Source organism: Streptomyces sp. NPDC051183, from assembly GCF_040682455.1.
Classification (GTDB): Bacteria; Actinomycetota; Actinomycetes; order Streptomycetales; family Streptomycetaceae; genus Streptomyces.
Genome location: NZ_JBFBBA010000019.1, coordinates 1 through 56,319, shown reverse-complemented (window position 1 = coordinate 56,319; position 56,319 = coordinate 1). Strand labels below are relative to the sequence as shown.

The following is a 56,319-nucleotide window of genomic DNA, read 5'->3' as shown; positions in this document are numbered from 1 at the left end:
GCGTACGCCTCCGGGCCCGGCCTCGGCAACGAGATCTTCCGCGGGATCGCCTCGCTCGGCAGCGCCAACGCCATCAACCAGGTCCTGGCGGGCACGCTCGGCATCGTCGTCCTCGCCCTGCTCTTCGACGCCGCGTACGTCCTGCTCGGCCGTCTCACCATCCCGAGGGGGATCCGTGCCTGAGCCCGCCGACACCGGCAGTCCGGGGAGCGCCTCCGGCGCGACCATCCAGCTGGAGAACCTCACCAAGCGCTACCCGGGCAACCCCAACCCCTCCGTCGACGACGTCTCGATGGAGATCAAGGCGGGCGAGACGGTCGTCTTCGTCGGCCCCTCCGGATGCGGGAAGTCCACCACCCTGAAGATGATCAACCGGCTGATCGAGCCCACCTCCGGCCGGATCCGCATCGGCGACGAGGACGTCACCGACATGGACCCTGTCAAGCTGCGCCGCAAGATCGGGTACGCGATCCAGTCCTCCGGGCTCTTCCCGCACATGACGGTCGCCGAGAACATCGCCCTCGTCCCGAAGATGACCGGCTGGTCGAAGTCGCGGGTGAAGGACCGGGTGGAGGAGATGCTCGACCTGGTCGGACTGGACCCGCGCGAGTTCCACGGCCGCTACCCGCGCCAGCTCTCCGGCGGCCAGCAGCAGCGTGTGGGCGTGGCCCGGGCGCTGGCCGCCGACCCGCCCGTCCTGCTGATGGACGAGCCGTTCGGCGCCGTGGACCCGATCACCCGGGACCACCTCCAGGACGAGCTGATCCGGCTCCAGCACGAGCTGCACAAGACGATCGTCTTCGTCACCCACGACTTCGACGAGGCCATCAAGCTCGGCGACCGCATCGCGGTGCTGCGCGAGCGCTCGCACATCGCGCAGTTCGACACCCCCGAGGCGATCCTCACCAACCCCACCGACGACTTCGTCTCCGGCTTCGTCGGCGCCGGCGCGGCCCTCAAGCGGCTCAACCTCACCCGCGTACGGGACGTGGAGATCGCCGAGTTCCCGACCGTGTCGGTGGACGACCCGCTCCAGCAGATCTTCAACACCCTGCGCGACGGCGCCACCAACGAGCTGCTGATGCTGGACCGGCGGGGCCGCCCGTACAAGTGGCTGCGCCGCGGCGACCTGATGCGCGCCAAGGGCTCGCTCGCCCGCGCCGGACAGCTCGTACACGACACGGTGACCCGGGACGCGACCCTGCACGACGCCCTGGAGGCCGTCCTCACCGACAGCGGCGGCCGGGTCGCCGTCACCGGCCGGCGCGGCGAGTACATCGGCGTCGTGGACATGGAGACCCTCATGAACTCGGTGCACGAGATGCTGGAGGCGGACCGGCTGACGGCCGCCGAGCACCAGCACGACCTGGAGGAACTGCGCCACCACCGCACCGAACAGGAGCTGGAGGGCGGTGCGGGAACCCCGTGAGCACCGACAGGCCCGCCACCCCCGGGCGCCCGCCCGGCGAGCACGAGGTCAAGGGCCGCGCCTTCCGGGACCTCGCCTTCCGCGACGACGAACTGGTCGAGGCCGGGGAGGCACCGGCCCCTCCCCCGCCGCCGCGCCGGATCACCTGGCGCAAGCTGGCCGTACTGCCCTGCGTACTGGCGCTGGTGCTGCTGGCCACGTACCTCTGGATCGAGAACACCACCCTCGACACGATCGCCGAGAACTCCCTCGCCGACGGCAACGTGCAGCTGCGGCTGTGGCAGCACGTCCGGCTCACCGCCATCTCCACCTTCTGGGTGCTGGTCATCGCGATCCCGCTGGGCATCGCCCTCACCCGCGGGGCGCTGCGCAGGGCCGCCCCGCTGGTCACGGCGGTCGCCAACATCGGCCAGGCCACGCCCGCCATCGGGCTGCTGGCCCTGCTCGTCATCTGGCTCGGCATCGGCCCCTCGACCGCGATCATCGGCATGGTCGCGTACGCCGTGCTGCCCGTGCTGTCCAACACGGTCGCGGGGCTGCGGGCCATCGACCCCCAGCTGGTGGAGGCGGCGCGCGGGATCGGCATGTCGTCCCCGGGGACGCTGCTCAAGGTGGAACTGCCGCTGGCCGTCCCGCTGATCCTGGCGGGCGTACGGACGGCCCTGGTGCTCAACGTCGGCACCGCGGCCCTGGCCACCTTCGGCGGCGGCGGGGGCCTGGGCGACCTGATCACCTCCGGGATCCAGACGCAGCGGATGCCGGTGCTGGTGCTGGGCTCGGTGCTGACGGTGGCGCTCGCCCTGTTCGTGGACTGGCTGGCCTCACTGGCCGAGACGGTCCTGACCCCGCGCGGGCTGGAGGCGTAGATGCGCACCCTCCCGCTGCGGGCGGCCCTGGGGGGCGCGGTGGCACTGCTGACGCTCGCGGGCTGCGGGCTCAAGAGCGGGTCCCCGCTGGTGGACGACGTCGCGCCGGGCTCCGTCGGCCAGGGGCGGCCGCTCAAGGGCGCATCCCTCACGGTCACCTCGAAGAACTTCAGCGAGAACATCGTGCTGGGCCAGATGATCGGCCTGATCTTCAAGGCCGCCGGCGCGGAGGTCCTCGACCGCACCAACCTGCCCGGCTCGATCAGTGCGCGCGAGGCGATCGTCCAGGGCGACGCGGACGCCATGTACGAGTACACCGGAACGGCCTGGATCACCTACCAGGGCAACGCGGAGCCGGTCGACGACCCGGTGGCGCAGTGGAAGGCGGTGCGCGAGGGGGACGTGCGGAACGGGGTCGCCTGGCTGCCGCAGTCCGCGCTCAACAACACCTACACCCTCGCCATCAGCAAGAAGAACAACGCGAAGTACGGCCTGAAGACCATGTCGGACGTGGCGAAGCTGGCGCGGGAGGACCCGGGGGCGGTGACGGTCTGCGTGGAGAACGAGTTCGCCTCGCGCGAGGACGGGCTGCCGGGCATGGAGAAGGCGTACGGGATGAAGATCCCGCCGGGCAACGTCAGGAAGATGGACGCCGGGATCATCTACACGCAGGTGTCCAAGTCCGATTCCTGCCTGCTGGGCGAGGCCTTCACCACCGACGGCCGGATCAAGGCCATGGATCTGGACACGCTCACCGACGACCTGCACTTCTTCCCCAACTACAACGCGGCGCCCGAGATCAACGCGAAGACGCTGGCGAAGTACCCGGTGATCGCCGAGCTGTTGGCCCCGCTGACCGAGCGGCTCACGACCGAGGTGGCGCAGCAGCTCAACGCGGAGGTGGACGTGGAGGGGCACGATCCGCACGAGGTGGCGAAGGAGTGGCTGGTCGAGGAGGGCCTCATCAAGGCGGGCTGACAGACCCCGGCCAGAGTTCCAAAGAAGACGTTGCAAAGAAACCCTTGCAGAGAAGTCTTTGCAACTCTACTGTTGAGGCATGCCCGAGAAGAACGCCGAAAACCCGAGCCCCGAGGTCCGGACGCTGGACGCGCGCTCCCTGCGCGGCCTCGCCCACCCCCTGCGCATCCGGCTCCTCGCCGCCCTGCGCCGCGACGGCCCGGCCACCGCCTCGCAGCTCGGGGAGCGGTTCGGCGAGTCCAGCGGGTCCACCAGCTACCACCTGCGCCAGCTCGCCGCCCACGGGTTCGTCGAGGACGCGCCCGAGCACGGCAAGGGCCGCGAGCGGTGGTGGAAGGCCATCCACGACGGCACGCGGTTCGACGAGTCGCTGATGTACGACGAGAACCCCGAGACGCGCGGGGCCGCCGACGTCCTCCTCCAGGAGATCGCGACGATCCACGCACAGGAGACGAACGCCTGGCTCGGCGACGCCGTCAACTGGCCCAAGGAGTGGCGGCGTTCCACCGACATGAGCGACTACACGCTGCGCCTGTCGGCCGAGCAGAGCTTTGAACTGATCCACAGGATGCACGAGTTGATCAACAGCTACCGCGACCTGCCGCCCGCCGAGGGTGCGGAGACGGTACGCGTCCACACGCACGCCTTCCCCCGCCGCAACGGCGAATAGCCCTCACCCTTTCCCAGAAGGAGTCCTGCCGTGCACGCCTTCACCCACATCCGCATACACGCCGCCCGCACCGCGGAACTCGCCGCCGAGGCCGCCGAGTGGCACCTCGCGCACAAGAGCGCCCCCACCGCCCCCACCGCCCCCGCCCTGCGCGACCGGCTCGGCGAAGTCCTGGTCGCCGCCGGGATCCGCCTGATGCAGCCGGCCCACGTCCACGCCCGGATCCACCAGCGCACGACATGAGCAGGCGCCCCTTCACCGCGGTCCTGGCCGCCAACACCATCTCCACAGCCGGTAGTTCGCTCACCCTCATCGGCGTTCCGTGGTTCGTGCTCCAGACCACGGGCAGCGCCGGACGGGCCGGGATCGTCGCCTTCTGCGCCACCCTGCCCGTCATCGTGGCCGCGCTCGTCGGCGGGCCGGTCATCGACCGGATCGGCCGCCGCCGGGTCTCGGCGGCCTCCGACCTGATCTGCGGCCTGGCGGTCGCCGTGATCCCCCTGCTGCACTACGCGGGCCTGCTGGAGTTCTGGATGCTGTGCGCCCTGATGGCCGCCGGCGGCCTCGTGCACACCCCCGGCCTGACCGCCCGCTACGTCCTGCTGCCCGACCTCGCCGAGCACGCCGGCACCACCGTCGCCCGCGCCGCCAGCCTGTACGACTCCGTCTCGCGCGGGGCCCGCATGCTCGGGGCCGCGCTGGCCGGCGTACTGATCGCGGCGTTCGGTTCCGAGGTGGTGCTGCTGCTCGACGCGGCCACCTTCGGCGTCTCGGCCCTGCTGGTCGCCGCATTCCTGCGCGGGGTGCCCGCCGCCGAGCCCCAACGGGCCGCGGAGAAAGCGTCGTTCGCGGGCTACCGGGCGGAACTGGCTGAGGGCTGGGCCTTCCTGACCCGTCAGCGCCTGCTCCTGGGCATCACCCTGATGGTGATGGTGACCAACGGCCTGGACCAGGGCTGGTCCTCGGTGCTGCTGCCCGTCCACGGCCGGGAGGCCCTCGGGGGTCCGGCGGCCCTCGGGCTGATGATCTCGCTGTTCGGCGGCTTCGCCCTGCTGGGGGCCCTGCTCTACGGAGCGTGGGGCGAGCGGTTCCCCCGTAGGACGGTCTTCGCGGCGGCCTTCCTGGTGTGCGGGGCCCCGCGGTTCGCCGTGGCCGCCTTCACCGACACCCCGCTGCCGCTGGCCGTCACCATGGCGCTATCCGGGCTCGGCGCGGGCGTGCTCAACCCGATCCTGACCACCGTGATCTACGAGCGGGTGCCGGACTCCCTGCGCAGCCGCGTCTCCGGCGTGAGCACCGCGGGCTGCGAGCTGACCATGCCGCTGGGCGGGCTCGCGGCGGGCCTGCTGGTCGACGGGTACGGGGCCGGGCCGGCGCTGCTGCTCTTCGGCGGCGCGTACCTGCTGGCCACGCTCACACCGCTGGGGTTCCCGGCCTGGCGCTCGATGGAGGCCCCGCCCGGGCCGCCGGCGGGCGCCGTGCCCGTCAGCAGGACGGAGCCGGCTCGCCCTTCTGCAGCGCCCGAAGAGCGTTCACCGCACCCGACAGCGTCGTGACGGGGATCAGCCGCAGGCCCTCGGGGAGTTCGGACTGCGCGTCCGAACACTCCGCCTCCGGTACGAGGAACACGCTCGCCCCGTCGCGCTGCGCGGCCTGAGTCTTCAGGGCCACGCCGCCGACCGCGCCGACCTTGCCGTCCGCGGTGATGGTGCCCGTACCGGCGATGCTGCGGCCGCCGGTGAGGTCGCCGCCGCTGCCGTTGCCGTCGAGCTTGTCGACGATGCCGAGGGAGAAGAGGAGCCCGGCACTGGGGCCTCCGACGTCGGCGAGGTTGAGCTCGACCTTGACGTCCTTCGGGTCCTTGTGGAGGTATCCGAGCGCGGCCGCGGCGGCCGTCGACTGGGACTTGGTCATCTCCTCCAGGTTGTGCTTCTCGATCTCCTCGTCGCTTCCGCCCGAGGGGTACACGGCCTCCCGGGGCATGACGGCCCGGGTCGTGTCGAACCACTTGCCGACGAGTTCGCCCAGGCGGACCGAGGTGGAGGGGCCCGTGGCCTGGATCGTGGTCATCCGGAGCTGGCCGGTGGTCGGCCGGGTGGGCGCGCCGCTGACGACGATGACCTCCTTGCCGTCACGGGAACCCAGTACGTCGGCCGTGAGGCCCGGCTGGGCGATCACGAAGGGCAGCGGCGCGAACGCGGCGGCGGCGAACAGCCCGGCCACGGGAACGGCGCAGACGGCCAGGGCGGCGGGACGCGGCAGACGTGTGAGGCGAGTGAGCACCCGGCCAATCTATCGGGCCGCCTCGCTGCCGCGTCGGCACCCACGGCCCGAACTCGGCCGCGCATGCCGTCCCTGGCGCCGCATGCCGACCCTGGCGCCGCATGCCGACCCTGGCCCCGCATGCCGACCCTGGCCCCGCATGCCGACCCTGGCCCCGCGCGCCGATCCAGGCCCCGCGCGCCGAACTCAGCCGCGCAGGGCCGCGTAGGGCCGAAGATCAGCCCCGCCGGCGTTTGAGGCGCGGGGGCCCGGGGGCGGAGCCCCCGCAGCGGCGCCGCGCCCGGCAGCGCACCCGCACCGCGGGAACCCCACCGCCGCGTGGCTAGCGAAGGGCGTCGGCGACCTCGCGCGCCGCGTCCACGACCCTCGGGCCCACCCGCTCCGGCACGGCATCGGCCAGCATGACGACGCCGACGCTGCCCTCCAGCCCGGTGATCCCCACGAGCGGCGCGGCAGCGCCACTGGCGCCCGCCTCCAGCTCCCCGTGGGTGAGCGTGTACCCGGGCTCGATCAGCGCGCCCGAACGCGCGGCCAGGATGGCGCGGCCGGCCGCCCCGCGGTCCAGCGGGTGGCGGAAGCCGGCCCGGTAGGCGACGTGGTAATCCGTCCAGGTCGGCTCCACGACCGCCACGGCCAGCGCCTCGGTGCCGTCCACGAGGGTCAGGTGCGCGGTGGCGCCTATGTCCTCGGCCAGAGACCGCAGCGCCGGCAGTGCCGCCTCGCGGACCAGTGGGTGCACCTGGCGGCCCAGGCGCAGCACGCCGAGGCCGACGCGGGCCCGGCCGCCGAGGTCACGGCGGACCAGGGCGTGCTGTTCGAGGGTGGCCAACAGGCGGTAGACCACGGTGCGGTTCACACCGAGGCGGTTGGAGAGCTCGGTGACGGTCAGACCGTGGTCGGTGTCGGCGAGCAGTTTGAGGACCCTGAGTCCTCTGTCGAGAGTCTGGGAGGTTTCCGCGGTCACGACGCCTCTCCCTCTTTCGGTGGGCGGCGGTGACTCTCTGGGTGGAACGCCGCCGGTCCCTCGGCGACGCACGGAGAGGCCGCCGGTAGCGGCCATGGCACCGGCTGCGCTCCCGCGGCGGCGCTGCCACGGTGCGTTCGATGCGGGGACAGTAGCGAGCGGGTTCGCTCAGCGGAAGAGCTCGTCCAGAATCCGGGCGCCTGCTGCCGGTTTATGCGGGTTCGGCGCTCCCCGTGGTGTCAATTCGTGACCTCTCCGGTCCCAACGGCATCACAACGCTGCCTTAGTCTGATCACGTTCAAAAATGAACCACTGGGGGGTGGCCCACGCGCGCGAACCGCGCACGGGCCGCATGGACGAAAGAAGCACATGAAGCTCAAGCGCATGGCCGTCGTGGCCGCCGCAGCCGTAGTCGGCCCTACGGTCCTGATGGCCACGCCCGCGATGGCCGACGAGGCGAAGAACACGGCGGTCACCACGCCGGACGCGGAGCCGAAGGGCGACGCCGCGCCCGAGGCGGACCCGTACAGCGGACCGAAGCTGTCGCTCGGTGGCCTGCCGAAGGACGGGTTCACGGCCGGGGGCGATTGGACCGAGCTCAGCCTGCGCGTGGACAACACTGGCAAGGCGCAGGTGCCGGGCTACTTCCTCGGGCTCGACTTCTCCGGCACCGAGCGCCCGATCAAGGGCACCCACATCGAGGTCGAGCAGCGCGTTGCGGGCGTGTGGAAGCCCGCGATTCGGGAGGCCGGCCCCGGCCCGATGGGCGCGACCTTCAGCCTGGCCGACGTCTCCGTCCAGCAGGACAAGGCCGTCGACATCCAGGTGCGGGTGCGGGTGGCCGCGGACGCGGCCGCCGCCCCGTTCCGTATCCGGTTCACCGGCACCAACCACACCTCCGTCGACTCCCTCACCGCGTCCTACGAATCGAGGATCACGCGGGCCGGCGAGGGCGAGCAGACCGCCACGGGGCCGAAGCTCAGCCTCGACGGGCTGCCTCACCAGGGCTTCCGGGCCGGTGATGACGTCTGGCGCAACCTCACGGTGAAGGTGGACAACTCCGGGCGCGCCGGAACCGGCGAATACCGCGTCGGCGTCGACCTGGTCACGGAGGGCGCGGAGCGCCTCCGGGCCGACCAGGTCAAGGTGGAGTTCCTCGCCACCACCGTCGACGGCCGGTCCTACTGGCACCCCGTGGAGGTCACCGAGGAGAATGGCAAGCTCCGGATCCTCGACTACGGCAGCGAGTACGCCGCAGGCGAGAAGCGGGACCTGGTCTTCCACGTCCTGTTCGCGGGGGACACCCCCGGCACCCCCATCAGCCTGAGCCTCGTGGGCGCAGGCAACCCGCACCACGGCGGTGCCGTCTCCGACACGGCGACCTACTACTCGCAGGTCATCGGCTCGGACGAGGCCGCCCAGGTCGAGGGTCCCCGGATGGCCTTCGAGGGAATCCCGGCGTCGGGCTTCCAGGCCGGGGCGGACTGGCAGAACCTCACGCTGCACCTCGACAACGCCGGTCGCGGTGACGTCGAGAACTTCCTGCTGTCCACCCACATGGGCCGCGGCATGGGCGAGGGCCCCTGGGTCACCACCTCGCAGGTCCAGCTCCAGGCCCGTGGCGCCTACGGCTGGTACGACATCGAGCTCGGCGGCTCCGAGGAGGTCATGGGCGGTGACATCGGCAGGGTCTCCCTCAAGTCCGGCGCCAAGGCCTCGGTCGAGCTGCGCATCCGCTTCACCGGCGACACCGCTCCCGGCGCGTTCCACCTGTCGTTCGACGGGTACGTGCTGAAGGAAGCCACGAACGAGTTCGTCTCGTCTCGTACGGACACCGCCACGACCACCATCGTCGCGGCGAGCACGGGTAACGGCGGCCAGACCGGCGGCAACACCGGCGGCGGCACGGGCACGGGCGGCCAGACCGGCGGCAACACCGGCGGCAGCACGGGCACGGGCGGCCAGACCGGCGGCAACACCGGCGGCAGCACGGGCAACACCCCGAACCCCAACGGCGGCTCCCAGCCGGTCGTCAACACCGGCACCACGGCCACGACCCCCGCCACCGGCGGGCAGGGCGGGCAGGGCGGGCAGGGCGGGCAAAGCGGGCAGCTCGCCGCCACCGGCGCCGACCCGGCCACCACCTGGGCCCTCGGCGGCGCCGCAGTGGCCGTCGCCATGGGCGCGGCCCTGGTCGCGGGCACCGGCCGCCGCAGGCGCCCGACCGCGTAACGGCACCGACGCGACGGGGTCCGTGCGGCACACCGCACGGACCCCGTCCGCATTCCACCGCACCCCAGTCGGGAGGCGTCACCGCATGCGGGTGGCCCACTCCTGGACCTTCTTGATCCGCTCGCGCAGCTGCCCGGCCGTCGCCTCCGCGCTCGGCGGTCCCCCGCACACCCGGCGCAGCTCGGTGTGGATCACCCCGTGCGGCTTGCCGCTCTGGTGGACGTACGCGCCCACCATCGTGTTCAGCGACTTCCGCAGCTCCAGCAGCTCCTTGTGCGAGACCACCGGCCGCCGGTCGGCCGGCAGCTCCAGCAGGTCGGCCTCCGAGTCCGGCTTGCGCCGGCTGTGCGCGATCTGCCGCGACTGCCGCTTCTGCAGGAGCATCTGGACCTGGTCCGGCTCCAGCAGGCCCGGGATGCCGAGGTAGTCCTGCTCCTCCTCGCTGCCCGGGTGCGCCTGCATGCCGAACTCGGCGCCGTCGTACAGCACCCGGTCGAAGACGGCGTCGGACTCCAGCGCCTCGAAGGACATCTGCTCGTCCTCGCCGGTGTCCTCGTCCTCCTGCTTGTTCGCCTCGTCCATCTCCTTCTCGGACTCGGCGTACGGGTCTTCCTCGCCCTGCTTCTTCGGCTTGTCGAGCACGTGGTCGCGCTCGACCTCCATCTCGTTCGCGAAGCCGAGCAGGTAGGGGATCGTCGGAAGGAACACGGACGCGGTCTCGCCGCGCCTGCGCGAACGCACGAAGCGCCCCACGGCCTGCGCGAAGAACAGCGGGGTCGAGATCGTCGTCGCGTACACGCCCACCGCGAGCCGCGGCACGTCGACGCCCTCCGACACCATGCGGACCGCGACCATCCAGCGGCTGCCGTCCGCGCTGAACTCGTCGATCCGCTTCGAGGCGCCCGTGTCGTCGGACAGGACGACGGTCGCCTTGGTCCCGGTGATCTCGCGGAGCAGTTTGGCGTACGCGCGCGCCGAGTCCTGGTCGGAGGCGATGACCAGCCCGCCCGCGTCCGGGATGCCCTTGCGCACCTCGGTCAGCCGCTGGTCGGCGGCGCGCAGCACGTTCGGCATCCAGTCGCCGCGCGGGTCCAGCGCGGTGCGCCAGGCCTGCGAGATGGCGTCCTTGGTCATCGGCTCGCCGAGCCGGGCGGCGATCTCGTCGCCCGCCTTGGTGCGCCAGCGCATGTTGCCGCTGTAGGAGAGGAAGATGACCGGCCGCACGACGCCGTCGCCGAGCGCGTTGCCGTAGCCGTAGGTGTAGTCGGCGGAGGACCGCCGGATCCCGTCGTTCCCCTCCTCGTACGCGACGAAGGGGATCGGGTTGGTGTCGGACCGGAAGGGGGTGCCGGTCAGGGCCAGGCGCCGGGTCGCCGGGTCGAAGGCCTCCAGGCAGGCCTCGCCCCACGACTTGGAGTCGCCCGCGTGGTGGATCTCGTCGAGGATCACGAGGGTCTTGCGCTGCTCGCACCGGTTGCGGTGCAGCATCGGCCGTACGCCCACACCCGCGTACGTGACGGCGACCCCGTGGTAGTCCTTGCTCAGCGGGCCCGCCGAATACTCGGGGTCGAGCCGGATGCCTATCCGGGCGGCGGCTTCCGCCCACTGCTTCTTGAGGTGCTCGGTCGGCGCGACGACGGTCACCTGCTGGACCACGTGGTGGTGCAGCAGCCATGACGCGAGCGTCAGCGCGAAGGTCGTCTTGCCGGCGCCGGGGGTGGCGACGGCGAGGAAGTCGCGCGGCTGGGTCTCCAAGTACCGGTCCAGCGCACCCTGCTGCCAAGCTCGCAGGGCGCTGGCGGTACCCCAGGGCGCACGGCCGGGGAAGGCGGGTGAGAGGTGGTGGGAGGCGGTAGTAGTCACGGTCTCCGGTTCGTCGCTCTCGGCAGTCGTACGTAGGACAACCGGGCCACCTTACCGGCCCGGGCCCGCCCTCCGCGGAGGGACAGGCCCGTGACCTCGGCGGGTGCGGCGAGCGTCACACGGCCGACTTCAGCGCGCGAACCTCGGCAACTGCGCAGCGATCTTGGGCACGTCCAACGCACCCTGGCATACGTCCAACACGAACTGCTCGGCCTCGTCCACGTCGAAGTCGGCATCCAGCGGGTGGCCGTTCATGTGCAGGAAGACCCAGGCGGCGTACCAGGCGATGCGCTTGTTCCCGTCCACCAGGCCGTGGTTGCGTGCGAGCGACTCCATGAGGGCGGCAGCCTTCTCCCAGATGTCCGGGTAGGCGTCCTGCCCGAACACGCTCGACTGGGGGCGCGCCAGCGCCGAGTCGAGCAGCCCGTAGTCACGGACCTCGCTGGTCCCGAGCCGCTCCGCGAGGTTGAGCACCTCGGGCAGCGTCAGGTAGCGGGTCACGCAAGCCTCCGGTTCAGCTCACCGCTGACCTTCAGCACGTGCTCTGCCGCCTCGTTGAACAGCCGGGAGTGTTCGTTTACAGCCTTGATCACCGCCTCGTGCGCGAAGGACTGCATGCTGCGGCCCTCCGCCTCGGCGCGCTCGCGCAGGGCATCCAGCTCTTCTTCGGTGAACCTGACGTTGAGACCAGCCATGAGACAACGGTACCGCGTGGTACCGCTCGGTGTCAGCCGGCTTTCCCGGCAGACTCCGGCGCGCGCACATCCAGTCGCGTGGCGACCCAGGCCCCGACCAGCGCGACGCACGCCATCGGCAGGAAGACCACCACGAAGGCCGCGGGGTGCGAGGCACCCCCGTCGGCGGACACCGTGTGCGCGGCCCCCACCGCGCCCCCGCCCAGCGCGGCGAACGCCGCACCGCCGGCCGCCAGCAGCACCACGTTGGCCAGGGCGTCCGAGATCTGCAGCGCGGCCGAGTTCGCCCCCGCCTCCTCCGGCGCCGACAGCTTGAGCAGCAGCACGCTCGTGGAGCCGATCACCAGCCCCATGCCGAGGCAGCCGACGGCCCAGGCCATCGCGAGGGTCCACACGGGCACGGACTCGATGAGCACGGCCGGCGCCGCCGCGATGGCGACGGCCACCAGCACCATGCCGGCCACCATCAGCCGCTCGCGGTACGGGGCCATCCGCCCCTTCGACTGCACCCACGACCCGCCCGCCCAGGTCAGCCCGCCCAGCGCGAGCGAGAACCCGGCCATCGTCGGACTGAGCCCCCGCTGGGTGACCAGCATCAGCGGCACGAAGCTCTCCGCGGCGATGAACGACCCCGCGGCCACCCCGCGCAGCAGGACCACGGACGGCAACCCGCGCCGGGCCAGGTAGGTACCGCGCGGCAGCAGCCCCAGCACCGCGGGCACCAGCAGGGCCGCGCCCACGGCGCCGGGCAGCAGCGAGAGCCACCGCAGGTCCTGGGCGGCGTACTGGAGCAGCCCCGCGCCCACCGAGATCCCGAACGCCAGCCGGATCCGCCGCCGGTCGAAGGCGACGGGCCCGCCGCCCGTGTCCACCGGCCCGGAGGCGGTCCGCCGTATCGCGGGCAGCGCGACGACGAGGGGCACGACGACGAGGGCCGGGATGCCGAGGAACACCCAGCGCCACCCGAGGTGCTCGGTCACGGTCCCGGAGGCCAGTGGACCGACGATCGAGGGCACCACCCAGCTCGCGGCGAAGGCCGCCATGATCGCGGGGCGCAGCCGCTCCTCGTAGGCCCGGCTGACCACGACGTACAGGGCGACGATGACCAGCCCGCCGCCGAAGCCCTGCACGGCGCGGCCGAGGACGAAGAGCCACATGGCGCCCGCGGTCCCGGCGAGCACCAGTCCGGCGGCGAAGGACGCGATCCCTACCGTGAGCGGCCGCAGCGGCCCTTGCCGGTCGGCCCACTGCCCTGACAGGACCATGCCGAAGAGGCTGGTGGTGAAGTACGCGGAGAAGGCGAAGGCGTAGAGCCCGATCCCGTCGAGCTCGCGTGCGGCGACGGGCATGGCCGTGCCGACGGCGGTCGCCTCGAAGGCTATGAGGAAGACGACGGAGATGATCCCGATGCTGAGCGTCCGGTAGGCGGCCCCGAGGATCCCGGCCTCCGGCGGGGGCGGGGCCTGCGGGGTTCTCTGGGGCACGCGGGGTTCGAGGGCGCTCATCGCCCCAGCGTAAGGTGCGTTCCCGCCCGGCGACCCTGTCAATTCGACGGATCCCGACTGGTCCTCCAGCCCTAGGCCACCGGCGCCGGGCCCTGCCGGGCGGGGTGTCGCTGGGCGGCGTCTGGCCGGGCCGGGCCGCGCCGGGCGGGTCTCGCTGGGGCGGGTCTCGCCGGGCGGGTCTCGCCGGGCCGGGGCGGGCCGAGGCGGGCCGGGCCGCGGCGGGCTGGGCTGGGCTGTGCTGGGCTGGGTCACGCCGGGCCGAGTCGGGCTGGGTCACACCGGACCTCGCCCGGCCGCGCTGGACTGGGCCGGGCCGGGCTGGGTCACACCGGACCTCGCCTGGCCGCGCCTCGCCTGGCCGCGCCTCGCCGGGCCGGGCCTCGCCGGACCTCGCCGGGCCTCGCCGGGCCTCGCCGGGCCGGGCTGGGCCGGGTCGCGGCGGGCCGGGCTGGGCCGGGTCGCGGCGGGCCGGGCTGGGCCGGGTCGCGGCGGGCCGGGCTGGGCCGGGTCGCGGCGGGCTGGACTGTGAACGCGGCATGGCAGTCGCGTTGCGGCCCCCGCGGATCCCTTCCCGGGCCGCGCGGGGCTCCGTACGGTCTTGCACAGCACCACCACCCAGCCGTGTGCCCGAGTGGTTTAGGGACTCGCCTGCAAAGCGAGTTACGCCGGTTCGATTCCGGTCACGGCTTCGCGGCGGGCCGCTCAGGGGTCGGCGCTCCCCTGGGCGGCTTTCGCCATGTCCCCCCCTTCTTGGCGGGGCTCCGCTCAGTCGATCACCGGCGGGACGAGACCCCGCTTGCCCTGCCAGGTCTCCTCGTCCTCGACCAGGTAATCGGGGCGCCCGCTCCCCTCCGCCTCGGCGCGCTCCTCCGGATTGGCCGCGCGGCCCGCGGGCCGCGGAGTGCTCGTGCCGGCGGCGGTGCCCGCGGCGCCGGGTGGGCGTACGAGTCCCGACCCGCCCTCGGTGAACGCCCGGCCCCCCGTGCTCGACCGCCCCCCGGCAGGACCGCGCGCCTCCGGCCCGGGGCGCCCTGCCACCGGCCCGGGGCGGCCCGCCACCGGGCCGCGTGCCGCCGGTGCGGCCCCGGTGTGGCCGCCGGGGATGCCCCTGGCCGTGCCGGCGGCGCTGCCGGCCGTACCGCCGCCGCCCGTACCGCCGCCGGCGCCTATGACGGTGCCGCGCGGGAGGGCCGTACCCGGCTTCGCGGGCTTGGTGGTGGACACCGGTACCGGTCGGCCGCCGGAGATGACGCCCCCGCCGGGCGGCAGGACCACGGGCCCGGTGGGCGCGGGACCCGCCCCGGGCGCCGACGGCGGGCCCGACGCGCCCGGGCCCGGGGCCGCGGGGGACGCCGTACCGGCCGACGGCAGCTCGACGTGGTCGAGCCCGACGCCGACGGGCCCGCCACCGGGAGCCCCGTCACCGTCGGGGGCCCCGCGCCCGCCGGGGGCCGCGCCGGAAACCCTGCCCGGGGCTCCGCCTGCGGTGTCGCCTTCGGCCTCCCCTTCGGCCCTTCCCTCGACCTTGCCCCCGCTCCCGCTCCCGCTCTCTTCGGGGAGTACCCCGCCCCGTACCCCGGAGCCGCCCACCGCGCCGCCCCGGACGGCCGGTGAAGCCCCGCCGGCACCGCCCTCCTCGCCGGGCACCATGCCCGCCGGCGGCGGCGGGAACGTCGGCACGGGCATGCTGTTGAGCCGATGCGCCGTGATCTCGTACGCCTGCGCCAGCCGCCTCATCTGCTCGACGGCCTCGCGGTGGTCCCCGTCGAGCCGCGACCGGGCGTCCGCGACCAGGAACGGCCCGAAGCCGAAGCCCTCCGCCTTCTCCGCGGCCCGGGCGGCGGCCTTCGCGTCGAAGGCCGGCATCGCGGACTTGGCCACGGCCATGGCCACCGCCGCATGGGCCATGACCAGGCCGCCGAAGTCACCGAACTCGGCCAGCCGGAGCGTGGCGTTCCCCGTCTCGTTGACCCACTCGTGGAAGGCGTCCGAGGCCGCCCCCTCCCAGTCCGGGACGCGGTACGTCTTCAGCCCCTCCCCGATCCGCAGGATCAGCTCGGCGGCAGCCTTCAGCTGCGCGGCCCGGCCCTCCAGGGACTCGGCATCGACGGTGGAGACCATCGCCAGCAACTGCTGGTGCGTGTACCCGTCGAACTCGGTCGCCATCAGCCTTCTCCCCCCTGCGTCCCCAGCAGCGCCCCGAGCCCCCTGCGCTCCGAGGCCGGCAGGCCCGCGGAGCTCTCCCGCAACTCCCGTGCGATGGCCGTGAACCTGGCCCGTGTCTCCTCGTCCATGGACTCGTAGCCCTTCTTGGAGAAGACGACGGCGAAGGACAGCGCCATCAACTGCTTGGACAGCACCTGCGACAGCTTCTTCAGCACGCCGACCGTCCGGGACGAGGCGGCGAACAGCACGTCCGCCTCGGCGAAGCCCTGCCCCAGGACCTCCTTGGGCAGCTCGTCGTGCCCGGCCGCGGCCGCCGCGGAGCCCTCCATCTGCACGATCATCTCGTCGACCAGGTTCTGGTAGCCCCGCAGCTCCTCGTACTCCACGGACAGCCGCCCGGCCGCCTCCCCCACGAGCGGCACGGCCTTCCGCAGCGCCCGCCCCAAGCGCGAGTCCTCCCACACCCCATCCACACCCATTGCCGCGCTCCCCCAACCCGGGCCACACACGACGGAGTTGAACGTATTCAGCCCGTCCTACGAGCCTACCCCGCCCCCACACCCCGTCTCTACTACGCCCGCGGCGATGTCTCTACTTGGTCCGTGCGGCCTTTTCCTTAACGACCAGCTTGGCGGGCAGACCCCCACCACCCTTGCACCCCAGCTCTTTGGCCATGGCTAAAGCGGCTGAGTGGACCATGGCGAGGTTGGCCTCACGCAGGGCGGGATCGTCCTTTTCAGAGCCGTTCAACACATTCACGCTCGCCTTGACCGGCACTGCCTTTTCGAGCCCTGCCAGCCGAGCGCTCGCACAGTCGAAGAAGAGCCTCGCCTGGTGCGACAACGCCAGGGCATTGCGCCCCAGGTCGTACTCCCAGTAGTAGCCCTCGCCACTCTCGCTGTGCTCCCAGGTGCGCTGGAGTTCGCTTTCGATCTCGAAGGCCACGCTGGCCCGCAGACGGTTCGCTTCGTCCAACGGAGTGGCCATACAGGCCAATCCGCCACCCGAGCTACCTCGTATCGCGTAGCCGCGGGCCAGGACACCGGCCACCCATCCCGTGCCGGAGTTGTCGCCGTGCTCTCGAGGCCTGAAGCGCGTCGCCCCTGTGACACGTTGGAGCCCTAGCTGGGCCTCCCCATTGAGAAGACCTTCGGGGCATGCTTCAGCTAGTGACAGCTCGGTCGGCCCAGCGGGTGGTTCCTCACCTCCGACGCACCCCGAGATGAGCATCCCGGCCCCCAACACAGCAGCGATCACCCCGACCGCTCGCCCCGCGATCCTGCCCACGCCCCAGAGACTCACGCGACCACCTATTTCCGCACCTGGGGCTCGTTGCCCCTGTGCCGCTCGATGCCCCACCCGTGGTCATAGCCCACCAGCACGGAGTGCCGCAGAACCTCGTCAAGCGGGTCCTCCGGGCCGACCGGGTGGTGCTCCAGAAACCGGCGCACGGGCGAGCGGGCCAGATCCTCGCCCTGCTGGTACACAGTCGCCTTATCCTCGTGGGCCTCACCCTCTACCTCTTCCTTCCTGCGCTCCCTCTCGGCTTCCGACCAGTCCCCGATCACATCTCCCGCGATCTGCTCCAGCGCTCCGCTGCCGGTGCCGACGGCGAGTGGCACGACCACAGCAGCCGCTCCGGCAGCCACCGCGGTGGCCGGCAGGAACGCGACGCCTGCAGCGATGCCCGCCGTGGTGCCGAACTCGATCCAACCGGAGCGCTCCTCCAAGGCCTTCTCGTAGTCCTTGGTCCACTTCTCTGCATCGGCATCGATCTGCTTGCTGCGCGACTCGTCCAGAATCCCCTGGAACTCTCCACCGGTTCGGGCAGCCTCCATCAGGCCGCTCTGGTTCAGCTTTCCGCCAGACCCCACCTGGGACTCCAATACCGAGGCCTGGAAGACGGACTCCGCGTGCGACATGGTGAGGTAGGAATCCGGATGCTGCCCGAGGCTGCTCAGGAACTTGTGCGCATCGTCCTTCTCGAACGACGCATGGCCGCGGGCGACCTGCGCAAAGACGCTCGTCGGATCGTTCTCGGCCAAACTCCGGTTGAGGTCGTCGATGTAGCCCGCGCCCATGCGCCCGAGACTGTCCGCCATTGACTCCTGGCGCTTTAGCAGTGCGGCATCGCCGCCGTACTTGGAGACGACCTCCTGCATGATGCTCGCCGTGGTCCCATCCCGCGCCAGCCTCGGCGAGGCGTCATCCCAGGCGTGGCCCAGCGTCGCCGCCTCCAAGGCGTGGCCCAGGGCGTCCGGCGTGTAGGTGTGGGCCCGGTCGGGGTTGGGGCCGTCGGTGTCGGTGGTGAAGTGGTACTTCTCGTGGGCGAAGAAGTCGAGGTAGCCGGTGATCGGCTGCTTGTCCGCGCCCCTGCCCAGGTCGGCCGGGCCCGGGCGCTGCGTGCCGTCGTGGGCGTACGCCTGCGGCGGGCGCTGCGGGTCGAAGAACTCCCTTGCCGCGGCCGGGCTGTGGCCCAGGGCCTCCAGGAAGCTGACCACCGGGTCGTAGCCGGCGCCGTTGATGCCGGACGGGTTGAGCGTGCCCCTGCCGCGGCCGTTCAGGTGCCGCGTCCCGCCGAAGAGGTCCGGGTCCTTCGCGTGGAGCTGGGTGGCGTGCTCGGCGATGGGGAGCAGGAACTTCGGGTCGTAGTTCCCGTAGCGCATGATGCCGCCGAGCAACTGGTACCCGTACGGCGGGTTCTGGTCGTACCTGGTCAGCGGGATGTGCTGGGTGCCGAGCTTGCGCAGCTCCTGCGCGAAGCTGTCGGGCAGGTGCGGCTCCGCCGTGGACGCGGTGGCCGTGGCGAGGTTGAGGCCGAGGTTCTTCTGGAGCTCCCGGACGTCCTTGAGGCGCTGCTCGTCGAGTTCGGAGTAGTCGTACGTGTCCGTGGCCAGGCGGCCGAAGAATTCGAGCGCGCCCCTGGGGCCGAGCGTCTCGTAGAACTTCGCCGCGAACTCCGGGACCTCGGCGTTGTCCGCCAGCAGTTCGTTGAGCTCGACGAGTTCGGCGTGCGTGAGGCCGCGGCCCTTCCTGGCGAGGCCGCAGGCCCGGGCCGCCTGTTCGGCGTCGAGCCCGGCGTACCTGGGTGCGCCGAAGTTGCGGTCCTCGGCGACGTTCGTGTTGAGGGCGCGAGCCAGCGACTGGTCGACGTCGGCGCACTCGTCGACGATCGCGTCGACCCTGGCCTGCCACAGCGGCCGGTTGACCCGGATCGCCTCCTGGTAGTCGGGGTCGTGGCGCGCCGAGTACCTCTCCTCGTCGGTCGCGAGGGGCGCGGCCGACACGACGCCCTTGCCGTCGACCCGGAAGCCCGCGGCGGGGGCCTCCTGCTCGGTGATCCTGCGGAGCTTCTCGCGGGAGGACTTGAACGTGGCGTGGCCCTCGGTGAGCACCCGGTGGATGCCCTTGGCCTCTTCGGCCGCGTCCTGGAACTCCTTGGCCGTCTTGTCGACCAACTGCCGTGCCACGCCGGCCGTGACCCCGCTCCACTCGGCCTTGTCGGACTTGGCCTTCATGCCGTTGCGGGCGGCTTCGGCCAGTCTTTCGAGCTTGGTGGCCAGCGCCTGCCAGTCGCTGACGGCGGTCTGGAGCTTGTCCACGGGGGCGTTCATCACGTTGTCGTACGTCAGCACGTCACTTCACTTCACTTCACTTCACTTCACTTCAGCAGCGTGTCGATCTTGGAGGAGGTGAACTCGGCTTGGAGCTGTTTCTCCTCCCTGGCGTGGGAGGCGAGGGAGTAGTTCAGGCCGTTGGAGATGTTCGCGCAGGCGGCGACCAGGGTCTTCACCTGGCTCTCCCAGCGGGTGCCGGCCTTGAGCAGGGCGGCGCCGCTGGCGAAGTTCTCCCTGGCGAGCGCGCCCGCCGCCTCGGCGGTGGCGGTGGCGGCGTGCTTGCCGTCGGTGTGCAGCCGCTGGTGGAGCTTGAACGCCTCGCTGCCGACGGCTCCGATGTGGTCCTGGTTGAGCTCCAGGTCGGCGCGGGGGCTGGGGGTGGGCCTGGGGGTGGCGGCCGTGGCCCGTGCGGCGGACCATTCCTCGTCGAAGGACATCGCGTGCGCTTCTCCTTACGTGTCGGGCGCCTTCAGCGGTTCGCGCGCCGGACGACGACCGCCGTGACGGCGCCGCCGATCAGCAGGCAGGCCGTCAGTCCCAGGGCGGTCCAGGGGAGGCGATCGCTCCCGCCGCCGTCGAGGCCCTCCGCCTCGGCCCGCAGCGCCGCGGGCACCGCCGCGCTGCTCAACGACGGCGGGGGCGACTTGGCTTCGGCCGCCGCCGCGAGATCCGGCAGCGGGTACACGTCCGCCGGGCCGGGGTCTCCCGGGGTGGGGAGCGCGATCCGGGGGCGGACGACGCCGTAACCGACGTAGTCGTTGCGCTCGACCCCGTCCACGGGCTTGCCGGCGGTGTTGAGCAGGACGCGGAGCACCTGGTTGTTGGTCCAGTCGGGGTGGGCGGACCAGAGCAGTGCCGCCGAGGCGGAGGCGAGGGCGGTGGCGTCGCTGGTGCCGTGGCTCGTGCAGACCCCGGTCCTGCCCGTGCAGGCCGCAAGGATGTCGATGCCGGGGGCGGACACGTCGACCTGGGGACCGTGCTGCGACTCGGCGGTCGCGACGCCCTCGCGGTCGACCGCCCCGACACCCACCACGCCGGGCGTCGCGGCCGGGAAGCGAAGGGTGTTCCCGGCATCCCCGTCGTTGCCGGCGGCCGCGAAGATCAGCTTCCCCTTGGAGAGGGCGTACTCAACGGCTTCGACCCGCGCCGGGTCCTCCGTCGCGGTGCCCATGGAGATGCTGATGATCTTGGCTTCCGTGTCGGCTGCATACCGAATCGCCTCGGTCCAGGCCGGGTTGCGGGGGTCGTCACCGTGCGGGACGCGGATCGGCAGGATCTTGGCACCGGGCGCGAACCCGAACGCTCCGTCCCCACTGGAGTGCTTTCCAGTGCCGGCGATGATCGCGGCCATGGAAGTGCCGTGATTCTCAAGGTCCGTGCGCTCGTCACCTTCGTTCGACGTCGCGAAGTCCTTGCCTGCGACGACCTGGCCGTCCAGCTCGGAGACGCGCGCGACACCGCTGTCGATCACGGCGACAGTGACGCCCTTGCCCGTGCTGACCTTCCAGATGTCTTCCGCCTTCATGGCGTCCAGATGCCACTGCCGTTCCCGTACGGTCTCGGCATGGGCCGGAGTCACGGCGACTCCTGCCAGCAGCAGGCCCACGAGGGCGGAAACCGTCCTACGCATACGCATACGCATCCCGTGTGACGTCCGTTCCACTCAGTCGATCACCGGCGGAACAACACGACGGCTGCCCTGCCAGGTCTCTTCGTCCTCGGCCGGACAACCGGGGCGGCGTTCGCCGCCTTGTGGACCCTGCCGCCTACTGGGCGCATGAGCCCCCGCGCCGCCCCGCCCCATCGCGGCCCCGCCCCCCGGATTGCCGCGCACGAGGCCCGAGCCGCCCTGCGTGAACGGCCGGCCACCAGTGGTCGAGTGACTGCCCACACCCTGCTGGAGCCCTCCGCCACCCGTGCCGCGACCGCCGACCTGCGTGCCTTCGGAGCCGACGACGGTGCCGCGCGGGATGCCCGCACTCGGCACGCCACTCACCACCGGGCGGCCGCCCACGATCCCCGTGTCCCGCGGAGGCGTGCTGCCTGCCCTGCCACGAGGGGCAGCCGCGCCCGGAAGTGCACCGCCATGGGTGAATCCACCGCCGTTGCTGACGGGAACCTCTGACGTCTGAACGGTCGCAGCCGGAGCCGGAGACACGGGCGTGCCGGGCAGTGCCCCGACGCCGGCGAGATCGACACCACCCGCATCGCGATCCGGTAATTCCGGCGCCCTCACGTCCCCAAGCCCCTTGCGCGGCCCGGGCATGGTGTCGGCTGCCGGCCGATGCCCGACCACCCGGCCGGACCCGTCCGACCCGGTACCACCGCTACCACCTGCACCACCCCCACCCTCACCCTCACCCCCACCCTCACCCCCACGAGCCGTAGAACGTGCGGCGTCCTGCACCTCGACGGCATACCCCGCGGGTACGAACGCCGCCGGCAGCGGTGGGAACGTGGGGATTTCCGCGCGGGCGAGTTGTTGCGCCGACTGCTCGTAGGCCTCCGCGAGCTTCTTCAGGCCCGCGGTCGCGCGCCCGTGGTCGGCCGTCAGTTTCGACCACGCCTCGCGGCCGGCCCGCTGGGCCTCCGGGTCGTCGTGGAGCGCGCGGGCCGCCTCGACGTCGGCCCTGAGGGCCGCCGCCGTCGCGGGGTCGTACGCGGGGACCCCGCCGGCGCCCTTGACCTCGTACATCACCTGGCCCGCGCGGCTCATCCATTCGCCGCCCGCCGCGCTGTACTCGCCCAGCCGCAGCGTCGCGCTGCCCGCCCGGCCGGCCCAGTCCCGGAAGGCCTGGGCCGCCTCGCCCTCCCAGCCCCGGACCCGGTGGGTCTTGAGGGCCTCGCCGATCTCCTTGATCGTGGCCGCGGCCGACGTCAACTGGGCGGCCCGCGACTCCACCGTCCCGGGGTCGAGCGCCGCGACCATGTTCCACAGCTGCCGGTGCGAGTACCCGTCGAAGTGCGTCACCATCAGAGCCGGCCCCCCGCCGTGCTCCGGCCCGGCCGCGCCAGCGGATCACGTTCCGCGACGTAGTCCTCCTGCGCCTGCCTCGCGATGGCCGCCATGCGCCGCCTGGCCTCGTCGTCCATCGCGGCGAAGCCCCCGTCGGCCGACAGGATCGCGAGGCCCAGGGCCTCGATCTGCCCCGCCAGGGACCTCGACAGGCCCCGTAACCGCTCCTGGACCGCGTGGTACGCCGTGAACAGCGCGTCCGCCTCCGCGAAGCCCTGACCCAGCGTGCCCGACGGCAGGGCCGCCCGGGCCAGTCGCCGGTCGTCGGCCGGGGATCCGTCGAGCTTCAGCAGCAGGTCGTCGATCGTCGTCCTGTAGTCCTTGAGGGACTCGAACTCGATCTCCAGCGCCCGCAGGCGCACCCCGTCCACTGCCACCATCGACGGCCTCCCCCGCTCGCAGCGCTGATCACTCTAGCGAACGGGACCGACACGTACGGTTACGAGCCGGGTACCGCGACCGCCGCCGACGGCCGGATCGGGAGCCTGTTGACCGGACGCCCCGTGGCCGCCCGGACCGCCGAGGCGATGGCCGCCGGGGAGGTGACCACGGGGACGGCGCTCGCCGCCTTGGCGCCGAACGGCGCCACCACGTCGCGCTCCTCCACCAGCTTGACGATGCGCACCGCCGGGGCGTCCAGCGACGTCGGCAGGGCGTAGCCCGTCAGGTCGGGGTGGCGCACCAGCCCCGAAACCGTACGGAGGTTCTCCGTCAGGGCCGCGCCCACGCCCTGGACGACGCCGGCTTCGATACGGGCTTCCAGCTGGCGGGGGTTGAGCACGCGGCCGACGTCCTGCGCCACCGCCAGCTCGACCACGCGCACCGAGCCGAGCTCGATGTCCACGTCCACCACCGCGCGGATCGCGCAGAAGGCCAGGCCCACGAAGGCGTCGCCCTGGCCGTCCCCGTCCAGCGGCTCGGTCGGGTGGGGGCGGCACTGGGCCGTCGCCCAGAGTTCCTTGCCCTCCATGGCCTCGGCCACCGTCGTGGAGAAGGCCCCGTCGTACGAGGTGATGCGGCCGTCCGCGATCTGCAGGAGTTCCGTGGACATGCCCAGCTTGTGCGCCATCGGCTGGAGGAGCTGCGTACGGACCATCTTCGCGGCCCGCTCCACCGCGCCGCCCGAGACCCACGTGTGCCGGCCGTGCGCCGCCGGGCCCGCCGGGGGCTGGTCGGTGTCGACCGGGGCCATGACCACCTCGTCGACGCCCAGGGTCTCCTGGACGATCTGGCGGGCCAGCGTGGAGAAGCCCTGGCCGGTGTCGACGGCCGCGCAGATGACCGTCGCCGCCCCGCCCACGACCTTGACCGTCGCCGTCGAGACCTCGTCGGTGCCCTCCGCGCCGAGCATGTGGACCATGCCCACGCCGTAGCCGACCCCGCGCCGCACCGCGCCCGGCTCGCCCGCGCCCTCCAGGCCGCCGGGGAGCAGCCACTCCTCCTCCGGGGTGTCCTTCGGGAGCGAGGGGAGCTCGAAGTCGCGTACCGCGCGCAGGAGTTCGGCGACCGGTGCGGGGCAGGTCACCGTCTGGCCCGTGGGCAGCAGGTCGCCCGTGGCCAGGACGTTGCGCATGCGCAGTTCGGCGCCGTCGATGCCGAGGGCGACCGCGAGCTTGTCCATCTGGCCCTCGTACGCGGCGCAGACCTGCATGGCGCCCTCGCCGCGGACGTGGCCCGACGGCGGGTTGTTCGTACGCACCGCCCAGCCCTCGACGAAGGCGTGCGGGACGACGTACGGGCCGCACGCGAACGCCACCGCCGCAGCCAGCGACTCCGAGGACGCGTCGGCGTACGCGCCGGCGTCCATCAGGATCTGCGCCTCGACCTTGACCAGCCGGCCCTCGCCGTCCGCGTGGTGGCGGTAGCGCAGCAGCGTCGGGTGGCGGTGGGTGTGGCCGAGGAAGGACTCCTCGCGGGTGGCGGCGAGCTTCACCGGGCAGCCGGTACGCAGCGCCAGCAGCCCGAGCGGCAGCTGGAACGCCGCGTCCTCGCGGTCTGCCGTCGCACCCGGCACGCCGGTCACGACGACCCGTACCCGGTCGGGCTCCAGACCGAAGCACGCCGCGGCCAGGTCGCGGTCGTTGTGCGGGTCGGTGGAGGCGGTGTAGATCTCCACTCCGCCGTCGGGCCGCGGGACGGCCAGCCCGGCCTCCGCGCCGATGGGCGCGGGGTCCTGGCGGCCGATGCGGTAGAGGCCCTCGACGACGACCTCGCCGGTGGCCTCGGGGTCGCCGTAGCGCAGCGGGATGTGCCGGATCAGGTTGCCGTCGGGGTGCAGGGCGGGCGCCCCGAACGACTGCTCGGGGTCGGTCACCGCGTCCAGCAGCTCGTACTCGACCGCGATGGCGGCGGCCGCGAGCCGCGCCGTGTCGGGGTGGTCGGCGGCGACGGCGGCGATGGGCTCGCCGTGGTGGCGGACCACGTCGTGCGCGAACACCGGCCGGTCGGCGATGCGGCGGCCGTGCGTGGCGGCGCCGGGGACGTCGGCATGGGTGACGACGGCGCGCACGCCGGGCATCTCGGCGGCGGCCGAGGTGTCGATGGACAGGATCCGGGCGTGGGCGTGCGGGGAGCGCAGCACGGCGGCCCACAGGAGGCCTTCGGCCCACAGGTCGGCGGCGTAGGGGAAGGTGCCCTCGGACTTGGCGCGGGTGTCCGCGGCCGGGACGGAGACCCCGATCCCGCGCAGCACCTCCTGCTCCGAGGCCTGTGCCGCGGCTGCCGCGGCCGCCGGAGTGGCGACCACCGTGGTGGATCCCCCTGCCGCGGCCGTCGTCGCCGTCGCGTCCTGCCCGCTCACGCCGTGCCTCCGTTGTGGCTGCCGTGGATGCCGCCCTCACCGGGCGGGGCCTGATGCGGAATGCGCGGTTCGGTCGCTGCCGGCGCGGTCGCGTTCTCGGCGGCGGCAGCGGCGGCCGCGGCGGCCGCCTCGCGCCCGGCCACGACCTCCTGCACCGCGTCGATGACGCCCTTGTAGCCGGAGCAGCGGCAGAGGTTCCCGCACAGGGCCTGCCGGGTCTCCAGCTCGGTGGGGGCGTGGTTGCCCTCCAGCAGGTCATGGATGGTCATGGCCATGCCGGGCACGCAGAACCCGCACTGCACCGCACCCGACCCGCACAACGCCTGCTGCACGTCCGACAGTTCCCCGTCGGTGGCCAGCCCCTCGACCGTGCGCACCTCGCTGCCCGCGGCCGTCGCCGCCGGCACCAGGCAGGAGGCGACCAGCCGGCCGTCGACCTGCACGGCGCAGGCGCCGCATTCGCCCTGCGAGCAGCCGTCCTTGGCGCCGGCGAGGCCGAGGCGCTCGCGCAGCACGTAGAGGAGGGACTCGCCGATCCAGGCGCCGGTGACGGGGCGGTCGGCGCCGTTGACGCGCAGCACGTAGGAGGCCAGCGGGTGCTCGTGATGGGCGACGGCCGCGGCTTCCGGTTCTTCTTCGTACGTCGGCCCGGCGCCGGGGACCCCTTCGCCGGCGTCCCCCTCGCCCGCCGAGACAGCACGGTCGGCGGCGTCCTCACCCGGAGCGGGCTCGGCCTCGGCTCCGACCCCGGCCACCACCGCGACCTCGGCGTCGGCCACCACCGCGGCGTCGACCTCGACCTCGACCTCGACCTGGGACTCGACCCCGGCCACAACCTCGGCCTCGGCTTCGGCCACGGCCTCCACCGGCGGCACCACGAAGCCGTGCCCGTCGGTCGCCCCGGGCCCCGGCGCCGTCTCCGGGCCGGGCACCGCCTCGGGCCCGGCCTCCGTCCCCGGGTGCGGGCGCTCGCCCGTCGCCAGGGGCTCGGCGGGACCGTGGACGGCCTCGATGTCGTGCGGGGCCGGGCGCACCGGCTCCCCCTCCGGCTCCGGTCCGGGCAGCGGGGTGCCCACGCCGGGCCCGCCCAGCACGCGCGGCCCGCGGAACGGGGCGCCGGCCGCGGGAGCCCCGGGCAGCACGCCCGAGCTCAGCTCCGGGCCCTGGCCCGCCTCGAAGTCGGGGTGGCTCGCCCACGGGGCCGCCGCCCCGCCGGGCAGCGTCGCCGGGGCCTGGCTCCAGTCGGCCGCCAGGGCGCCGGTGCGGAACTCGCCCGTACGGAACTCGCCCGTACCGAACTCGCCCGTACCGAACTCATCCGTGCGGAACTCGCCCGTCTGGAACTCGCCGGTGTGGAACTCCCCCGTCTGGAACTCGCCCGTGTGGAACTCGCCCGACGCGGCCTCGGGGAACCGCCACTCGGCGGTCGCCCCCGGGTCGACGTCCAGCGGGAGATCGGACCCGCCACCCGAACCCGGTACGGCGCCCGAACCCGGCTCCGGCTCGCCGCCCACCGGGGCGTGCTCCACCGGCGCCACCTGCTCGGCGAACGCCGCCGCCACCGACGCGGGGATCGGCACCGACGCGGGGATCGGCCCGCGCACGGGAGCCGGCCCGGGCGCGGCCGCGGGCGCCGGGTCCGCGGGCGCGGCGGCCCCGGCCTCCGGCCACTGCACCGGAATCGTCCACGTCCCGGTCGCCGCCGGATCCGTGCTCGCGGAACCCAGCGGCACGATCATCGGCGGCGGCACGTACCCGTGCCCGGGGGCCGCCAGCGGCTCCCCGGTGTCGAGCGCGTCCAGCATGTCCTGCGGCAGCTTCACGAAGGCCGTCGCGTCGGAGTCGTACTCGCCGCCGTGCGGCACCGGCTCCCAGCCCCACGCGGGACCGCTGCCACCACTCACGTTCTCGATCTCGTTCTCACTCATGAGGTCAGCGCCCTCCCCAGGGCCCTCCGTGCCAGCACGGCCACCGTCCGCCGCAGATGCAGTACGCCGGGAGCCACCGGTTCCCCCTGGTCGGGCACGCACGCGGCCGCGACGTACTCGCCGAAGGCCTCCAGCGCCTCCGGGGCCAGGCTCCGCTCCCCGTCCCAGTCGATCAACGACGCCACCCACTGCTCCGCTTCGAGCGGCCGCAGCGGCATCGGCGCGACCGCGCCGATCGCACAGCGCACACCCCGGCGCGCGGGATCCAGTACGAGCCCCACGGACGCCACCGCGCGCCCCGGACCCGTACGCCCCGTGGCCTTCAGGAAGACCTGCGGCGCGTGCAGCAGCGGAACCCGCACGAAGCCGATCAGCTCGCCCGGCCGCAGCATCTCGCGGCCGGCCAGCAGGTGCGACACCGGGATCTCGCGGCTCGAACCGCCGGGTCCGACGATGAGGAGCACGGCCTCCAGCGCGGCCAGCACGGGCAGCGCGTCGCCCGTCGGCGCGGCCGTGGCGATGTTCCCGCCGAGCGTCCCGGCGTTGCGGATCTGCGGCGGCCCGGCGGCGCGCGCGGCGGCCGCCAGGGCCGGGATCAGGGCGGCGAAGTCGGGCCGCCCCATCCGGGCGTGGGTGAGGCCCGCGCCGAGCAGTGCGTGCCCGTCCTGGTACTGCCAGCCGCGGATCTCGTTGATCCGGCCCAGGCCCACCAGCGCGGCGGGCCGCAGCAGCCCGGCGTTGACGGCGGCCATGAGGTCGGTGCCGCCCGCCACGGGCACGGCGGCGGGCATGGCGGCGAGCGCCGCCACGGCCTCGTCGAGCGAGGCCGGCAGCATCACGGACTGCGCCGCCTGCGGTGCGTGCGTGGTCAACCCAGCTGCCCCTTCCCGATGTCCCGGTCCCGGCGCTCACGCCTGTCCGCCGTACGGTACGTCCTCACCGCCGGGACGTGGCAACTCTGGCACATCTTCCACGGCACCCGGCGCGAGGGTCGGCCGGGGGTTCCCCACTCGCGCTCGGGCTCGGTTCCGGCTGCCGTCCCGGGCCCTCGCGCCGCCTTCGCCGGACCCCTCCCCTATCGCCCGTTTTCCCCCGTACAGGAGGAAAAGTGAACAGAGTTCCGGTTCCTGTCGCCCCGCACGTGTCACACGTTCGGGGGCGCACCCTCGATCGGGCGCCCGAGCACCCCGGGCCGCCGCTGCCACGGCAACGGCCCGCCCGGCGTCCGGTAGTCGACCCCGAGCGCGTCCAGGCGCCGGTAGTGCGCCCCCATCCTCGCCTCGAAGTCCGCGTAGTCGCGCTCCGCGGGCTCGGGCAGCCGTGACCACACGACCTCCGCGAAGGCCGCCAGCCGCGGGAACACCTGGTAGTCGACCCGGCTCTGGTTCTCCATCACTTCGGTCCACACGTTGACCTGCGCCCCCAGCACGTGGGCCGCGGCCTGCGGCGACAGCTTCGGCGGCACCGGCTCGAACCGGTACACGTCCTCCAGCGAGAGCACGTACCCGATCGGCATCGGCTCGTCCGCACCGGCCGCCTGACGGTGGTCCAGGTACACCTGCTGCTCGGGGCACATGACCACGTCGTGGCTGGCCTCGGCGGCGGCGATCCCGCCCGCGTAGCCGCGCCACGAGGAGACGGCGGCCCCCTCGGCCAGGCCGCCCTCCAGGATCTCGTCCCACCCGATGAGCCTGCGCCCGCGCCCGGACAGCCAGTTGTCGAAGTGCCGGATGAACCAGGACTGCAGTCCGTCCTCGCCGTCCACCCCCAGCTCGCCGATGCGCTCCTGGGCGACCGCCGACGCCTTCCACTGCGCCTTGGGGCACTCGTCGCCGCCGATGTGCACGAAGGGCGAGACCTCGGCCGGGAACAGCTCCAGCAGTTCCTCGAAGACCCCCTCGTAGAACCGCAGGACGGCCTCCGTGGGCGCGAGCACGTTCTCGTTGATCCCCCAGTCCTCCCACACCCCGAGCGCGGCCGTGTCGACGACGTCCGTGTTGCCCAGCTCCGGGTACGCGGCGATGGCGGCCTGCGAGTGCCCCGGCACGTCGATCTCGGGGACCACCCGGACGTGCCGTTCGGCGGCGTACGCGACGATCTCGCGGATGTCGTCCTGGGTGTAGAAGCCGCCGTGCGGGGTCTCGTTCCAGAGCGGCGAGGCCCGGTGCCCCCAGCGGCTGCGCGCCCGCCAGGCGCCGACCTCGGTGAGCCTCGGATAGCGCTTGATCTCGACCCGCCATCCCTGATCGTCCGTCAGGTGCAGGTGCAGCACGTTCAGCTTGTGCGCGGCGAGCAGGTCGATGTACCGCAGCACGCCGTCCTTGGGCGTGAAGTGCCGGGCCACGTCGAGCATCATCCCGCGCCAGCCGAAGCGGGGGCCGTCCAGGAGGTCCCCCACCGGCAGCGTCCAGGCGCGGCCCGGGGCCAGCGGCGCGCGCCGGTACGCCTCGGGGCCGAGGAGCTGACGCAGCGTCTGGGCGGCGTAGAAGAGCCCGGCGGGGTCGGCGCCTTCGAGCAGTACGCCGCCGTCCGTGACGTGTACCTCGTACGACTCCGCACCGACGCTCCGTACGAGGTCGGGGCGCAGCGCGAGGCGGATCACCCCGCGCCCCCCGTCCTCCTGCCCCCGGGCCTGCGCGGGCAGCTCCCAGCCGGTGGCCGCGCCGAGCTCCCGGCGCAGCCAGCGCGCGGTGCCCCCGGCGCCGGGGGCGGCGGCGAGCACCGGGTCCTCCAGCGTGCAGACGCCGGCGTCGTGGCCGAACCGCGCGTACCGCGGCTCCGGAATCAACTCGGGCATGGCCTCGACCCCTCCAGGTCCCGGCCGTTGCAGCATGCGCAACGGGCGTTTCACATGGCGCTTACGCCGCCGACCCTAGCCCGCCGCCCGGGCACGGCAAAGGCCCCCGGACGCGCACAGCGCGTCCGAGGGCCTTGGTCCCGACCGAGGGGGGCCGGACTACTTGTCCTTGCCGCCCTTGTCCTTGTCCCCGCCCGAGCCCATGGACTCGTAGATCTCCTTGCACATGGGGCAGACCGGGTACTTCTTCGGGTCGCGGCCCGGCACCCAGACCTTGCCGCAGAGCGCGACGACGGGGGTTCCCCCGAGCGCGCTCTCCATGATCTTGTCCTTCTGGACGTAGTGGGCGAAGCGCTCGTGGTCGCCGTCGCCGTGGGACACCTGCGGCGTCGGCTCTACGAGGGTCCCCGTACCAGTCCCGCGCTCGGGCTCAAGAGTGCTCATACAGGCCAGGGTACCGATCCCCGGGCGGGTCAGTTCAGCGACGGGTCGTCCGGATAGGTGGCCACCATCGCCAGCTCGCTGCGCTGGCGCCGGAGCACCGCGCGCCACAGCCGCTGCGGGTCGGGGTACGACACGTCGCCGGGCTCGGAGTCCACGACGTACCAGGCTCCTTCGCCGAGCTCGTCCTCCAGCTGCCCCGGGCCCCAGCCGGAGTAGCCCGCGAAGATGCGCAGGCCGCCCAGCGCCGCCGCCAGCAGTTCCGGCGGGGCCTCCAGGTCGACCAGGCCGATCGCCCCGTGCACCCGGCGCCACCCGAGTGGCCCCTCCTCGCCCGGGATGACCGCCACGCCGAGCGCCGAGTCCAGTGCCACCGGGCCGCCCTGGAACACCACCCCCGGGTCACCGGCCAGCGGGGCCCACGGCAGCAGGATGTCGCCGACGCCCACGGGCGTGGGCCGGTTGAGGACGACGCCGAGCGAGCCCTGCTCGTCGTGGTCGAGCAGCAGCACCACCGCGCGGTCGAAGTTCGGGTCCGCGAGGGCGGGGGTGGCCACGAGCAGCCGCCCTGTGAGGGAGGACACCTCGGTCATGGCGACATGATCTCGCACATTCGCCCTTCAGGGGGAGTGGGCGGAGATATCGGGTTGTGTGCAGCTCAGGGGCGCACGGCAGCAGTACGGAGCGCGCGCGGCCGGTTGTTGCGGCCCTGCGCGGAACGCGACACTCCGCCATGGGGCGGGCACCGAGGGTGTTGTGGCGAATTCATGACAGTCCTACGGCCACGTCAGCCATACGAACAGGGGGGTGGTGCCCCTTACCCTTTTCACTGGTCCCCCTGCCCACCCCTCTCCGGAACGCGAGATTCATGACCGGCATCAGCGACGATGTACTGCTTGTTCACGGCGGAACCCCGCTCGAGGGCGAGATCCGTGTCCGCGGCGCGAAGAACCTCGTACCGAAGGCGATGGTCGCGGCCCTGCTCGGCAGCGAGCCCAGCCGGCTGCGCAACGTCCCCGACATCCGTGACGTCCGGGTCGTGCGCGGGCTGCTCCAGCTGCACGGGGTGACGGTCCGCCCGGGCGACGAGCCGGGCGAGCTGGTCCTCGACCCCTCGCACGTCGAGAGCGCGAACGTCGCCGACATCGACGCCCACGCGGGCTCCTCGCGGATCCCGATCCTCTTCTGCGGCCCGCTGCTGCACCGCCTCGGCCACGCCTTCATCCCGGGCCTGGGCGGCTGCGACATCGGCGGCCGGCCGATCGACTTCCACTTCGAGGTGCTGCGCCAGTTCGGCGCGACCATCGAGAAGCGCGAGGGCGGCCAGTACCTGGAGGCCCCGCAGCGCCTGCGCGGCTGCAAGATCCGCCTGCCCTACCCGTCCGTCGGCTCGACCGAGCAGGTGCTGCTGACGGCCGTCCTGGCCGAGGGCGTCACCGAGCTCAGCAACGCCGCCGTCGAGCCGGAGATCGAGGACCTCATCTGCGTACTGCAGAAGATGGGCGCCATCATCTCCATGGACACCGACCGGACCATCCGGATCACGGGTGTCGACCGGCTGGGCGGCTACAACCACAAGGCGCTCCCGGACCGCCTGGAGGCCGCCTCCTGGGCTTCCGCGGCCCTGGCCACCGGCGGCAACATCTACGTGCGCGGCGCCCAGCAGCGCTCGATGATGACCTTCCTGAACACCTTCCGCCGGGTCGGCGGGGCGTTCGAGATCGACGACAACGGCATCCGCTTCTGGCACCCGGGCGGCCCGCTCAACGCCATCGCGCTGGAGACCGACGTCCACCCCGGCTTCCAGACCGACTGGCAGCAGCCGCTGGTCGTGGCGCTGACCCAGGCCACGGGCCTGTCGATCGTCCACGAGACGGTCTACGAGTCCCGCCTGGGCTTCACCTCTGCACTCAACCAGATGGGTGCACACATCCAGCTCTACCGGGAGTGCCTGGGCGGCAGCGCCTGCCGCTTCGGGCAGCGCAACTTCCTGCACTCGGCGGTCGTCTCCGGCCCCACCAAGCTGCAGGGCGCCGACCTGGTCATCCCCGACCTGCGCGGCGGCTTCTCGTACCTGATCGCGGCGCTGGCCGCCGAGGGCACCTCGCGCGTCCACGGCATCGACCTGATCAACCGCGGCTACGAGAACTTCATGGAGAAGCTCGTGGAGCTCGGCGCCAAGGTCGAGCTGCCGAACGGCGACCTCGTCTGACATCCCCGTCCGGGCCCGTGAGGGGCCCGGACAGGCCGAAGGGCGGCCACCCCACGGGGTGGCCGCCCTTCGCCGTACTGCGTACTCCTCTGCCGTCCCGGGGGCCCCTGAGGCCCCCGGCACAAGGGCGGGACTACTTGCCCTTGGCGGCTTCCTTGAGCTTGGAGCCCGCGGAGACCTTCACGCTGTAGCCGGCCGGGATCTGGATGGGGTCGCCGGTCTGCGGGTTGCGCGCGGTGCGAGCGGCACGGTGGGTGCGCTCGAAGGTCAGGAAGCCGGGGATGGTGACCTTCTCGTCGCCCTTGGCGACAATCTCGCCGACGGTCTCGGCGAGCGCGGCCAGAACGGCGTCGGCGTCCTTGCGGGTCACCTCGGCGCGCTCGGACAGAGCGGCCACCAGCTCACTGCGGTTCATGTTGTACTCCCGTGTTCAACTTGCCTTAGAGGCGTGAGATCGAAGCCGATGCTGCCAGGGCCCTCGGACAGTCCCCGGACCCGGGTCTGAACGTCAGACCCTCTCGCCCGGTTACGCATCCTGCCCCCACCACCGGCGGGAAAGCCAATCCGGCACCCGCCAGGGTCACACGAAAAGCGCCACAGTCACGCCGCGGTGACGCTCCGTCCGCACCGGACGGCATCCGGATGGAGGCCGAGGACGCGGACCGCGGGCCACGCGGGCATCTCCGCAACCCTAGAGGGGGCCCACCGGGCCCGCATCCCGCGACGCGCCGGGGATCAGGCGGAGGTGCCGCCCGTCGCGGCGGCCGAGGCGGCCCTGCGGACGGCTCCGGCGACCGCGCCGGCGACCTTGTCGTTGAAGACGGACGGGATGATGTAGTTCGCGTTCAGCTCGTCCTCGCCGACCACGTCGGCCAGCGCGCTCGCGGCGGCCAGCATCATGCCGGTGTTCACCGTGCGGGACTGGGCGTCCAGCAGGCCGCGGAAGACGCCCGGGAAGACCAGCACGTTGTTGATCTGGTTCGGGAAGTCCGAGCGGCCGGTGGCCACGACGGCGGCGGTCTGGCGGGCGACGGCCGGGTCCACCTCGGGGTCCGGGTTCGCGAGCGCGAACACAATGGCGCCCTCCGCCATCGCGGCGACGTCCTCGCCGGAGAGCACGTTCGGGGCCGAGACGCCGATGAAGACGTCGGCGCCGACCACGGCCTCCTTCAGGGTGCCGGTGTAGCCCTCGGGGTTGGTGTTGTCGGCGATCCAGCGCAGCGGGGAGTCGGCGTCCGCGTCGACCAGGTCGGGGCGGTCCGCGTGCACGACGCCGTGGATGTCGGCGCTGACCGCGTTCTTGACGCCGGCGGCGAGGAGCAGCTTGAGGATCGCGGTACCGGCGGCGCCGGCGCCCGACATGACGACCTTGACGTCGCCAACTGCCTTGCCCACCACGCGCAGTGCGTTGGTGAGGGCGGCGAGGACCACGATCGCGGTGCCGTGCTGGTCGTCGTGGAAGACGGGGATGTCGAGGGCCTCGCGCAGCCGGGCCTCGATCTCGAAGCAGCGCGGCGCGGAGATGTCCTCCAGGTTGATGCCGGCGAAGCCCGGGGCGATGGCCTTGACGATGGCGACGATCTCGTCGGAGTCCTGGGTGTCGAGGCAGATCGGCCAGGCGTCGATGCCGGCGAAGCGCTTGAAGAGGGCCGCCTTGCCCTCCATGACGGGCAGCGCGGCCATCGGGCCGATGTTGCCGAGGCCCAGCACCGCCGACCCGTCCGTCACGACTGCGACGGAATTGCGCTTGATGGTCAGACGGCGTGCGTCCTCGGGGTTCTCGGCGATCGCCATGCACACGCGGGCCACGCCCGGGGTGTAGATCATCGAGAGGTCGTCGCGGTTGCGGATGGGGTGCTTGGACGCCATCTCGATCTTGCCGCCGAGGTGCATCAGGAAGGTGCGGTCGGAGACCTTGCCGAGGCTGACGCCCTCGATCCCCCGCAGCTTCTCGACGATCTCGTCGGCGTGCGCCGTGGAGGTCGCGGCGATGGTGACGTCGATACGGAGCTTCTCGTGGCCGGAGGCCGTCACATCGAGGCCGGTGACCGAGCCACCGGACGACTCCACGGCGGTGGTGAGCTGGGAGACCGCGGTTCCGCTCGCGGGCACTTCCAGGCGGACCGTCATCGAGTACGAGACGCTGGGCGCCGTTGCCATGGCCGTGTTCCTCTTCTGTCCCTGGTTTTTCTGTACATACAGGGACCTGTCACACGGCAGGTGTGGCAGGACCTGTTGTCCGATCGTCCCACCTACCAGCCAGTACAAGGTAACCAGCTACAAATTTCGGAAAGACTCTTCCACCATACGAGATTTCCAGGTGTCTCGGAACCCTTTCCGGACACGCAAAACAGGTCTGCCCCCTCCGCTTCCGCAGAGGGGGCAGACCTGTTTTCCATGACTATGACACCGACCCGCCATGCTCGCCTCGCGGCAAGTGGTCGCTCTGAGCGACGAAGGTTGGGCCCGGGGGCTTGGATCGAGTCGGTGCCTTCACCAGGCTAACAAAGGTTCGCCGGAAGTGATCCCCCTCCCGGAAGTTGACCTCGACTCACCAGCCTCATGGCCGCGGGCCATCCGGACGTACGCCCCGCGGCTACGGCCTCAGGAGCTCCGGGACCCCGTCCGGGCCCGGCCGGTCCCGGCCGGCCGAGACCACCGTCAGCTGCTGCGTCGCACGCGTCAGCGCCACGTACAGCACGCGCAGGCCGGCCGCGGACTCCTCGGCGATCTCCGCCGGCGAGACGACCACGGTGGCGTCGTACTCCAGGCCCTTGGCCTCCAGGCTGCCCAGCGCCACGGCCCGGTCGCCCAGGTCGGCCAGCCAGCCCGCGGCCTCCGCGCGCCGGTCCATGGCCACGACCACGCCGACGGTGCCGTCCACCTGCTCCAGCAGCCGCCGGGTCTCCTCCCGCACCGCGGCGCCCAGATCCCCCTCCGCGGCCGCGAAACGGGGCTCCAGGCCCGTGGAGCGCACCGCCGTGGGCGGCTCCATGCCCGGCATCGCCAGGCGCAGCACCCGGGACGCGACCTCGGCGACCTCCGCCGGGTTGCGGTAGTTCACCGTCAGGGTGAACCGCCGGCGCGGCCGGGACCCCAGGGCCTCGTCGCGGGCCGCGGCCGCCTCGTCCGGATCCGTCCACGAGGACTGCGCCGGGTCGCCGACCACCGTCCACGTGCCCATCCGGCCCCGGCGGCCCACCATCCGCCACTGCATCGGCGTCAGGTCCTGCGCCTCGTCCACGATGACGTGCGCGTACTCGGTGCGCTCCGCCGCGAGCCGCTCGGCCCGCTCCCACTGGGTCTCCTCGCGGGTCGGCATCAGCTCCTCCAGCCCGCTCAGCTGGTCCAGCGGATCCATCTCCCGCTTCCGCTTGGGCCGGGCCGGGGCGCCGAGCAGCTGGTGGAGCTCGTCCAGCAGCGCCACGTCGTGCACCGACAGGGGACCCTTGCCGTCCGGGCCCACCCGGCGCAGCGAGCGCGCCAGCTGCCGGGTCTCGCGCGGGTTCAGGTCCCGGCGCGACCAGCGGCCGAGCTTGCGCTCGTCGGCCATCGCGGCGAGCACCGCGCGCGGGGTCAGCTCCGGCCACCAGGCGTTCAGGAAGTCGATGAACACGTCCTCGGTGGAGATGTCCTCGTCGAACGCGGAGCGCAGCTCGGCGGCCAGCTCCGGGTCGCTGTGCCGGCCGGCCCCGCCGGACTTCGCGTAGAGCGCGTCGAGGAGCAGCTTGCGGGCGCGCGGGCGCAGCAGGTTGACGGGGGCGGTGCCGCCGAGCACGTTCTGGCGGATCCGGTTCAGCTCGTCGGCCTCCAGCTCCTGGCGCCGGCCGAAGGCCACCACCCGGAGCCGGTCCGGGGCGGGGCCGCGGGCGTTGCCGAGCTCCAGGGTGCCCCGTACGGCCTTGCGGAGGACCTTGAGCATGCGGGAGGAGCCCTTGACGCGGGCCACCGACGGATCGTCGTACGTGGTCGCCTCGGCCCCGTCGACGAGCGAGCCGAGCGCGCGGATGGCGACCTGGCCCTCCTCGCCGAGGGAGGGCAGCACGCCCTCGGTGTACGCGACGAGCAGCGGCGTCGGGGAGACGATCAGGATGCCGCCGGAGTAGCGGCGCCGGTCCTGGTAGAGCAGGTACGCGGCGCGGTGCAGGGCGACGGCGGTCTTGCCGGTGCCCGGCCCGCCCGCGACCTCGGCGACCGAGGCGGCGGGGGCCCGGATGACGAGGTCCTGCTCGGCCTGGATGGAGGAGACGATGTCGCGCATCGAGTGCGTACGGGCCCGCCCGAGGGCGGCCATCAGGGCCCCGTCGCCGATGGCGGGCAGCTCCTGCCCGTTCAGCGAGGCGGTGACCTCGGGGCGCATCAGGTCGTCCTCGACGCCGAGCACCTTGCGGCCCTTGGAGCGGATCACGCGGCGGCGCACGACGCGGCCGGGGTCCTTGGGCGTGGAGCGGTAGAACGGCGCGGCCGCCGGGGCGCGCCAGTCGATGACGAGCGGCGTGTAGTCGGAGTCCAGTACCCCGATGCGGCCGATGTGCAGCGTCTCGGCGATGTCGGCGGTGAGGTCGGCGCGGATCGCGTCGTCGGCCGGCTCGACGGAGGTGTACGCGCCGTCGGGCCCGCGCTCCCCGTCCTTGCCGAGCACCAGGTCGATGCGGCCGAAGAGGAAGTCCTCGAACTCGTTGTTCAGCCGGTTGAGGTGGATGCCGGCGCGGAAGACCTGCGCGTCGCGCTCGGCGAGCGCGCCGGGCGTCCCCACCTGGCCACGTTTGGCGGCGTCGTTCATCAGGAACTCGGCCTCGTGGATCTTCTCCTCAAGGCGTCGGTACACCTGGTCGAGATGCGTCTGCTCGACCGCGATCTCCCGATCGCGGACGGAATCCGCCGTGCTGTCGACAGCGGCATTCTGCGCGGCCACCAAGGCCCCCTTCTGACGTGCATGGGCGACCGTCAACCGTACGCGAACCGGCCCCCTGTCCGCACGCCCGTTCCGGGAACGTCCGCGGATCACGACGAAGATCACTGCCCGAACCGCCCGGAACCGCCCGCGGCGGGCTCCGGCGGGGCGTCGGCGGGCTCGCGGCGCACGGTCGGCGGGCTCGCGGCGTGCGGTCGGCGGGCTCCGGCCGGGCGTCGGCTACCCGGGGCGGGCCGCCAGGACCCTGCGCCGGTGCCGGGCCACCCGCTCGCGGTTGCCGCACAGCTCGCTGGAGCACCAGCGCCGCCGGTGTCCGCGCGAGGTGTCCAGGTAGACCCGGGAGCAGCCCTCCCCCTCGCAGGCCCGCAGCAGCGCCCGGTCGCCGGGATCGGTGAGCAGCTCCACGGCGTCCCGGGCCACAGCGGCGAGCAGCGCCCCGCACTCCACCCCGCCGCACAACTCCCGTACGAGGTGCCCCTCCTGGTCCGGTACGGCACACAGTCCCGGGGGCGGACCGGCGGCCGCCGCGTTGACCCGGGCCAGCGCGTCCCCGTCGGGCCCCGCCGCGGCCAGCTCGGCCCGTACGAGGCTCTCCACGTCGGCGCGCAGTGCCCGGAACGCCTGGACCCAGTCGGTCTGGATCTGGTTCAGGGGCGTCCGGCCCGGGACCAGCCCGGTCCCGACGAGCCACAGCCGCAGCTCGTCGCCGTCCCGGATCCCCTCGGCGCCCTCGACGTCCCCGCGGGACCCGAAGGTGGCCACCAGGTCCAGGCAGACCCGCCCGGAGTCGAACCACATGCCCGTCACCGCCTCCCTCTTGGGGCGTGCCCCCAGAGTGCCCGTAGCCGCTCCGCGGCGGAAGCCCCCGTACGCGGACGGCGTGCCGTGCCGGCGCCCCGGCTCGTTGGACCGGTCGGTGACGGCCGGTGCCGACCAATGCCGGCCGGTGGCGAAGGGGAGGACGCACATGCAGCCGCGGAACGTACGCCGGCTGGTCCGGGAGATCCTCGCGCAGCAGGCCCCGGAGGAGCTGGAACTGCTGGACGGGACGGCCGCGTTGAACGACGCACAGGTCACGCGGCTGTTCCGGCGCAGGCGCGAGCGGCGCGACCCGCTCGGCTTCGGCGCGGCCGAGGTGGCGGCGCTGGTCGCGCCCGTGGTGTGGCTGGTCGTGACCGAGGTCGCGCAGCGGGGCGCGGCCGCGGCGGTGGACGGCGCCGGGCGTGCGGCCCGCCCGTGGCTGCGGCGGGTGCTGCGGCGGCCGGTGGCGGAGCCCGCCGCGGTCCCGGTACTGCTGCCGGAGCAGTTCGACGCGGTACGCACGCAGGTGCGCGAGCGCGCGCTGGCCGCGGGCGTGGAACCGCACCGCGCCGACGCCCTGGCGGACGCGGTGGTGTCCCACCTGGCCACCGGGCCGACACCCCCTCCGCCCGGCCCCGCGGCGGAACCCGCGGCCAGGCCTGCGGAAGGCCCCGCGGCCGGCCCCGGGGCGGGATCTGCGTCCGGTCTCGCGGCCGGACCTGCGGAGGGGCCTTCGCCCGGGACCGCGGCCGGGCCCGCGGAAGGGCCTTCGCCCGGGACCGCGGCCGGACCTGCGGAAGGGCCTTCGCCCGGGACCGCGGCCGGACCTGCGGAAGGGCCTTCGCCCGGGACCGCGGCCCGGCCCGCGGAAGGGCCGGCGGCGGGGCCCTCGGCGGGTGCGTGAGCCGCTCGCCCGGCAGGACCAGCGGGTCCTGGGGCAGGGGTCGACCCGCCGGTCGGCGCTGTTCCTCCTCGCGCTCCTCGTGGTCGCGGTCGGCCTGCGGATGCGCTCGGCCCGCGCCCGGCGCTCGGGCGCGCTGTACGAGGCGTTCCTCGCCACCCCCGAAGCCCGGGGCCTGGGGGGCCTGCCGCTGCGCGAGCTGCGGCCGGTGCGGCCGCGGACGGCGGCGCACTACGGCCGGCTGCTCGCGGACGCCGCGCTGCCACCCGCGCTGTGGGCGGGGGCGGTCCTGGCCGCCGCGGCCCTCCTGCTCTTCCTGGTCACGCCGGCGTGGCGCCGGTGGACGGGCCGGATGGTGCCGGTCGGCCGCGGCTCGGCGCTCGACCTCGCCCTGCGGGGCCTGTGCCTGCGCTCGGGGGTGCAGCCGCTCCCGAGGTTCCTCGTCGCACCGCTGCGCATGTCGGCGACGGCGGTGACCTTCGGCGCGGCCGGACGGTACACGGTGTGCGTCAACGCGGGCCTGAGGCCGCTGCTGACCTCGGACCCCCGGCACTTCGAGGCGGTGGTCCTCCACGAGCTGGCCCACATCCGCAACCGGGACGTGGAACTGGGCTGTGCGGCCCGGGCGTTGTGGTGGGCCTTCCTCCTCACGGTCGCGGTGCCGCACGCGATCCTGACCTACCGGCTGGCCGCGGCCCCCGCGCCCTGGCCGGGCGAGGGCCTCGACCCCGGCGGCGAGGCGGAGCTCCTCGCGCTGCTCGCCGCGCTGGCCTACGCGACCCACACCGAGATCCTGCGCAGCCGCGAACTGTGCGCGGACCTGGACGCGGTGGACCAGGGCGCGGATCCGGCGGTCTGGGAGCGGCCGGTGCCGTGGTGGCGGTGGGTCACCCTGCCGTGGCACACGCACCCGAGCTGGCCCTGGCGCAGGCGTGCGCTGGCCCGCCCGGTGCAGGTCGTCGGGTCGTACGCGACCTGGGAGCAGCCGGTGCTGCTGGTCGGCTGGGTGGTCGTCCTGCTGCAGTTCGCGCTGAACGAGTTCGGCGGGGCCACGGTGCCGACGGCGCTCTGCTACGCGGGACTGGTGCTGTGCGGATGGCTGGGGCGGATGCAGTCCCGCCACCCGAACAGCAGCTTCCGCGTCCGGCCCCGCACGTTCGGCACCGACGCGGGCACGGGCACGCCCGCGGGCACCGACACCGGCACCGGCACCGGCACCGCACCCGGCCCGGCCGGCCGGCTGCGCCGTACCGCCGTACCGGCGCTGCTCCTGCTGGCGCTGCTGGTGGTCGACCCGGTCGGCAGCTGGCTGACGCCCTAGACGCCAGACGCCCTAGAACCGCGGCGGGTCGTCGTGCAGCAGCCGCTGGAAGAGCCGGTGGTCGCGCCAGGCGCCGTTGATGTGGAGGTACCGCGGGGCGACCCCGTAGGCGGTGAAGCCCGACTTGGCCAGCACCCGCTGGGAGCCGTGGTTGTCCAGGAGGGTGCCGGCCTCCACCCGGTGCAGGCCGACCTCGTCGCGGGCGATCCGGCAGACCTCCGCCACGGCGGCGGTGGCCAGGCCCTTCCCGGTCCAGGCCTGGTCTATCCAGTAGCCGACGCCGCCGCTGCACAGCGGACCGAGCGTGATGGAGCCGAGGTTGATCGCCCCGACCGGCACTCCGTCGGCGCTCAGTACGAAGGGCAGCACGCGGCCGCCGTCCCGGTCGGCGAGCAGCACCTCGATCCGGGCCCGCTGGCCCGCCTCGGTGTAGAACTCCTCGGACCGGTCGGGTTCGGTGGGCGCCATGTACGCCCGGTTGCGCGTCAGTACGTCGGCCAGCCCGGCGGCATCGTCCAGCGTGATGCCCCGCATCTCCACTCCGTCAGCGATCATCCGGGTACGCTAACCGATCCCCCTACGGGCGCGCACTCCCCGGCGTCCAGCGACAGCCGGTACCCCCGCTTGACCACCGTCTGGATCAGCATCGGCACGCCCAGCGCCACCCGCAGCCGCGCCATCGCCGTCTCCACCGCGTGCTCGTCGCGCCCCGCGCCCGGCAGCGCCCGCAGCAGTTCCGACCGGGCCACCACCCACCCGGGCCTGCGCGACAGGGCCCGCAGCAGGGCCATCCCGGCCGGCGGTACGGGGCGCAGCTCCGAGTCCACGACCACGGCCTGGCCGCGGATCTCCACCCGGTGCCCCGCGACCGGCAGCACCCGCGCGCGTCCCGGCAGTTCGGTACAGAGCAGCTGTACGAGCGGCCCCAGCCGGAACCGCTCGGGCTGCAGGGTCGCCACCCCCTCCGCCTGGAGCGGCAGTGCGGTCACCGGCCCCACGCACGCGGAGAGCACCCCGCCGTCCCGCAGCGCCGCCAGCAGGGGTTCCCGTACGCCCCGCTCCGCGGCCCGCGCCAGCAGCGAGGCCACCGCCGGGGCCGAGGTGAAGCTCACCGCGTCCACCGACCCCGAGACCACCGCGTCCAACAGCCGGTCCAGCGGCCCGAGGTCCTCGGGCGCCATCCACCGGTACACCGGTACGTCCACCACCTCGGCCCCGCCCGCCCGCAGTGCCTCGATGAACCCGGGCAGCGGCTCACCGTGCAGCTGGATCGCGATGCGCCGGCCCGCGACCCCGGCCGTCAGCAGCCGGTCGAGGACCTCGGCGAGGGACTCGGACTGCGGTGACCAGGTCTCCACCAGCCCGGCGGCCCGGATCGCGCCCTTGACCTTCGGGCCGCGCGCCAGCAGTTCGGTCTCGCGCAGCCGCCCGAGCAGCTCCTCCCCGATCCCCCACCCGTCGGCGGCCTCGATCCACCCGCGGAAGCCGATGGCGGTGGTGGCCACCACGACGTCCGGGGCGAAGCCGATCAGCTTCTTGGTCGCGGCGAGCAGCTCGGTGTCGTCGTCCAGCGGCACGATGCGCAGGGCCGGCGCGTGCAGCACGTTGGCGCCGCGCCGGCGCAGCAGGGCGATCAGCTCGTCGGCCCGCCGGGCGGCGGTGACGCCGACGGTGAAGCCGGCCAGGGGCCCGGCGTGGGTGTCGTACATGGTGACCTGCCTCGCGCAGTGGGTCGGGTGTCGCGTGAGCCGAGCCTGCCAAGGGCGCGTATCAGACTCGGTTCACCCGCATTTCCGCACCGTTAACCGGCGTTACACCGAGGTGAGCTGCGGCTTCGCCGCCGTCCCGGCCGCCGGGGCGCTCGCGGCCGCGGGCCGGCGAAGGTATACCGCCCAAGTGACCGCGCAGCAGGCGGCGTAGAAGCCGAGGAAGGTCACGAAGGCGGCCGTTCCCGAGCCCGAGCTCAAGAACGCCTCCCGGAAGACCAGGTTGATGCCGAGGCCGCCGAGCGCGCCCACCGCGCCGATCAGCCCCATGGAGGCCCCGGACAGCCGGCGCCCGTAGGCGGCCGCGGCCTCGCCGCTCATGCCGCGGGCGAGGGCCTTCGCCTGGAAGATGCCGGGGACCATCTTGTACGTGGAGCCGTTGCCGAGCCCGCTGAGCACGAACAGGGACACGAACCCGACGAGGAAGACCGGCAGCGACTCCCGCACCGAGGCGAAGACGACCACCCCGGTCGCGGCCGCCATGGCCACGAAGGTGCCGAGGGTGATCCGGGCCCCGCCGAAGCGGTCCGCGAGCGCCCCGCCGACCGGGCGGATCAGCGAGCCGAGGAGGGGGCCGATGAAGGTGAGCGAGGCCGCCTGGAGCGGGGTCCGGCCGAACTGGGTCTGGAGCACCAGTCCGAAGGCGAAGCTGTAGCCGATGAAGGAGCCGAAGGTGCCGATGTAGAGGAACGCCATGATCCAGGTGTGCGCGTCGCGCGCCGCCTCCCGTACCGCGCCGGTGTCGTTGCGCACGGGCGCCAGGTTGTCCATCCGCAGGGCGGCCAGCGCGGCCGCGATCACGATCAGCGGGATGTAGACGGCGAGCAGCAGCCTGGGGCGGCCCGCCCCGGCGGTGGCGATGACCAGCAGCGCGATCAGCTGCACCACCGGTACGCCGATGTTCCCGCCGCCCGCGTTGAGCCCGAGCGCCCAGCCCTTCTTGCGGAGCGGGAAGAAGGCGTTGATGTTCGTCATCGAGGAGGCGAAGTTGCCGCCGCCCACCCCGGTCAGCGCGGCGACGGCGAGGAATGTGCCGTAGGAGGTCCCGGGCTCCATGACCACCAGCGCGGCCACCGTCGGGAGGAGCAGCAGCAGGGAGCTGATCACCGTCCAGTTCCGGCCGCCGAACCGGGCGACGGCGAAGGTGTACGGCACCCGTACGAGGGCGCCGACGCAGGTGGCGGTGGCGATGAGGAAGAACTTGCCGGCCGGGTCGATCCCGTACTGCGGCCCCATGAAGAGGACCATCACCGACCACAGGGACCAGATCGAGAAGCCGATGTGCTCGGAGAGCACGGAGTACAGCAGGTTGCGCCGGGCGATCTTCTCGCCCGAGGTCTTCCAGAAGGTCTCGTCCTCGGGATCCCAGTGTTCGATCCAGGTCATCACACGCCTCCACAGCTGCCGTCGCGTCCGTGGTGACGACCGTAGGAAGGGCTCGTTTCGGCCCCGGTCCCCGCCGGATGACCGCCGGGAAACCTTGCACTCACCCGCCGTCGGTGCCAGGTGTGAGCGCGGCGGGCAGCCAGCTCCCGGGGGGCACCTCCAGCCAGCCCCGCGCGGCGGCGAGCTCGGCGGCGGCGGCGCGCAGGGCGTCCACCCCGGGATGGCCGAAGCCCTTGCGCCACACCATGGCGAGCGGCGACAGCGGCACCGGGTCGACGAGCGGCCGTTTCACGCACCCGGGCATGTCGGCGAAGTCCACCGTCACCAGCACCGGGTTGCCGGTCTTGGCCATCACCCGGCCGAACTCGTCCTTGCCCACCGCCACCGGGGCGGGGGCCGCCTGCTCGATCCCTCGCCCCGCGAACAGCTCCCCCGCCAGCCCGGTCCACTCCAGGGTCCGCGCGTTGCCCGCCCCGGTGTACACGCTCTCCCCCGCCAGGGCGTCCAGCTCCAGCGGTACGCCGGCCCGCCCGGCCAGTGCGTGCCCGACGGGCAGCAGCACCGCGAGCGGCTCGTACCGTACGGGCATCTGCGCGAGCCGGGCCCGCAGCGCCGGGGGCAGGCCGGCGGCGTACCCGAAGGAGACGTCGAGCCGCCCCGCCACGACCTCGGCGGCGGCGTAGGTCAGCCCGCTCTCGAAGCGGGCCATCAGCTCGCAGTCCGGCGCGAGCTCCCGGGCCCGCAGGAGGACGGTGCGCGCGGTGCCGGGGCCGTCGGTGTTGTGGTCGACGAGCAGCGGGCGCGGCCCGGCGAAGGCACCGGCCAGCTCGTCGTGGGCGCGCAGCACGTTCCGGGCCAGGGGCAGCAGCCGCTCGCCGTCCGGGGTGAGCTCGACGGCGCGGGTGGTGCGTACGAACAGCGCCGTGCCCAGGGCCTGTTCGAGGCGGCGCACGTCCCGGCTCAGGGCCTGCTGGGCGACGTACAGCCGGGCGGCGGCGCGGGTGAAGTGCAACTCCTCGGCCACGGCGACGAATCCGCGCAGCAGGCGGGGTTCCACATCACGGGCTATCACCCCCGGAGACTAACAACAGACGGCGGTGAATCCGCCGCGAACAGGTGTTGGACCCGGCCCGGCCCCGGGCCGGAGGCTTGATCCATGCCCTCCACCCCGCTGATGACCGTGACCGGCACCACCCTCGTCCTCGCCGCCCCGCCGACGGCCGCGCCCTCCCCCGCAGCGCCCCGCGCCCGGGGCCCCTACGGGCGGCTGTTCACCCTGCCCGGCACCCGGGCCTTCACCGCCGGGAACCTGATCGCGCGGCTCCCGACGGGCATGTTCGGGATCAGCGCGGTGATGATGATCGCCGGCCAGCGCGGCTCGTACGCCCTCGCCGGCGCGGTCACGGCCACCGGCCTCGGCGCCACCGCACTGGCCGGGCCCTGGACGGCCCGGCTGATCGACCGCTACGGCCAGGCCCGGATCGCCGTACCGGCCACGCTGATCGCGGTCCTCGGCTCCCTCGCCCTGGTCGCCTGCATCCGCCTCGAAGCCCCCGCGTGGACCCTCTTCGCCGCGTACGCCGCCACGGCCACCACCCCCAACATCGGCGGCATGTCGCGGGCCCGCTGGACGCACCTGCTGCGCGGCTCGCCGGCCGAGCACCACACGGCGATGTCCTTCGAGCAGGCCGCCGACGAGTTCTGCTTCATGTTCGGCCCGGTCCTGGCCGCGTTCCTCTGCTCGGCCGTCTTCCCGGAGGCGGGCACCCTCACCGCGGCGGCCCTGCTCCTCACCGGCATGCTGGTCTTCACCTCCCGGCGCGCCACCGAGCCCCCGGTGACGGCGGCGCCCCGGCGCGGCGGCTCGCCGCTCGGCGCGCTGGGCCCGCTGCTGTTCCTCTTCCTGGCCCTGGGCCTGGTGTTCGGCTCGATGGAGGTCTCCTCGATCGCCTACCTCGACGGGCACGGCATGGGCGCCGGCACGGGCCTGATCCTGGCCTTCCAGGCGGCGGGCTCCTGCGCGGCCGGCCTGCTGTACGGCACCCTGCGCCCGCGGGGCCTGGGGACCTGCCTGGCCGTCCTGGCCGCCGCGATGGCCCTGCCCGCGGCCGCCGCGGCCACCGGCTCCGTCGTGCTGCTGGCCCCGGCCCTGCTCCTGGCGGGCATGGCCACGGCTCCGACGATGGTGACGGCGATGTCCCGGGTCCACGCCCGTACGCCCGAGGGCCGTCTGAACGAGGGCATGACCCTGGCCGTCACGGCCATCTTCGCGGGCATCGCGGCCGGTTCCGCCACCGCGGGCGCCGCGGTGGACCGCTTCGGCCCGGCGACGGCCTACCTGCTGCCCGTGGCGGCCGCCCTGTCGGCCGTGGTCGCGGGGCGGTTCATCCGGCGGCCGGGTGACCGTGCCCGCGTGGTACTCACTACCGCCGCCCAAGATCCGCAATAACTGGGGGTGTCTTCCCAGCGCCCTTCCCTTTGCGGAGGAACACCCCTTGTCTGCTTCCCGCTCCGTGCCCGCGGCCCTGATCGTCGCGGCCGTCACCGCAACCTGCCTCGTGCCGGCAGTACCGGCCCTGGCCGACTCGTCGAACATCCGGTTCACCCAGCCGTACGTCCCCTCGATCGCTCCGGGCAGGACGGGCCGCATCGTCATCGCGGCCGTCAACGGGGCCGATCCGGCGATCAGCAGCACGTTCCGGATCACCGCCCCGGAGCGGACGACCTTCCCGGAGACCCGCTTCTACTGGGACGGCAAGCGCGCGTCCGTCGCGTGCGAGCGGTCCTCCGACGCCCGCCTGCTGACTTGCAACGCCGCGACCCGCGCCGGCTTCACCTTCCCCGCGAACACGCGGACGCGGCTGGGGGTGGCGCTGCGGGTGGACGCGGACGCCCCGGAAGGCACCACCCTGGACGGGGGCGAGTGGGAGACCGGCACGGACGCGCCCGCGCTGTTCGGCGTCGCCACCCCGGTGACGGGCCCCAAGGGCGACGACGGCCACCACGGCCACGACGGGAAGCCCGGCCACCACGGCAAGCCCGGCCGCCCCGGCCCCAAGGGCGAGAAGGGCGACAAGGGCGACCGCGGCGAACAGGGCGAGCGCGGAGAGCGCGGCGAACAGGGCGAGCGCGGCGAACAGGGCAACCAAGGAAACCAGGGCAACCAGGGCGTGCCCGGCCCGAAGGGCGACCGCGGCGACACCGGCCTCCAGGGCCCGAAGGGCGACACCGGCCCGTCCGGCGGCCCCAAGGGCGACAAGGGCGATAAGGGCGACCGCGGCGAGCGGGGCGAGAAGGGCACAACCGGAACCACGGGCAGCCGAGGCCCGGCCGGCCCCGCCGGCCCGCAGGGCCCCCGCGGACCCGAGGGCCCCAAGGGTCACAAGGGAGACCAGGGCCCGAAGGGACACAAGGGCGACAAGGGACACAAGGGCGACCGTGGCCCCGCCGGGCCCCAGGGACCGAAGGGACCCCAGGGACCGAAGGGCGACAAGGGCGACACCGGCAAGCCCGGCCACTGCAAGAAGTGCGACGGCCACCACGGCGACAAGGAAACCCCGAAGGCCCGCATCGCCACCACCGGCAAGGGCCTCGGCATCCGCTCCGGCCCGGGCACGCAGTACGCGAAGCAGGGCAAGGTCCTGACCGGGACGGTGGTCGCCCTCCAGTGCAAGGTGAACGGCCAGGAGATCGAGGGCAATTCGATCTGGTACAAGCTCGCGGACGGCCGCGGCTGGATCGCCGCCCGCTACGCCCAGAACCTCAACAAGGTTCCGTTCTGCTGACCCCCGCGCAGGCATGACAAAGGCCCCGCAGCCGAGAGGCCGCGGGGCCTTTGCGGTCGAAACCGGCCGACGCTACCCGTACCAGACGATGTTGCACACGTACACGCACTCGCGGCGAGGCACCACGAGAAACTGGATGAAGCCTCGCCCGACAAGGATGTCGAACTCGCGTAGGCCACCTTCACGATCGGTCGGCCGACCGACCGACCCGTGCGGCATCGGCCCCGATCGCGGCGAGTTCGGTGGCGATCCGTTCCGCTTCCGCGATCACCCCGGGTGGCAACCCACCAGTGACGTAGTTGCTGTCATCGGTGTTGCAGTCCCACCGCCAGTCGCTCACAGACCCGCCTCGACCTTCGCCGCCTGCAGGATCTGCTGGATCTCCGCAAGCGCATCTGCGGGGTCCTCGTTTCCGGCGTCGATCAAGGCTTCCAGCGCGTGGAAGCGGGCGGCGCGGGCGGGGTGACGGGCGATGGCCACGTTGACGGCCCAGACATGGATGAAGGCCCGCAGCGGAGCAAGGCTCTGGGCCTGCTGCGCGTTGGTCGCCGCCTCCGCCAAGTGCTCATCGAAGGCATGGACGCGCGAGGGGGCGATCCGAGCAATGGCGTGCCGCACCGCGGCAACAGTGAGCTCTGGCATCGGGATCAGCGGCCCGTCGGCGGGGATCGGCGCGCTCACGTGTCCTCCTGGGTCGTGCGGGCCACTCGGGGCTCCACCGTACCGCCGCAGAGGGGACGGCCGCCCGGGAACTCCGGCATGACAAAGGCCCCGCAGCCGCGGGGCCTTTGCCCACATGGGGTGGTGGAGATGGCGGGAATCGAACCCGCTCACAGGGGGCGGCGCGACCTGCGGTGATCTCTATTTGTACAGGTCAGCACCGAACAGGGCCGCACAGGACAGCACGGGACCGGACTGGATGAGACGGGTGGTGCTCCCGCTGGGAGCACCGGGCGGCACGGAGCTCCCGGGCACGGATGCCCCCTCGGTCGAGTGACTGCGAAGTGACTGCATTGACGATAAAATGCAGTCATGACTGCATTCACGATCCGTGAAGTCCCCGACGACATCGCCCGCCGCATAAAGGTCCGCGCCGCCGAGGCCGGACAGTCCCTCCAGGCCTACCTGCTCGGCCTCGTCACCCGCGACGCCACCCAGCCCACACTCGCCGAAATGGCCAACCGAGCCGAGCGCTACGCCACGGAGGACATCGACATCCAGGACGTACTCGACGCCATCGACGCAGGCAGGGCGGGCCGTTGATCGTCGTGGACTCCTCCGCCCTGGTCCTGTTCCTCACGGACAGGGGCTCCGGGGGCACCGCCGCCCGCCGGCGCATCGGCGAGGAAGACGCGCTCGCCGCTCCCTACCTGCTGGACACTGAGATCGCCTCCGCTCTTCTGGGCATGGCACGCGGCACCAAGATCGACCCCGAAAGCCTCGACGAGCACTTCAAGACCTATCAGGGGCTGCGCGTACAGCGGCACGAGACGGGCCCCCTGCTCCCCCGGATCCGAAAGCTGTACGCCAACCTCTCCGCCTACGACGCCACGTACGTCGCCCTCGCCGAGGCACTGGGCGTCCCCCTGCTGACGGCGGACGTGCGCATCGAACGAGGCGTTCAGAAGCCGCGTTGCCGAATCGAGGTCGTCACTGCCAACAGCGATCAGCCTCCGCACCCAGGCACCTGACGCACCACCGCATCCGCCCCACTCCCTGAAGGGTGGTGCTCCCGTCGTGCTCCCACATGACGAAGGCCCCCTCACCTTGCGAAGTTTTTTCGCAGGTCAGGGGGCCTTCGCCCACATGGGATGAGTGGAGATGGCGGGAATCGAACCCGCGTCCAACGGTGCAGAAGCAGGGCTTCTCCGAGCGCATTCCGCTGCGCTTTTCTCGGCCCCGGAGATCACACGGACAAGTCTCCGACGGGCTCAGTCACTGTTTGATTTCCCTCAAACCCCCGTGACCGGGGCTAGAGGTTTAGATCCCTAATTGACGCCAGGATCCGGACCGGGACCACTTCCGGGCTGACGCTCCTCACAGAGGCTTCAGCTCACTGTTATTAGGCAGCGAGGGTGAAGCGGGAGTTATCGCTCTTGGAGTTGGCGATTATTGTTTGCGACATATGGTTTACGAGATCATTGCCGCTTCCTCGGCTCGCTTCCCCTGCATCGACAGCCGCTGTCGAAACCGATCATCCCCATGTTTTCACGCTATTCAGTTGGATACTGCTCGATCCGCGCCACCCGCGAACGGGTGGTGCTGACGCCATGGTACGCGAAGTGGACCACTGCGTGCCAGGAGTTTAAACCGTGCCCCGCTGCTTGCGGCGGATCGCCGAGATCGCGCGGTTCGTCTCGCGGGTGTCCTGCTTCTCCCGGAGCGTCTGCCGCTTGTCGTACTCCTTCTTGCCCTTCGCCAGCGCGATCTCGATCTTCGCGCGGCCGTCCTTGAAGTAGAGGGAGAGGGGCACGATCGTGTGACCCGACTCCTCCGACTTGCGCTCCAGCTTGTCGATCTCCTCCCGGTGCATGAGGAGCTTGCGCTTGCGCCGGGCGCTGTGGTTGGTCCAGGTGCCCTGGCTGTACTCCGGCACGTGCACGTTGTACAGCCAGGCCTCGCGGCCCTCGACCGACACGAAGCCGTCCACCAGCGAGGCCCTGCCCTGGCGCATGGACTTGACCTCGGTACCCGTGAGCACGAGACCGCACTCGTAGGTGTCGAGGATCGTGTAGTCGTGCCGCGCCTTCTTGTTCTGGGCGATCAGCTTGCGCCCTTTTTCCTTAGCCATAGTGCGGTCATTTTCGCACTACGGACCCACCCCGAGGCCACCCAATACCGCGCGGGCCCGCTCCTCGGCCCCGTCCGTCGCCGCCAGGTCCGGTGTGATGCCGCTGCCGTCCAGGCTCCGGCCCGCCGGAGTGCGGTACGTGCCGACCGTCAGCTCGGCCACCGAGCCGTCCGCGAGCTGCGTCGGCATCTGCACCGAGCCCTTGCCGAAGGTCCGGGTGCCGACCGTCACTGCGCGGCCGCGGTCCTGGAGCGCGCCCGTCACGAGCTCGGCCGCGCTCATCGTGCCGCCGTCCACCAGGGCCACGAGCGGCCGGGCCGTGTCGCCGCCCGGCGGGGCGTACAGGGCGTGCTGGTCACCCCGTACGTCGTACGTGGCCACGAGCCCGCCGTCGAGGAACGCGGCGGCGGCCGTCACCGCCTCGGTGACCAGCCCGCCGGTGTTGCCGCGCAGGTCGAGCATCACCCCGGAGCCGGCCGGGGCCGCGCGGACGGCGTCGCGGACCCGTTCGCCGGAGCCGCGGGTGAAGGAGGCGACCTTGATGACGGTGATCCCGCCCGGGAGTTCGCGTACGGTCACCGGCTCGGCGCGCAGTTCCTCGCGCCGCACGGTCCGGGTGAGGTCGGCGCCGTCGCGGGTCAGGTTCAGCACCACGGGGGTGCCGGCGGCGCCGCGCAGCAGGGCCACCACCTCGGGGACGCGCAGCCCGGTGACGCCCTGCCCGTCGATGCTCAGCAGCCGGTCCCCGGCGCGCAGGCCGGCCCGGGCGGCGGGGCCGCCGGGCTGTACCCGGTCGATCTCGATGCGGCCGTCCTGGCGGCGCTGGGCCCAGAGCCCGACGCCGGTCCAGCGGCCGTCGAGGTCCGCGGTGAAGGCCTCGTACTCGCCCTGGTCGTAGACGGTGCCCCAGCGGTCCCCGCTGCGGCTGACCACCTCCTGGGCGGCGCTCTTGCCGGACTTCCCGGCGGCGACGGCGTCCGCCGCGGCGCGGGTGACGGCCTCCCGGTCGGCGGTGCCCGCCTCCCGGGGCGCGGGCCCGGCCGCGGGGTCCTGCGCGAGGCCGTCCACGCTGCGGGCGACCAGGACGGCTCCCGCGTCCGACGGGTCCGACGGGGTGTCGAAGTCCCAGCACCCGGTGCTCGCGGCCGTGCCGACGGCCATGAGGAAGACCAACGTCAAAACGGCCCCGCGACGCAGGTCGCGGGGCCGGAGACAGAAGGCGGACAGTCCCGGCATGGCGCCGAGTCTAGGACAAGCCCCGCGGCGGTACGGGTGGTTGGCCGTACCGCCCGCGGGGCGCTTGTCACACCTTCAGGTACTTGCGCAACGCGATGAAGGCGGCCAGGGAGGGCATCAGCACCCCGATGACCAGCACCAGCGGCAGCTTCGTCAGGACGGAGTCCCAGCCGATGAAGTTGATCAGCTCCATCTTCGTGCGCAGCGCGGCGCCGTGGTCGATGACGAAGTACTGGCCGGCGCCCAGCATGCCGCAGGCGAAGACCGCGCCGATGAGGCCGGCGAAGGCGGCCTCCATGATGAACGGCACCTGGATGTAGAAGCTGGACGCGCCCACGAGCCGCATGATCCCGGTCTCGCGCCGCCGGCTGAAGGCGGAGACGCGCACCGTGTTGACGATCAGCAGCAGCGCCACCACCAGCATGATCAGCATGATGCCGAGGGCGGCCCAGTTGAGGTATCCGAGGAGCCTGAAGAGGTTGTCCAGCACGGTGCGCTGGTCCTCGACCGACTGGACCCCGTCGCGGCCCGAGAAGGAGGTCGTGATGACCTTGTACTTCTCCGGCTGCTTGAGCTTCACCCGGAAGGACTCGGGCATCTGGTCCGGGGTGATGGAGGCGGCCAGGGCGGTGTGGCCGAACTGCTCCTTGTAGTGCTTGAAGGCCTCGTCGGAGGATTCGTACGTGACGGTCTCGACGAGGTCCATGCCCTTGAGCTCGGTCTCCAGGGCCTGCTTCTGCTCCGGGGTCACCGCGCCCTTGGAGCAGGACGCCCCGTTGGTGGCCTCGGAGTCGTTCTTGTTGCAGAGGTAGATCGAGACGTTGACCTTGTCGTACCAGTAGCCCTTCATATTGCTGACCTGGTCACGCATGAGCAGGGAGCCACCGAACAGGGCCAGCGACAGGGCCACGGAGATGATGACCGCGAAGGTCATGGTGAGATTGCGACGGAGACCGACGCCGATCTCCGACATGACGAACTGGGCGCGCATTGCGTCTCAGGGACCTTTCAGTGCTGGTAGCCGTAGACGCCGCGCGACTGGTCGCGCACGAGTCGGCCCTGTTCGAGTTCGATGACGCGCTTGCGCATCTGGTCGACGATCTGCTGGTCGTGGGTCGCCATGATCACGGTGGTGCCGGTCCGGTTGATCCGGTCCAGCAGCTTCATGATCCCGACGGAGGTCTGCGGGTCGAGGTTGCCGGTGGGCTCGTCCGCGATCAGCAGGGCGGGACGGTTGACGAAGGCGCGGGCGATGGCCACGCGCTGCTGCTCACCACCGGAGAGCTCGCCGGGCATCCGGTCCTCCTTGCCGCCGAGCCCGACCAGTTCGAGGACCTGCGGGACGGCCTTGCGGATCTCGCCGCGCGGCCTGCCGATGACCTCCTGGGCGAAGGCCACGTTGTCGGCCACCGACTTGTTGGGCAGGAGTCGGAAGTCCTGGAACACGGTCCCCAGCTGGCGCCGCATGTGCGGGACCTTCCAGTTGGAGAGTCTGGCGAGGTCCTTGCCCAGTACGTGCACCTGGCCGTGGCTCGCCCGCTCCTCGCGCAGGATGAGCCGCATGAAGGTGGACTTGCCGGAGCCGGAGGAGCCGACCAGGAAGACGAACTCGCCCTTCGCGATGTCCAGGGAGACATCTCTGAGTGCGGGGCGGCTCTGCTTCGGGTAGGACTTGGAGACGTTGTCGAATCGGATCACGGGTGCACCACGGTCGCCGGGAGTAGGTGTGCGTGACCATACGCGAACGGGCGCGAGGTGTGGACCCGGCGTCCGGAGTTGTCCGATATATCCCCGGCTCCGAGGTCCCCTCGACCGCGATTGCCCGGACGGGCCGCGCCGAATGTCGGCGAAGCTGGCACAGTGGTAGGGGGAACGGACGCGTTCCCCGCGCCGTTGTCCTTCACAGAGGGACACCTAGGGGACGAGAGGAGGAGCGCATGACATATGACCGGCTCGTGTGCGCGAACTGCGCCGCACCCGTCAGCCAGGGCCGCTGCCCTGTGTGCCGGGCGAACCGGGAGCGCCTCCAGCAGGAGGGCCCCTTCTCCGGCCTGAACCCCGTGGCGCTCATCGCGCTTCTGGTGGTCCTGGTGGCCGCACTGGCACTGGTGGCCCAGCAGACGGCGTAGTTCCCTTCTCCGCCACGTACCGATCAGACGCGAAAGGCCCGGACACTTTGCGTGGTGTCCGGGCCCTCTGCTGTCCGCGGGGCGTACGCGCCTACGCGGTCTGCTCCTGCTGCTTGCGCCAGCGGATGCCGGCCTCCAGGAAGCCGTCGATCTCGCCGTCGAGCACCGCCTGCGGGTTGCCGACCTCGAACTCCGTCCGGAGGTCCTTGACCATCTGGTACGGGTGCAGGACGTAGGACCGCATCTGGTTGCCCCAGGAGCTTCCGCCGTCCTTGAGGGCGTCCATCTTGTCCTTCTCCTCCTGGCGGCGCCGCTCCAGGAGCTTGGCCTGGAGCACGTTCATCGCGCTGGCCTTGTTCTGGATCTGCGAGCGCTCGTTCTGGCAGGAGACCACGATGCCGGTCGGCAGGTGCGTGATGCGCACCGCCGAGTCGGTCGTGTTGACGCCCTGGCCGCCGGGGCCCGACGCGCGGTAGACGTCCACGCGCAGCTCGGCCTCGTCGATCTCGACGTGGTCGCTGGTCTCGACGACCGGCAGCACCTCGACGCCCGCGAAGGAGGTCTGGCGGCGGCCCTGGTTGTCGAAGGGCGAGATCCGGACAAGGCGGTGGGTGCCCTGCTCGACGGAGAGGGTGCCGTAGGCGTACGGGGCCTTGACCACGAAGGTGGTCGACTTGATGCCGGCCTCCTCCGCGTACGAGGTCTCGTAGATCTCGGTGGGGTAGCCGTGGCGCTCGGCCCAGCGCAGGTACATGCGCTGCAGGCGCTCGGCGAAGTCGGAGGCGTCCACGCCGCCGGCCTCGGCGCGGATGTTGACCAGCGCCTCGCGCTCGGCGTACTCGCCGGAGAGCAGGGTGCGGACCTCCATCTCGTCCAGCGCCTTGCGGACGGAGACGAGCTCGGCCTCCGCCTCGGCCAGGGTGTCCGCGTCGTCCATCTCCTGGGCGAGCTCGAAGAGCACCCCGAGGTCGTCGATGCGGCCGCGCAGGGTCTCGGTCTTGCGGACCTCGGCCTGGAGGTGCGAAAGCTTGCTCGTGATCTTCTGGGCGGCCTCCGGGTCGTCCCACAGGGACGGCGCGGCGGCCTGCTCCTCAAGCACGGCGATTTCTGCCCTCAGCTTGTCGAGGTCCAGGACGGCCTCGATCGACCCCATGGTCGAGGAGAGGGACTTCAGCTCTTCGGAAACATCGACGACTGCCACGGGTCCAGCGTAGCCGGTCCCCGGACGTCGATCTCCGGGCAGTCCGGATCACCCGTACTGATGGAGCCTCGTACGGGCGTACGCTCACCGTATGACTGTTCTCCTCGTCAAGCGCCGCCATGTGGACCACATGCGTGTCACGACGACGAGCTGTCTGCCGCCGGACCTTCCCCAAGCCTGATCCACCCCGATCCGACTTGGTCCTGTACGCGGCTACGCGGCTCCGGCGCCATCCCTGTCGGCGGCCCTCCCCTCCGCGACCCCCACCACTCCTTGGGGACAGGACCCCGTGACATCCGAAACGGAGACGTCATGCCGTCCGCGCACTCCCTCCCCGTCCTGGACCTCTCCCAGGCGGACGACCCGGCCCAGCGGGCCGATTTCCTCAAAGCACTGCACGCGGCCGCCCGCGACAGCGGCTTCCTGCATCTGACCGGGCACGGTGTGACCGCCGCCGAGACCGCCCGCATCCTGGAGCTGACCAGGGCTTTCTTCGCGCTCCCGGAGGCCGACCGGCTGGCCGTGAGCAATCTGAACTCCCCGCACTTCCGCGGCTACACCCGCATCGGGCACGAGCTGACCGGCGGCGCCTCCGACTGGCGCGACCAGCTGGACGTCGGCGCCGAGCGGCCGGCGCCGCAGCTGGGGCCCGGCGACCCGGCGTACCTGTGGCTGGAGGGGCCGAACCAGTGGCCGGCGGCGCTGCCCGAGCTGCGGACGGCGGTCCTGGAGTGGCAGTCCCGCCTGGCCTCCGTGGCCCACCGGCTCCTGCGCGAGCTCCTCACCTCGATCGGCGCCCCGCCGGACTTCTTCGACGCGGCCTTCGCGGACCGGCCGCACCTGCACACGAAGCTGATCCGCTACCCGGGATCGGCCCCCTCGGGCGCGGACCAGGGCGTCGGCGCGCACAAGGACTACGGCTTCCTGACGCTGCTGCTCCAGGACTCGGTGGGCGGGCTCCAGGTGGTGCGGGACGGTGGCTTCGTCGACGTCCCGCCGATGCCGGGGGCCTTCGTGGTCAACCTGGGCGAGCTGCTGGAGATCGCGACGGAGGGCTACCTGACGGCCACCGACCACCGGGTGGTGAGCCCGCAGGGCGGCGTGGAGCGGTTCTCGGTGCCGTTCTTCTACAACCCGCGGCTGGACGCGGTGGTGGACACGGTCCCGGGCGAGTACCTGAGCTCGGCGCCGGGCATGGCGCACGACGCGTCGAACCCGCTGCACGCGGAGTACGGCCGCAACGAGCTGAAGGGCTGGGTCCGGGCCCACCCCGCCGTTGCGCGGCGCTGGCACCCGGAACTCATCGTCGCATAGCCCGCGCAGCGCGGCCGGGCTCCTGGGGCTCCGCCCCGGACCCCGCGCCCCGAACTCCCCCGGACTCCGTCCGGGGGGACCCCCCTGGCGAGGCTGAAACTGCGCTTCGCGCACTTCAGCCCGCCTGGAGGCGATATCGGCCCAAATCCAGCCCCGCCGGCGTTTGAGGCGCGGGGGTCCGGGGGCTGGCCCCCGGCAACGGCGCCGCGCCCGCGGGGCTAGGGGGTGTCTGGCGGATCAGGGTCGGGTAGCCCGGGTCGTCTGGTGCCGTGGATTGCAAGGCGGAGGAGGGAGCCACTGCGGAGCATTGG

General features: G+C 72.6%; 52 protein-coding genes, 1 tRNA gene and 1 other RNA gene (1 of these 54 only partly in view). 18 read left to right on the top strand and 36 right to left on the bottom strand.

Features of this window, described 5'->3' with window-relative positions; genetic code table 11:
* From AB0M99_RS18530 to AB0M99_RS18500, 7 genes are all read left to right on the top strand, one after another.
* Positions 1-183, top strand: partial view of an ABC transporter permease gene (locus AB0M99_RS18530; RefSeq protein WP_365921614.1) — the 3' portion only. 465 nt of this gene lie to the left of the window's left edge; the window shows 183 of its 648 coding nt (coding positions 466-648); its start codon lies beyond the left edge, outside the window; it ends in the stop codon at positions 181-183.
* Positions 176-1,429 carry a betaine/proline/choline family ABC transporter ATP-binding protein gene (locus AB0M99_RS18525; RefSeq protein ID WP_365921612.1) on the top strand — a complete coding sequence of 418 codons (1,254 nt, stop codon included), beginning with the start codon at positions 176-178 and terminating at the stop codon, positions 1,427-1,429. Before AB0M99_RS18530 ends, AB0M99_RS18525 begins: the two co-directional genes overlap by 8 nt.
* Entirely contained in the window at positions 1,426-2,295 is an 870-nt protein-coding gene (locus AB0M99_RS18520; RefSeq protein ID WP_365921610.1) for an ABC transporter permease, read from the top strand. Before AB0M99_RS18525 ends, AB0M99_RS18520 begins: the two co-directional genes overlap by 4 nt.
* Complete coding sequence (locus AB0M99_RS18515) at positions 2,296-3,273, top strand: glycine betaine ABC transporter substrate-binding protein (protein WP_365921608.1); 978 nt, start codon at positions 2,296-2,298, stop codon at positions 3,271-3,273.
* 79 nt (positions 3,274-3,352) lie between these two features.
* Positions 3,353-3,943, top strand: a complete 591-nt coding sequence (locus AB0M99_RS18510) for a helix-turn-helix domain-containing protein (protein WP_365921606.1) — start codon at positions 3,353-3,355, stop codon at positions 3,941-3,943.
* A 30-nt stretch (positions 3,944-3,973) separates the two neighbouring features.
* Positions 3,974-4,186, top strand: coding sequence for a hypothetical protein (locus AB0M99_RS18505; protein ID WP_365921604.1), 213 nt, complete (start codon positions 3,974-3,976; stop codon positions 4,184-4,186).
* Complete coding sequence (locus AB0M99_RS18500) at positions 4,183-5,499, top strand: MFS transporter (protein ID WP_365921602.1); 1,317 nt, start codon at positions 4,183-4,185, stop codon at positions 5,497-5,499. The genes AB0M99_RS18505 and AB0M99_RS18500 overlap by 4 nt, the downstream gene beginning before the upstream one ends.
* On the opposite strand, the gene AB0M99_RS18495 is transcribed toward AB0M99_RS18500, so the two are convergent.
* Both AB0M99_RS18495 and AB0M99_RS18490 read right to left on the bottom strand, forming a co-directional pair.
* A complete protein-coding gene (locus AB0M99_RS18495; RefSeq protein ID WP_365921600.1) occupies positions 5,429-6,226 on the bottom strand; it encodes a S16 family serine protease in 798 nt (265 codons plus the stop codon). The genes AB0M99_RS18500 and AB0M99_RS18495 overlap by 71 nt on opposite strands.
* Before the next feature lie 322 nt (positions 6,227-6,548).
* On the bottom strand, positions 6,549-7,190 hold the full coding sequence (locus AB0M99_RS18490) for a helix-turn-helix domain-containing protein (protein ID WP_365921598.1): 642 nt from the start codon (positions 7,188-7,190) through the stop codon (positions 6,549-6,551).
* A gap of 369 nt (positions 7,191-7,559) precedes the next feature.
* Between AB0M99_RS18490 and AB0M99_RS18485 the strand changes: the two genes are divergently transcribed.
* The gene (locus tag AB0M99_RS18485) at positions 7,560-9,422 is read left to right on the top strand and encodes a hypothetical protein (RefSeq protein WP_365921596.1); all 1,863 of its coding nucleotides are present in this window, start codon (positions 7,560-7,562) and stop codon (positions 9,420-9,422) included.
* Positions 9,423-9,500: 78 nt separating this feature from the next.
* Here AB0M99_RS18485 and AB0M99_RS18480 read toward each other — a convergent pair whose 3' ends face one another.
* From AB0M99_RS18480 to AB0M99_RS18465, 4 genes are all read right to left on the bottom strand, one after another.
* Complete coding sequence (locus AB0M99_RS18480) at positions 9,501-11,285, bottom strand: DEAD/DEAH box helicase (RefSeq protein WP_365921594.1); 1,785 nt, start codon at positions 11,283-11,285, stop codon at positions 9,501-9,503.
* Between the two features lie 129 nt (positions 11,286-11,414).
* On the bottom strand, positions 11,415-11,786 hold the full coding sequence (locus AB0M99_RS18475) for a type II toxin-antitoxin system death-on-curing family toxin (protein WP_365921592.1): 372 nt from the start codon (positions 11,784-11,786) through the stop codon (positions 11,415-11,417).
* The gene (locus AB0M99_RS18470; protein WP_365921590.1) at positions 11,783-11,980 is read right to left on the bottom strand and encodes an Arc family DNA-binding protein; all 198 of its coding nucleotides are present in this window, start codon (positions 11,978-11,980) and stop codon (positions 11,783-11,785) included. Before AB0M99_RS18470 ends, AB0M99_RS18475 begins: the two co-directional genes overlap by 4 nt.
* 32 nt (positions 11,981-12,012) lie before the next feature.
* Positions 12,013-13,485 (bottom strand): MFS transporter, encoded by a 1,473-nt coding sequence (locus AB0M99_RS18465; protein WP_365921588.1) that lies wholly within the window; start codon positions 13,483-13,485, stop codon positions 12,013-12,015.
* A 617-nt stretch (positions 13,486-14,102) separates the two neighbouring features.
* Here AB0M99_RS18465 and AB0M99_RS18460 point away from each other — a divergent pair.
* Positions 14,103-14,174: transfer RNA gene (locus AB0M99_RS18460), tRNA-Cys, on the top strand.
* 76 nt (positions 14,175-14,250) lie between these two features.
* Here the strand turns inward: AB0M99_RS18460 and AB0M99_RS18455 are convergent.
* The 14 genes from AB0M99_RS18455 to AB0M99_RS18390 form a co-directional block, all read right to left on the bottom strand.
* The gene (locus AB0M99_RS18455) at positions 14,251-15,651 is read right to left on the bottom strand and encodes a hypothetical protein (protein ID WP_365921586.1); all 1,401 of its coding nucleotides are present in this window, start codon (positions 15,649-15,651) and stop codon (positions 14,251-14,253) included.
* Entirely contained in the window at positions 15,651-16,130 is a 480-nt protein-coding gene (locus AB0M99_RS18450; RefSeq protein ID WP_365921584.1) for a hypothetical protein, read from the bottom strand. Before AB0M99_RS18450 ends, AB0M99_RS18455 begins: the two co-directional genes overlap by 1 nt.
* Positions 16,131-16,242: 112 nt before the next feature.
* Positions 16,243-16,626, bottom strand: a complete 384-nt coding sequence (locus tag AB0M99_RS18445; RefSeq protein ID WP_365921582.1) for a hypothetical protein — start codon at positions 16,624-16,626, stop codon at positions 16,243-16,245.
* A 335-nt stretch (positions 16,627-16,961) separates the two neighbouring features.
* The gene (locus AB0M99_RS18440; RefSeq protein WP_365921580.1) at positions 16,962-19,286 is read right to left on the bottom strand and encodes a hypothetical protein; all 2,325 of its coding nucleotides are present in this window, start codon (positions 19,284-19,286) and stop codon (positions 16,962-16,964) included.
* 26 nt (positions 19,287-19,312) lie between these two features.
* Complete coding sequence (locus tag AB0M99_RS18435; protein ID WP_365921578.1) at positions 19,313-19,705, bottom strand: hypothetical protein; 393 nt, start codon at positions 19,703-19,705, stop codon at positions 19,313-19,315.
* Between the two features lie 32 nt (positions 19,706-19,737).
* Positions 19,738-20,898, bottom strand: coding sequence for a type VII secretion-associated serine protease mycosin (gene mycP, locus AB0M99_RS18430; RefSeq protein ID WP_365921576.1), 1,161 nt, complete (start codon positions 20,896-20,898; stop codon positions 19,738-19,740).
* Between the two features lie 33 nt (positions 20,899-20,931).
* Complete coding sequence (locus AB0M99_RS18425; protein WP_365921574.1) at positions 20,932-22,197, bottom strand: hypothetical protein; 1,266 nt, start codon at positions 22,195-22,197, stop codon at positions 20,932-20,934.
* A 44-nt stretch (positions 22,198-22,241) separates the two neighbouring features.
* Complete coding sequence (locus AB0M99_RS18420) at positions 22,242-22,664, bottom strand: hypothetical protein (protein ID WP_365921572.1); 423 nt, start codon at positions 22,662-22,664, stop codon at positions 22,242-22,244.
* A gap of 59 nt (positions 22,665-22,723) precedes the next feature.
* Entirely contained in the window at positions 22,724-24,976 is a 2,253-nt protein-coding gene (locus AB0M99_RS18415) for a xanthine dehydrogenase family protein molybdopterin-binding subunit (RefSeq protein WP_365921778.1), read from the bottom strand.
* 104 nt (positions 24,977-25,080) lie between these two features.
* On the bottom strand, positions 25,081-27,012 hold the full coding sequence (locus tag AB0M99_RS18410; protein ID WP_365921570.1) for a 2Fe-2S iron-sulfur cluster-binding protein: 1,932 nt from the start codon (positions 27,010-27,012) through the stop codon (positions 25,081-25,083).
* Complete coding sequence (locus AB0M99_RS18405; RefSeq protein WP_365921568.1) at positions 27,009-27,884, bottom strand: FAD binding domain-containing protein; 876 nt, start codon at positions 27,882-27,884, stop codon at positions 27,009-27,011. Before AB0M99_RS18405 ends, AB0M99_RS18410 begins: the two co-directional genes overlap by 4 nt.
* A gap of 272 nt (positions 27,885-28,156) precedes the next feature.
* Entirely contained in the window at positions 28,157-29,809 is a 1,653-nt protein-coding gene (locus AB0M99_RS18400) for a beta-N-acetylhexosaminidase (protein ID WP_365921566.1), read from the bottom strand.
* A 159-nt stretch (positions 29,810-29,968) separates the two neighbouring features.
* The gene (locus tag AB0M99_RS18395; RefSeq protein WP_280915257.1) at positions 29,969-30,253 is read right to left on the bottom strand and encodes a DUF3039 domain-containing protein; all 285 of its coding nucleotides are present in this window, start codon (positions 30,251-30,253) and stop codon (positions 29,969-29,971) included.
* 29 nt (positions 30,254-30,282) lie between these two features.
* On the bottom strand, positions 30,283-30,843 hold the full coding sequence (locus AB0M99_RS18390; RefSeq protein WP_365921563.1) for a YqgE/AlgH family protein: 561 nt from the start codon (positions 30,841-30,843) through the stop codon (positions 30,283-30,285).
* 275 nt (positions 30,844-31,118) lie between these two features.
* On the opposite strand from AB0M99_RS18390, the gene murA reads away from it, so the two are divergent.
* Complete coding sequence (gene murA / locus AB0M99_RS18385) at positions 31,119-32,462, top strand: UDP-N-acetylglucosamine 1-carboxyvinyltransferase (RefSeq protein WP_365921561.1); 1,344 nt, start codon at positions 31,119-31,121, stop codon at positions 32,460-32,462.
* 133 nt (positions 32,463-32,595) lie between these two features.
* Here murA and AB0M99_RS18380 read toward each other — a convergent pair whose 3' ends face one another.
* The 4 genes from AB0M99_RS18380 to AB0M99_RS18365 all read right to left on the bottom strand — a co-directional run bounded on the left by AB0M99_RS18380 (position 32,596) and on the right by AB0M99_RS18365 (position 38,175).
* Positions 32,596-32,877, bottom strand: coding sequence for an HU family DNA-binding protein (locus AB0M99_RS18380; protein ID WP_007264399.1), 282 nt, complete (start codon positions 32,875-32,877; stop codon positions 32,596-32,598).
* 320 nt (positions 32,878-33,197) lie between these two features.
* Positions 33,198-34,622: an NAD-dependent malic enzyme gene (locus AB0M99_RS18375; protein ID WP_365921559.1), complete on the bottom strand. Its 1,425-nt coding sequence runs from the start codon at positions 34,620-34,622 to the stop codon at positions 33,198-33,200.
* A 436-nt stretch (positions 34,623-35,058) separates the two neighbouring features.
* Positions 35,059-37,377, bottom strand: coding sequence for a UvrD-helicase domain-containing protein (locus AB0M99_RS18370; protein ID WP_365921557.1), 2,319 nt, complete (start codon positions 37,375-37,377; stop codon positions 35,059-35,061).
* A gap of 219 nt (positions 37,378-37,596) precedes the next feature.
* Positions 37,597-38,175, bottom strand: a complete 579-nt coding sequence (locus AB0M99_RS18365) for a CGNR zinc finger domain-containing protein (protein WP_365921776.1) — start codon at positions 38,173-38,175, stop codon at positions 37,597-37,599.
* Between the two features lie 169 nt (positions 38,176-38,344).
* Between AB0M99_RS18365 and AB0M99_RS18360 the strand changes: the two genes are divergently transcribed.
* Both AB0M99_RS18360 and AB0M99_RS18355 read left to right on the top strand, forming a co-directional pair.
* On the top strand, positions 38,345-39,082 hold the full coding sequence (locus AB0M99_RS18360) for a hypothetical protein (RefSeq protein ID WP_365921555.1): 738 nt from the start codon (positions 38,345-38,347) through the stop codon (positions 39,080-39,082).
* On the top strand, positions 39,075-40,400 hold the full coding sequence (locus AB0M99_RS18355) for a M48 family metalloprotease (protein ID WP_365921553.1): 1,326 nt from the start codon (positions 39,075-39,077) through the stop codon (positions 40,398-40,400). The genes AB0M99_RS18360 and AB0M99_RS18355 overlap by 8 nt, the downstream gene beginning before the upstream one ends.
* A 12-nt stretch (positions 40,401-40,412) precedes the next feature.
* Here AB0M99_RS18355 and AB0M99_RS18350 read toward each other — a convergent pair whose 3' ends face one another.
* The 4 genes from AB0M99_RS18350 to AB0M99_RS18335 all read right to left on the bottom strand — a co-directional run bounded on the left by AB0M99_RS18350 (position 40,413) and on the right by AB0M99_RS18335 (position 44,624).
* Positions 40,413-40,955, bottom strand: a complete 543-nt coding sequence (locus AB0M99_RS18350; RefSeq protein WP_365921551.1) for a GNAT family protein — start codon at positions 40,953-40,955, stop codon at positions 40,413-40,415.
* Positions 40,952-42,109 carry a uroporphyrinogen-III synthase gene (locus tag AB0M99_RS18345; protein ID WP_365921549.1) on the bottom strand — a complete coding sequence of 386 codons (1,158 nt, stop codon included), beginning with the start codon at positions 42,107-42,109 and terminating at the stop codon, positions 40,952-40,954. The genes AB0M99_RS18350 and AB0M99_RS18345 overlap by 4 nt, the downstream gene beginning before the upstream one ends.
* Positions 42,110-42,211: 102 nt before the next feature.
* The gene (locus AB0M99_RS18340) at positions 42,212-43,552 is read right to left on the bottom strand and encodes a nitrate/nitrite transporter (RefSeq protein ID WP_365921547.1); all 1,341 of its coding nucleotides are present in this window, start codon (positions 43,550-43,552) and stop codon (positions 42,212-42,214) included.
* A gap of 100 nt (positions 43,553-43,652) precedes the next feature.
* Complete coding sequence (locus tag AB0M99_RS18335) at positions 43,653-44,624, bottom strand: LysR family transcriptional regulator (RefSeq protein ID WP_365921545.1); 972 nt, start codon at positions 44,622-44,624, stop codon at positions 43,653-43,655.
* Positions 44,625-44,708: 84 nt separating this feature from the next.
* Between AB0M99_RS18335 and AB0M99_RS18330 the strand changes: the two genes are divergently transcribed.
* Both AB0M99_RS18330 and AB0M99_RS18325 read left to right on the top strand, forming a co-directional pair.
* Positions 44,709-46,001, top strand: a complete 1,293-nt coding sequence (locus AB0M99_RS18330; protein ID WP_365921543.1) for an MFS transporter — start codon at positions 44,709-44,711, stop codon at positions 45,999-46,001.
* A 46-nt stretch (positions 46,002-46,047) separates the two neighbouring features.
* Positions 46,048-47,337, top strand: coding sequence for an SH3 domain-containing protein (locus AB0M99_RS18325; protein WP_365921541.1), 1,290 nt, complete (start codon positions 46,048-46,050; stop codon positions 47,335-47,337).
* Positions 47,338-47,518: 181 nt separating this feature from the next.
* On the opposite strand, the gene AB0M99_RS18320 is transcribed toward AB0M99_RS18325, so the two are convergent.
* Together AB0M99_RS18320 and AB0M99_RS18315 are read right to left on the bottom strand one after the other, a co-directional pair.
* A complete protein-coding gene (locus tag AB0M99_RS18320) occupies positions 47,519-47,677 on the bottom strand; it encodes a hypothetical protein (protein WP_365921539.1) in 159 nt (52 codons plus the stop codon).
* Positions 47,674-48,018, bottom strand: coding sequence for a DUF6247 family protein (locus tag AB0M99_RS18315; RefSeq protein WP_365921537.1), 345 nt, complete (start codon positions 48,016-48,018; stop codon positions 47,674-47,676). Before AB0M99_RS18315 ends, AB0M99_RS18320 begins: the two co-directional genes overlap by 4 nt.
* A 351-nt stretch (positions 48,019-48,369) precedes the next feature.
* Here AB0M99_RS18315 and AB0M99_RS18310 point away from each other — a divergent pair, with 351 nt between their 5' ends.
* The gene (locus AB0M99_RS18310; protein WP_365921535.1) at positions 48,370-48,600 is read left to right on the top strand and encodes an antitoxin; all 231 of its coding nucleotides are present in this window, start codon (positions 48,370-48,372) and stop codon (positions 48,598-48,600) included.
* Positions 48,601-48,605: 5 nt separating this feature from the next.
* Positions 48,606-49,028 (top strand): type II toxin-antitoxin system VapC family toxin, encoded by a 423-nt coding sequence (locus AB0M99_RS18305; protein ID WP_365921774.1) that lies wholly within the window; start codon positions 48,606-48,608, stop codon positions 49,026-49,028.
* Between the two features lie 122 nt (positions 49,029-49,150).
* Here the strand turns inward: AB0M99_RS18305 and ssrA are convergent.
* From ssrA to ftsE, 5 genes are all read right to left on the bottom strand, one after another.
* Positions 49,151-49,539: a transfer-messenger RNA gene (gene ssrA, locus AB0M99_RS18300) on the bottom strand.
* A gap of 103 nt (positions 49,540-49,642) precedes the next feature.
* Positions 49,643-50,128, bottom strand: a complete 486-nt coding sequence (gene smpB / locus AB0M99_RS18295; protein WP_365921533.1) for an SsrA-binding protein SmpB — start codon at positions 50,126-50,128, stop codon at positions 49,643-49,645.
* A gap of 18 nt (positions 50,129-50,146) precedes the next feature.
* On the bottom strand, positions 50,147-51,364 hold the full coding sequence (locus AB0M99_RS18290; RefSeq protein ID WP_365921531.1) for a S41 family peptidase: 1,218 nt from the start codon (positions 51,362-51,364) through the stop codon (positions 50,147-50,149).
* 67 nt (positions 51,365-51,431) lie between these two features.
* Entirely contained in the window at positions 51,432-52,355 is a 924-nt protein-coding gene (gene ftsX / locus AB0M99_RS18285) for a permease-like cell division protein FtsX (RefSeq protein WP_365921529.1), read from the bottom strand.
* A 17-nt stretch (positions 52,356-52,372) separates the two neighbouring features.
* Positions 52,373-53,062, bottom strand: coding sequence for a cell division ATP-binding protein FtsE (ftsE, locus tag AB0M99_RS18280; RefSeq protein ID WP_365921527.1), 690 nt, complete (start codon positions 53,060-53,062; stop codon positions 52,373-52,375).
* Positions 53,063-53,301: 239 nt separating this feature from the next.
* Between ftsE and AB0M99_RS18275 the strand changes: the two genes are divergently transcribed.
* Positions 53,302-53,493, top strand: a complete 192-nt coding sequence (locus tag AB0M99_RS18275) for a hypothetical protein (RefSeq protein WP_365921525.1) — start codon at positions 53,302-53,304, stop codon at positions 53,491-53,493.
* A 91-nt stretch (positions 53,494-53,584) separates the two neighbouring features.
* Here AB0M99_RS18275 and prfB read toward each other — a convergent pair whose 3' ends face one another.
* On the bottom strand, positions 53,585-54,694 hold the full coding sequence (gene prfB / locus AB0M99_RS18270; protein WP_365921523.1) for a peptide chain release factor 2: 1,110 nt from the start codon (positions 54,692-54,694) through the stop codon (positions 53,585-53,587).
* Between the two features lie 312 nt (positions 54,695-55,006).
* Between prfB and AB0M99_RS18265 the strand changes: the two genes are divergently transcribed.
* Positions 55,007-56,008: a 2-oxoglutarate and iron-dependent oxygenase domain-containing protein gene (locus AB0M99_RS18265; RefSeq protein ID WP_365921521.1), complete on the top strand. Its 1,002-nt coding sequence runs from the start codon at positions 55,007-55,009 to the stop codon at positions 56,006-56,008.
* Positions 56,009-56,319 lie beyond the last annotated feature (311 nt).

What these genes read in the sequence shown, in the direction of transcription:
- AB0M99_RS18515 (WP_365921608.1), top strand. Translation starts at nt 2,296, where the DNA reads ATGCGCACCCTCCCGCTGCGGGCGGCCCTGGGGGGCGCGGTGGCACTG.
- AB0M99_RS18510 (WP_365921606.1), top strand. Translation starts at nt 3,353, where the DNA reads ATGCCCGAGAAGAACGCCGAAAACCCGAGCCCCGAGGTCCGGACGCTG.
- AB0M99_RS18500 (WP_365921602.1), top strand. Translation starts at nt 4,183, where the DNA reads ATGAGCAGGCGCCCCTTCACCGCGGTCCTGGCCGCCAACACCATCTCC.
- AB0M99_RS18485 (WP_365921596.1), top strand. Translation starts at nt 7,560, where the DNA reads ATGAAGCTCAAGCGCATGGCCGTCGTGGCCGCCGCAGCCGTAGTCGGC.
- AB0M99_RS18470 (WP_365921590.1), bottom strand. Translation starts at nt 11,980, where the DNA reads ATGGCTGGTCTCAACGTCAGGTTCACCGAAGAAGAGCTGGATGCCCTG.
- AB0M99_RS18465 (WP_365921588.1), bottom strand. Translation starts at nt 13,485, where the DNA reads ATGAGCGCCCTCGAACCCCGCGTGCCCCAGAGAACCCCGCAGGCCCCG.
- AB0M99_RS18455 (WP_365921586.1), bottom strand. Translation starts at nt 15,651, where the DNA reads ATGGCGACCGAGTTCGACGGGTACACGCACCAGCAGTTGCTGGCGATG.
- AB0M99_RS18450 (WP_365921584.1), bottom strand. Translation starts at nt 16,130, where the DNA reads ATGGGTGTGGATGGGGTGTGGGAGGACTCGCGCTTGGGGCGGGCGCTG.
- AB0M99_RS18435 (WP_365921578.1), bottom strand. Translation starts at nt 19,705, where the DNA reads ATGTCCTTCGACGAGGAATGGTCCGCCGCACGGGCCACGGCCGCCACC.
- mycP (WP_365921576.1), bottom strand. Translation starts at nt 20,898, where the DNA reads ATGCGTAGGACGGTTTCCGCCCTCGTGGGCCTGCTGCTGGCAGGAGTC.
- AB0M99_RS18425 (WP_365921574.1), bottom strand. Translation starts at nt 22,197, where the DNA reads ATGGTCGCGGCGCTCGACCCCGGGACGGTGGAGTCGCGGGCCGCCCAG.
- AB0M99_RS18420 (WP_365921572.1), bottom strand. Translation starts at nt 22,664, where the DNA reads ATGGTGGCAGTGGACGGGGTGCGCCTGCGGGCGCTGGAGATCGAGTTC.
- AB0M99_RS18410 (WP_365921570.1), bottom strand. Translation starts at nt 27,012, where the DNA reads ATGAGTGAGAACGAGATCGAGAACGTGAGTGGTGGCAGCGGTCCCGCG.
- AB0M99_RS18400 (WP_365921566.1), bottom strand. Translation starts at nt 29,809, where the DNA reads ATGCCCGAGTTGATTCCGGAGCCGCGGTACGCGCGGTTCGGCCACGAC.
- AB0M99_RS18395 (WP_280915257.1), bottom strand. Translation starts at nt 30,253, where the DNA reads ATGAGCACTCTTGAGCCCGAGCGCGGGACTGGTACGGGGACCCTCGTA.
- AB0M99_RS18390 (WP_365921563.1), bottom strand. Translation starts at nt 30,843, where the DNA reads ATGACCGAGGTGTCCTCCCTCACAGGGCGGCTGCTCGTGGCCACCCCC.
- murA (WP_365921561.1), top strand. Translation starts at nt 31,119, where the DNA reads ATGACCGGCATCAGCGACGATGTACTGCTTGTTCACGGCGGAACCCCG.
- AB0M99_RS18380 (WP_007264399.1), bottom strand. Translation starts at nt 32,877, where the DNA reads ATGAACCGCAGTGAGCTGGTGGCCGCTCTGTCCGAGCGCGCCGAGGTG.
- AB0M99_RS18375 (WP_365921559.1), bottom strand. Translation starts at nt 34,622, where the DNA reads ATGGCAACGGCGCCCAGCGTCTCGTACTCGATGACGGTCCGCCTGGAA.
- AB0M99_RS18365 (WP_365921776.1), bottom strand. Translation starts at nt 38,175, where the DNA reads ATGTGGTTCGACTCCGGGCGGGTCTGCCTGGACCTGGTGGCCACCTTC.
- AB0M99_RS18360 (WP_365921555.1), top strand. Translation starts at nt 38,345, where the DNA reads ATGCAGCCGCGGAACGTACGCCGGCTGGTCCGGGAGATCCTCGCGCAG.
- AB0M99_RS18350 (WP_365921551.1), bottom strand. Translation starts at nt 40,955, where the DNA reads ATGATCGCTGACGGAGTGGAGATGCGGGGCATCACGCTGGACGATGCC.
- AB0M99_RS18345 (WP_365921549.1), bottom strand. Translation starts at nt 42,109, where the DNA reads ATGTACGACACCCACGCCGGGCCCCTGGCCGGCTTCACCGTCGGCGTC.
- AB0M99_RS18340 (WP_365921547.1), bottom strand. Translation starts at nt 43,552, where the DNA reads ATGACCTGGATCGAACACTGGGATCCCGAGGACGAGACCTTCTGGAAG.
- AB0M99_RS18330 (WP_365921543.1), top strand. Translation starts at nt 44,709, where the DNA reads ATGCCCTCCACCCCGCTGATGACCGTGACCGGCACCACCCTCGTCCTC.
- AB0M99_RS18310 (WP_365921535.1), top strand. Translation starts at nt 48,370, where the DNA reads ATGACTGCATTCACGATCCGTGAAGTCCCCGACGACATCGCCCGCCGC.
- smpB (WP_365921533.1), bottom strand. Translation starts at nt 50,128, where the DNA reads ATGGCTAAGGAAAAAGGGCGCAAGCTGATCGCCCAGAACAAGAAGGCG.
- AB0M99_RS18290 (WP_365921531.1), bottom strand. Translation starts at nt 51,364, where the DNA reads ATGCCGGGACTGTCCGCCTTCTGTCTCCGGCCCCGCGACCTGCGTCGC.
- ftsX (WP_365921529.1), bottom strand. Translation starts at nt 52,355, where the DNA reads ATGCGCGCCCAGTTCGTCATGTCGGAGATCGGCGTCGGTCTCCGTCGC.
- AB0M99_RS18275 (WP_365921525.1), top strand. Translation starts at nt 53,302, where the DNA reads ATGACATATGACCGGCTCGTGTGCGCGAACTGCGCCGCACCCGTCAGC.
- AB0M99_RS18265 (WP_365921521.1), top strand. Translation starts at nt 55,007, where the DNA reads ATGCCGTCCGCGCACTCCCTCCCCGTCCTGGACCTCTCCCAGGCGGAC.